The 56,159-nt window shown below is 71.1% G+C and carries 53 protein-coding genes (1 of these 53 running past the window's edge); 24 read left to right on the forward strand and 29 right to left on the reverse strand.

Translation table 11 applies throughout. The features are described from left to right. Positions 1-1,386 (forward strand): NB-ARC domain-containing protein (locus ABZ896_RS12705; RefSeq protein ID WP_360926316.1); only part of this gene is annotated, 1,386 nt, incomplete at its 5' end. On the opposite strand, the gene mqnP is transcribed toward ABZ896_RS12705, so the two are convergent. Together mqnP and ABZ896_RS12715 are read right to left on the reverse strand one after the other, a co-directional pair. Next, positions 1,376-2,278: a menaquinone biosynthesis prenyltransferase MqnP gene (gene mqnP, locus ABZ896_RS12710; protein ID WP_360926319.1), complete on the reverse strand. Its 903-nt coding sequence runs from the start codon at positions 2,276-2,278 to the stop codon at positions 1,376-1,378. The two genes, ABZ896_RS12705 and mqnP, sit on opposite strands and share 11 nt — an antisense overlap. Further along, positions 2,275-3,732, reverse strand: a complete 1,458-nt coding sequence (locus tag ABZ896_RS12715) for a menaquinone biosynthesis decarboxylase (protein WP_360926322.1) — start codon at positions 3,730-3,732, stop codon at positions 2,275-2,277. Before ABZ896_RS12715 ends, mqnP begins: the two co-directional genes overlap by 4 nt. A gap of 86 nt (positions 3,733-3,818) precedes the next feature. Between ABZ896_RS12715 and ABZ896_RS12720 the strand changes: the two genes are divergently transcribed. Beyond that, positions 3,819-4,208, forward strand: coding sequence for a PLD nuclease N-terminal domain-containing protein (locus ABZ896_RS12720; RefSeq protein WP_360926325.1), 390 nt, complete (start codon positions 3,819-3,821; stop codon positions 4,206-4,208). A gap of 81 nt (positions 4,209-4,289) precedes the next feature. Beyond that, positions 4,290-5,672, forward strand: coding sequence for a cytosine permease (locus tag ABZ896_RS12725; RefSeq protein WP_360926328.1), 1,383 nt, complete (start codon positions 4,290-4,292; stop codon positions 5,670-5,672). Between the two features lie 62 nt (positions 5,673-5,734). Here ABZ896_RS12725 and ABZ896_RS12730 read toward each other — a convergent pair whose 3' ends face one another. Beyond that, the gene (locus ABZ896_RS12730; RefSeq protein ID WP_360926331.1) at positions 5,735-6,880 is read right to left on the reverse strand and encodes a PASTA domain-containing protein; all 1,146 of its coding nucleotides are present in this window, start codon (positions 6,878-6,880) and stop codon (positions 5,735-5,737) included. A 120-nt stretch (positions 6,881-7,000) separates the two neighbouring features. On the opposite strand from ABZ896_RS12730, the gene ABZ896_RS12735 reads away from it, so the two are divergent. Beyond that, positions 7,001-7,366 carry a response regulator gene (locus tag ABZ896_RS12735; RefSeq protein WP_360926334.1) on the forward strand — a complete coding sequence of 122 codons (366 nt, stop codon included), beginning with the start codon at positions 7,001-7,003 and terminating at the stop codon, positions 7,364-7,366. Between the two features lie 3 nt (positions 7,367-7,369). Here the strand turns inward: ABZ896_RS12735 and ABZ896_RS12740 are convergent, their stop codons facing one another. From ABZ896_RS12740 to ABZ896_RS12755, 4 genes are all read right to left on the reverse strand, one after another. Next, entirely contained in the window at positions 7,370-8,050 is a 681-nt protein-coding gene (locus ABZ896_RS12740; protein ID WP_360926337.1) for a response regulator transcription factor, read from the reverse strand. Beyond that, entirely contained in the window at positions 8,047-9,756 is a 1,710-nt protein-coding gene (locus ABZ896_RS12745; protein ID WP_360926340.1) for an ATP-binding protein, read from the reverse strand. Before ABZ896_RS12745 ends, ABZ896_RS12740 begins: the two co-directional genes overlap by 4 nt. 89 nt (positions 9,757-9,845) lie before the next feature. After that, positions 9,846-10,820: a 2-oxoglutarate and iron-dependent oxygenase domain-containing protein gene (locus ABZ896_RS12750; protein WP_360926342.1), complete on the reverse strand. Its 975-nt coding sequence runs from the start codon at positions 10,818-10,820 to the stop codon at positions 9,846-9,848. After that, the gene (locus ABZ896_RS12755) at positions 10,813-11,262 is read right to left on the reverse strand and encodes a nucleoside deaminase (protein ID WP_360926344.1); all 450 of its coding nucleotides are present in this window, start codon (positions 11,260-11,262) and stop codon (positions 10,813-10,815) included. The genes ABZ896_RS12750 and ABZ896_RS12755 overlap by 8 nt, the downstream gene beginning before the upstream one ends. A 92-nt stretch (positions 11,263-11,354) precedes the next feature. Here ABZ896_RS12755 and ABZ896_RS12760 point away from each other — a divergent pair, with 92 nt between their 5' ends. Beyond that, on the forward strand, positions 11,355-12,644 hold the full coding sequence (locus ABZ896_RS12760; protein WP_360926347.1) for a PucR family transcriptional regulator: 1,290 nt from the start codon (positions 11,355-11,357) through the stop codon (positions 12,642-12,644). On the opposite strand, the gene ABZ896_RS12765 is transcribed toward ABZ896_RS12760, so the two are convergent. Then, positions 12,626-13,555 (reverse strand): transglutaminase-like domain-containing protein, encoded by a 930-nt coding sequence (locus ABZ896_RS12765; protein ID WP_360926350.1) that lies wholly within the window; start codon positions 13,553-13,555, stop codon positions 12,626-12,628. The two genes, ABZ896_RS12760 and ABZ896_RS12765, sit on opposite strands and share 19 nt — an antisense overlap. Positions 13,556-13,596: 41 nt before the next feature. Beyond that, positions 13,597-14,193 (reverse strand): TetR/AcrR family transcriptional regulator, encoded by a 597-nt coding sequence (locus tag ABZ896_RS12770; RefSeq protein WP_360926353.1) that lies wholly within the window; start codon positions 14,191-14,193, stop codon positions 13,597-13,599. Positions 14,194-14,314: 121 nt separating this feature from the next. Between ABZ896_RS12770 and ABZ896_RS12775 the strand changes: the two genes are divergently transcribed. The 5 genes from ABZ896_RS12775 to ABZ896_RS12795 all read left to right on the forward strand — a co-directional run bounded on the left by ABZ896_RS12775 (position 14,315) and on the right by ABZ896_RS12795 (position 19,754). Further along, a complete protein-coding gene (locus tag ABZ896_RS12775; protein ID WP_360926356.1) occupies positions 14,315-14,680 on the forward strand; it encodes a hypothetical protein in 366 nt (121 codons plus the stop codon). A gap of 14 nt (positions 14,681-14,694) precedes the next feature. Further along, positions 14,695-15,597 (forward strand): hypothetical protein, encoded by a 903-nt coding sequence (locus ABZ896_RS12780; protein WP_360926359.1) that lies wholly within the window; start codon positions 14,695-14,697, stop codon positions 15,595-15,597. Positions 15,598-15,709: 112 nt separating this feature from the next. Beyond that, positions 15,710-17,782, forward strand: a complete 2,073-nt coding sequence (locus ABZ896_RS12785; protein WP_360926543.1) for a hypothetical protein — start codon at positions 15,710-15,712, stop codon at positions 17,780-17,782. After that, entirely contained in the window at positions 17,782-19,326 is a 1,545-nt protein-coding gene (locus tag ABZ896_RS12790; protein WP_360926362.1) for an ABC transporter substrate-binding protein, read from the forward strand. The genes ABZ896_RS12785 and ABZ896_RS12790 overlap by 1 nt, the downstream gene beginning before the upstream one ends. 47 nt (positions 19,327-19,373) lie before the next feature. After that, positions 19,374-19,754, forward strand: coding sequence for a hypothetical protein (locus ABZ896_RS12795; protein ID WP_360926365.1), 381 nt, complete (start codon positions 19,374-19,376; stop codon positions 19,752-19,754). Positions 19,755-19,786: 32 nt separating this feature from the next. Here the strand turns inward: ABZ896_RS12795 and ccsB are convergent, their stop codons facing one another. The 7 genes from ccsB to hemL all read right to left on the reverse strand — a co-directional run bounded on the left by ccsB (position 19,787) and on the right by hemL (position 27,597). Then, positions 19,787-20,881 (reverse strand): c-type cytochrome biogenesis protein CcsB, encoded by a 1,095-nt coding sequence (ccsB, locus tag ABZ896_RS12800; RefSeq protein ID WP_360926368.1) that lies wholly within the window; start codon positions 20,879-20,881, stop codon positions 19,787-19,789. Then, complete coding sequence (locus ABZ896_RS12805) at positions 20,878-22,662, reverse strand: cytochrome c biogenesis protein ResB (RefSeq protein ID WP_360926371.1); 1,785 nt, start codon at positions 22,660-22,662, stop codon at positions 20,878-20,880. The genes ccsB and ABZ896_RS12805 overlap by 4 nt, the downstream gene beginning before the upstream one ends. A 3-nt stretch (positions 22,663-22,665) precedes the next feature. Continuing rightward, positions 22,666-23,466 (reverse strand): cytochrome c biogenesis protein CcdA, encoded by an 801-nt coding sequence (locus ABZ896_RS12810; protein ID WP_360926374.1) that lies wholly within the window; start codon positions 23,464-23,466, stop codon positions 22,666-22,668. A gap of 1 nt (position 23,467) precedes the next feature. Continuing rightward, positions 23,468-24,076 (reverse strand): TlpA disulfide reductase family protein, encoded by a 609-nt coding sequence (locus ABZ896_RS12815; RefSeq protein ID WP_360926377.1) that lies wholly within the window; start codon positions 24,074-24,076, stop codon positions 23,468-23,470. A 66-nt stretch (positions 24,077-24,142) separates the two neighbouring features. Beyond that, on the reverse strand, positions 24,143-25,402 hold the full coding sequence (locus ABZ896_RS12820) for a hypothetical protein (protein WP_360926380.1): 1,260 nt from the start codon (positions 25,400-25,402) through the stop codon (positions 24,143-24,145). 177 nt (positions 25,403-25,579) lie between these two features. Continuing rightward, positions 25,580-26,281: a histidine phosphatase family protein gene (locus ABZ896_RS12825; RefSeq protein WP_360926383.1), complete on the reverse strand. Its 702-nt coding sequence runs from the start codon at positions 26,279-26,281 to the stop codon at positions 25,580-25,582. Next, positions 26,278-27,597, reverse strand: coding sequence for a glutamate-1-semialdehyde 2,1-aminomutase (hemL, locus tag ABZ896_RS12830; RefSeq protein WP_360926386.1), 1,320 nt, complete (start codon positions 27,595-27,597; stop codon positions 26,278-26,280). The genes ABZ896_RS12825 and hemL overlap by 4 nt, the downstream gene beginning before the upstream one ends. A 306-nt stretch (positions 27,598-27,903) precedes the next feature. On the opposite strand from hemL, the gene ABZ896_RS12835 reads away from it, so the two are divergent. After that, on the forward strand, positions 27,904-28,515 hold the full coding sequence (locus ABZ896_RS12835; protein ID WP_360926389.1) for a hypothetical protein: 612 nt from the start codon (positions 27,904-27,906) through the stop codon (positions 28,513-28,515). Here ABZ896_RS12835 and ABZ896_RS12840 read toward each other — a convergent pair. From ABZ896_RS12840 to ABZ896_RS12850, 3 genes are read right to left on the reverse strand one after another with little or no spacing between them, the layout of a single operon-like run. Then, a complete protein-coding gene (locus ABZ896_RS12840) occupies positions 28,460-29,332 on the reverse strand; it encodes a WbqC family protein (RefSeq protein ID WP_360926392.1) in 873 nt (290 codons plus the stop codon). The genes ABZ896_RS12835 and ABZ896_RS12840 overlap by 56 nt on opposite strands. Beyond that, positions 29,274-29,963, reverse strand: coding sequence for a YdcF family protein (locus ABZ896_RS12845; RefSeq protein ID WP_360926395.1), 690 nt, complete (start codon positions 29,961-29,963; stop codon positions 29,274-29,276). Before ABZ896_RS12845 ends, ABZ896_RS12840 begins: the two co-directional genes overlap by 59 nt. Further along, positions 29,960-31,003, reverse strand: coding sequence for a hypothetical protein (locus ABZ896_RS12850; RefSeq protein WP_360926398.1), 1,044 nt, complete (start codon positions 31,001-31,003; stop codon positions 29,960-29,962). Before ABZ896_RS12850 ends, ABZ896_RS12845 begins: the two co-directional genes overlap by 4 nt. 119 nt (positions 31,004-31,122) lie before the next feature. Between ABZ896_RS12850 and ABZ896_RS12855 the strand changes: the two genes are divergently transcribed. The 10 genes from ABZ896_RS12855 (at position 31,123) to ABZ896_RS12900 (ending at position 38,019) form a co-directional block, all read left to right on the forward strand. After that, complete coding sequence (locus tag ABZ896_RS12855) at positions 31,123-31,539, forward strand: hypothetical protein (protein ID WP_360926401.1); 417 nt, start codon at positions 31,123-31,125, stop codon at positions 31,537-31,539. A 32-nt stretch (positions 31,540-31,571) separates the two neighbouring features. Beyond that, positions 31,572-31,952, forward strand: a complete 381-nt coding sequence (locus ABZ896_RS12860; RefSeq protein ID WP_360926404.1) for a hypothetical protein — start codon at positions 31,572-31,574, stop codon at positions 31,950-31,952. Further along, on the forward strand, positions 31,949-32,185 hold the full coding sequence (locus tag ABZ896_RS12865) for a hypothetical protein (protein ID WP_360926407.1): 237 nt from the start codon (positions 31,949-31,951) through the stop codon (positions 32,183-32,185). The genes ABZ896_RS12860 and ABZ896_RS12865 overlap by 4 nt, the downstream gene beginning before the upstream one ends. Positions 32,186-32,413: 228 nt before the next feature. Beyond that, complete coding sequence (locus tag ABZ896_RS12870) at positions 32,414-33,574, forward strand: radical SAM protein (RefSeq protein ID WP_360926410.1); 1,161 nt, start codon at positions 32,414-32,416, stop codon at positions 33,572-33,574. Next, a complete protein-coding gene (locus tag ABZ896_RS12875; RefSeq protein ID WP_360926412.1) occupies positions 33,571-33,783 on the forward strand; it encodes a hypothetical protein in 213 nt (70 codons plus the stop codon). Before ABZ896_RS12870 ends, ABZ896_RS12875 begins: the two co-directional genes overlap by 4 nt. A gap of 122 nt (positions 33,784-33,905) precedes the next feature. Beyond that, positions 33,906-34,709, forward strand: a complete 804-nt coding sequence (locus ABZ896_RS12880; RefSeq protein ID WP_360926546.1) for an aminoglycoside phosphotransferase — start codon at positions 33,906-33,908, stop codon at positions 34,707-34,709. Between the two features lie 315 nt (positions 34,710-35,024). Next, positions 35,025-35,210, forward strand: coding sequence for a hypothetical protein (locus ABZ896_RS12885; protein WP_360926415.1), 186 nt, complete (start codon positions 35,025-35,027; stop codon positions 35,208-35,210). Positions 35,211-35,226: 16 nt separating this feature from the next. Next, positions 35,227-36,108 (forward strand): RNA polymerase sigma factor, encoded by an 882-nt coding sequence (locus ABZ896_RS12890; RefSeq protein WP_360926418.1) that lies wholly within the window; start codon positions 35,227-35,229, stop codon positions 36,106-36,108. A gap of 892 nt (positions 36,109-37,000) precedes the next feature. Continuing rightward, a complete protein-coding gene (locus tag ABZ896_RS12895; protein ID WP_360926421.1) occupies positions 37,001-37,648 on the forward strand; it encodes a DUF3105 domain-containing protein in 648 nt (215 codons plus the stop codon). 107 nt (positions 37,649-37,755) lie between these two features. Beyond that, positions 37,756-38,019 (forward strand): GlsB/YeaQ/YmgE family stress response membrane protein, encoded by a 264-nt coding sequence (locus tag ABZ896_RS12900; protein ID WP_360926424.1) that lies wholly within the window; start codon positions 37,756-37,758, stop codon positions 38,017-38,019. Here the strand turns inward: ABZ896_RS12900 and ABZ896_RS12905 are convergent. From ABZ896_RS12905 to ABZ896_RS12915, 3 genes are all read right to left on the reverse strand, one after another. Beyond that, on the reverse strand, positions 38,013-40,304 hold the full coding sequence (locus ABZ896_RS12905) for an MMPL family transporter (RefSeq protein WP_360926427.1): 2,292 nt from the start codon (positions 40,302-40,304) through the stop codon (positions 38,013-38,015). The genes ABZ896_RS12900 and ABZ896_RS12905 overlap by 7 nt on opposite strands. 149 nt (positions 40,305-40,453) lie before the next feature. Beyond that, positions 40,454-41,137: a response regulator transcription factor gene (locus tag ABZ896_RS12910; protein WP_360926430.1), complete on the reverse strand. Its 684-nt coding sequence runs from the start codon at positions 41,135-41,137 to the stop codon at positions 40,454-40,456. Between the two features lie 210 nt (positions 41,138-41,347). After that, positions 41,348-42,877, reverse strand: a complete 1,530-nt coding sequence (locus ABZ896_RS12915) for a histidine kinase (protein WP_360926433.1) — start codon at positions 42,875-42,877, stop codon at positions 41,348-41,350. A 213-nt stretch (positions 42,878-43,090) separates the two neighbouring features. On the opposite strand from ABZ896_RS12915, the gene ABZ896_RS12920 reads away from it, so the two are divergent. After that, a complete protein-coding gene (locus ABZ896_RS12920) occupies positions 43,091-44,419 on the forward strand; it encodes an MFS transporter (RefSeq protein ID WP_360926435.1) in 1,329 nt (442 codons plus the stop codon). Between the two features lie 97 nt (positions 44,420-44,516). Continuing rightward, the gene (locus ABZ896_RS12925; protein ID WP_360926438.1) at positions 44,517-45,353 is read left to right on the forward strand and encodes a PaaX family transcriptional regulator C-terminal domain-containing protein; all 837 of its coding nucleotides are present in this window, start codon (positions 44,517-44,519) and stop codon (positions 45,351-45,353) included. Between the two features lie 41 nt (positions 45,354-45,394). On the opposite strand, the gene ABZ896_RS12930 is transcribed toward ABZ896_RS12925, so the two are convergent. The 5 genes from ABZ896_RS12930 to ABZ896_RS12950 form a co-directional block, all read right to left on the reverse strand. Then, positions 45,395-45,754, reverse strand: coding sequence for a hypothetical protein (locus tag ABZ896_RS12930; RefSeq protein WP_360926441.1), 360 nt, complete (start codon positions 45,752-45,754; stop codon positions 45,395-45,397). 33 nt (positions 45,755-45,787) lie between these two features. Next, the gene (locus tag ABZ896_RS12935) at positions 45,788-46,666 is read right to left on the reverse strand and encodes a glycine betaine ABC transporter substrate-binding protein (protein WP_360926444.1); all 879 of its coding nucleotides are present in this window, start codon (positions 46,664-46,666) and stop codon (positions 45,788-45,790) included. A 25-nt stretch (positions 46,667-46,691) separates the two neighbouring features. Next, positions 46,692-47,339, reverse strand: coding sequence for a hypothetical protein (locus ABZ896_RS12940; RefSeq protein WP_360926447.1), 648 nt, complete (start codon positions 47,337-47,339; stop codon positions 46,692-46,694). 233 nt (positions 47,340-47,572) lie between these two features. After that, positions 47,573-51,640 carry a helix-turn-helix domain-containing protein gene (locus ABZ896_RS12945; protein ID WP_360926449.1) on the reverse strand — a complete coding sequence of 1,356 codons (4,068 nt, stop codon included), beginning with the start codon at positions 51,638-51,640 and terminating at the stop codon, positions 47,573-47,575. 130 nt (positions 51,641-51,770) lie between these two features. Further along, a complete protein-coding gene (locus ABZ896_RS12950) occupies positions 51,771-52,277 on the reverse strand; it encodes a DUF3515 family protein (protein ID WP_360926452.1) in 507 nt (168 codons plus the stop codon). 118 nt (positions 52,278-52,395) lie between these two features. On the opposite strand from ABZ896_RS12950, the gene ABZ896_RS12955 reads away from it, so the two are divergent. Continuing rightward, positions 52,396-53,745, forward strand: a complete 1,350-nt coding sequence (locus ABZ896_RS12955) for a histidine-type phosphatase (protein WP_360926455.1) — start codon at positions 52,396-52,398, stop codon at positions 53,743-53,745. A gap of 11 nt (positions 53,746-53,756) precedes the next feature. Here ABZ896_RS12955 and ABZ896_RS12960 read toward each other — a convergent pair whose 3' ends face one another. After that, entirely contained in the window at positions 53,757-55,022 is a 1,266-nt protein-coding gene (locus ABZ896_RS12960; RefSeq protein WP_360926458.1) for an ArgE/DapE family deacylase, read from the reverse strand. A 27-nt stretch (positions 55,023-55,049) separates the two neighbouring features. Then, positions 55,050-56,159, reverse strand: partial view of a HAMP domain-containing sensor histidine kinase gene (locus tag ABZ896_RS12965; RefSeq protein ID WP_360926461.1) — the 3' portion only. 327 nt of this gene lie beyond the right edge of the window; the window shows 1,110 of its 1,437 coding nt (coding positions 328-1,437); its start codon lies beyond the right edge, outside the window; it ends in the stop codon at positions 55,050-55,052.

A 56,159-nucleotide genomic window follows, 5' to 3' on the forward strand; every position in this document is an offset into this window, starting at 1 on the left:
CGCTCATCGACCGAGGCCGACACCAGCACCGGCACTGACGCCGACACCGCCACCCGGCCCGAACCCTCGCCCGAACCCCACCCCGGCCCCCACCCCGGCACCCCCACCCACCCCCACACCGCCCCCCGCCTCTGCGTCATCCACGGCATGGCCGGTGTCGGCAAGTCCGCGCTCGCCCTGGACGTGGCCAACCGGCTGGCCGCTGCCTTCCCCGACGGGCAGTTGTACGCCGAGCTGTGCGGCTCGGACCCCACGCAGGCGGCGGCACCGCCGGACAGGATCCTCGGCGGCTTCCTGCGCGCCCTCGGCGTACGCCCCGCCCGCCTCCCCGCGTCGACGGCGGAACGCGCCGCCGCGTACCGCAGCCTCCTGGCCGGCCGGCGCGTCCTGGTCGTCCTGGACGACGCGGCCGGGGAGCACCAGATCCGCCCGCTCCTCCCGGGCGCCGGCCCCGGCGCGGTCCTGGTCAGCAGCCGCCGTACGCTGCCCGGCCTCGACGCCACCGCCCGGGTCGGCCTCGACGTGCTCGACCGGGAGCAGACGCTGCGGCTGCTCGGCCGGCTGGTGGGCCACGAGCGGCTCACCGCAGAGGCCGGCGCCGCCGCCGAGATCGCCCGGCTCTCCGGCGGCCTGCCGCTCGCGGTGCGGGCCGCCGGGTCCCGGCTGCGGGCCGGCGACCGCTGGCGGCTGCGCACCCTCGCCGACCGGCTCCGCGACGAGAGCCACCGGCTGAACGAACTGGCCTGCGGGGACCTGGACGTCCGCGCCCGGATCGAGACCGGCTACCGGGCCCTGCCCGAGCGGGAACGCCGTGCCCTGCGCCTCCTCGGCATGCTCGACCTGCCCGACTTCGCGGCCTGGGTCGCCGGACCGCTGCTGGCCGTGGACCAGCCGTCCGCCCAGCACCTGGTCGAACGGCTGGCGGAGGCACGGCTGCTGGAGCCGCTCGGCGTGGACGAGGCCGGGCACACCCGGTACCGCTTCCACGACCTGATACGGCTGTACGCACGCGAGCGCGCCGAGCAGGAGGTGCCCCCCGAGCAGCGCCGCGCGGCGGTGTCACGGCTGCTGCGCTCCTGGCTGACGCTGGTGTGCCGGGCCGGGGCCATCGAGGCCGGCGGCACCATTCACCTCAAGCCCCGGGCCGCGCGCGACGCGGCGGATCCCACGCTCGCGGCGATGCTCCTGGACCGGGCCGCCGCGCTCGGCCCGGACGGACAGGCGGGCGAGCTGGCGACGGCGCTCATGCAGGTGTGGTTCCGGGACGACGGCCGGCGCACGCCCCAGCCCCAGTCCCGGCCACAGCCACAGCCACAGCCACAGCCACAGTCCCGGCCCCAGCCACAGCACCGGTCCCAGCCCCAACCCCGCCCCTCTACGGTGTGAGCCCCCGCACCAGCAGGTCCAGCAACGCACACCCGAACAGGGCGATCCCGATGAAGCCGTTGACGCTGAAGAACGCCCTGTTCAGGCGGGAGAGGTCGTGGGGCCGGACGATCGAGTGCTCGTACACGAACGCGCCCGCGACGATCATCAGGCCGACCCAGAAGAACCCGCCGGCGTCCGTGGCGACGGCGTACCAGACCAGGAGGGACATCGTCAGGGCGTGGCAGACGCGGGCGGCCCAGATCGACGCCGGGATACCGAAGCGGGCCGGCACCGACATGACCCCGATCTCCCGGTCGGTCTCGACGTCCTGGCAGGCGTAGATGAGGTCGAACCCGCCGATCCAGATGCCCACGGCGAGACCGAGGATCACCGCGTCCCAGGACCACTCCCCGGTGATCGCGAGCCAGCCGCCGACCGGGCCCATCGCCTGGGCGAGACCCAGGATGGCCTGCGGGAAGTTCGTGAACCGCTTGCCGTAGGGGTAGACGACCATCGGGATCACGGCGACCGGCGCGAGGGCCAGGCAGAGCGGGTTCAGCAGCGCGGCCGAGCCGAGGAACACGACGACGGCGACCAGCGCGCCGGTCCACGCGTGCTTCACCGACATCGCACCGGTCACCAGCTCGCGGTGGGCCGTCCGGGGGTTCCGCGCGTCGATCTCCCGGTCGATGATCCGGTTCACGGCCATCGCGAAGGTCCGAAGGCCGACCATGCAGATCGTCACCAGGAGCAGCCGCCCCCAGTGGATGTTCCGGTCCCACTCGAACATCGCGGTGAGTGCGGCGATATAGGCGAACGGCAACGCGAACACGGAGTGCTCGATCATCACCAGCCGAAGGAAGGCTTTCGTGCGTCCCGGTTGCGGGAGTGCCGCGGAGGCGCTGCTCACAGGCCGTACTCCTTCCACCGGCGGTCGACCTTCGCCGCCGTCTCGGGGTCGGACAGCACCATCTCCGGCCAACCACCGTCCCGTGTGTAGCCCTCCTCGGGCCACTTCTTCGTCGCGTCGATGCCTGCCTTGCCGCCCCAGAACTGCTGGTAGGAGGCGTGGTCGAGGTGGTCGACGGGGCCTTCGACGACCGAGAGGTCTCGGGCGTAGTCCGTGTTGCCGAGGGCCCGCCACGCGACCTCGTGCAGATCGTGGACGTCGCAGTCGGAGTCGACGACCACGATCAGCTTGGTCAGGGACATCATGTGTGCCCCCCAGATCGCGTGCATCACCTTCTGCGCGTGCTTCGGGTACTTCTTGTCGATCGAGACGATCGCGCAGTTGTGGAACCCGCCCGCCTCGGGCAGGTGGTAGTCCACGATGTCCGGCACGATGATCTTCAGCAGCGGCAGGAAGAAGCGCTCCGTGGCGCGGCCGAGCGGTCCGTCCTCCGTCGGGGGGCGGCCCACGACGATCGACTGGAGCAGCGGCCGACGGCGCATGGTCACGCAGTCGATCTTCAGCGCGGGGAACGGCTCCTGCGGGGTGTAGAACCCGGTGTGGTCGCCGAACGGCCCCTCCGGCAGCATCTCCCCCGGCTCCAGCCAGCCCTCGATCACGACCTCCGCCTGCGCGGGGACCTGGAGCGGAACCGTCTTGCAGTCGACCATCTCGATCCGCTTGCCCGCGATGAAGCCGGCGAAGAGGTACTCGTCGATGTCCCCGGGCAGCGGCGCGGTGGAGGCGTACGTCACCGCGGGCGGGCACCCGAACGCGATCGCGACCGGCAGCCGCTCATCGCGCCGGGCGGCGACCTGGTAGTGGTTGCGGCTGTCCTTGTGGATCTGCCAGTGCATCCCGATCGTGCGCTTGTCGTGGCGCTGGAGCCGGTACAGCCCGAGGTTGCGGATCCCGCTCTCCGGGTCCTTGGTGTGGGTCAGGCCCAGGTTGAAGAAGGACCCGCCGTCCTGCGGCCAGGTGAACAGGGCGGGCAGCAGATCGAGGTCGACCTCGTCGCCGTGCAGCTCGACCTCCTGCACGGGCGCGCCCGCGGACTTCACCTTCTTCGGCGGTACGTGCGTCATCGCGCCGAGCTTCCCGAACGCCTCGCGCACGCCCACGAAGCCGTGCGGCAGCTCGGGCCGCAGCAGCCCGCCGATCTTCTCGGAGATCTCGCCGTACGACTTCAGGCCCAGGGACTTCAGCAGTCGCCGGTCGGTCCCGAAGACGTTCATCGCGAGCGGCATCGACGAGCCGCGCACGTTCTCGAAGAGGAGAGCCGGGCCCCCGGACTTCTGCACGCGGTCGACGATCTCCCCGACCTCCAGATACGGGTCGACCTCGGCCTTGATCCGCTTGAGGTCTCCCTCGCGTTCCAGTGCCCTGAGCAGGGAGCGAAGATCGTCGTAAGCCATGGGGTCCAGTATCCCCGAGCCGCTACCCTGACCCCGTCAGGGGCCTGTCACAGGCCTCACACAACCTTCCATGGGGGCCCACGCTCATGTTCCGGCTGCTGATGTACCTGATCCCGCTGGCGCTGACGATCTTCGCGTTCATCGACTGCCTGAACACGCCCGAGGACGAGGCGAAGCACTTGCCGAAGATCGCCTGGGTCTTCATCATCCTGCTGTTCTGGATCGTCGGCCCGATCGCGTGGCTCGCGGCGGGCAAGCAGCGCACGCCGCCCGCGGACGGCCGTACGCCCTCGGAGTGGCACCGCAACCACCGCATGGAGTACGTCGCTCCCGACGACAACCCCGAGTTCCTGAAGTCCCTCTCCCAGGAGAACAAGAAGGACGAGGCGCTGCTGAAGGACTGGGAGGCCGACCTGCGCCGCCGCGAGGAGGACCTCAAGCGCCGGGAACGAGGTGAGGACCCCAAGGCCGACTGACAAGCTGTACGTCGGCGAGCCCCCCGAAGCGGACATCGCGCCCCTGTGCCCGAAGCGTCCGGAACCGGACACTTGGCTCGCATGACGACAGCACCCGCCGACTCCTCCGGCACCCTCGCCCCCGCCTACGGTGACAAGGTCATCGCCGTCGAGACGGCGGGCTCGGAACCGATCCCCGAAACGGAACGCCACGGCACCCCGCTCCAGCTGCTGTGGACCTGGGCGTCCCCGAACATCGAGTTCGCGACGGTCTACATCGGCGTGATCTCGGTCCTCTTCTTCGGCCTGAGCTTCTGGCAGGCGACCGCGGCGATCCTGCTCGGCACCGCGCTCGGCGCGCTCACCCAGGGCGTGCTGTCGCTGGACGGGCCGCGGTTCGGGGTGCCGCAGATGGTGATCGGCCGGTTCTCCTTCGGCCACCGCGGCAACATCCTGCCGGCGGCGGCCAACGGCCTGGTGGCGGGCGTCGGCTGGTTCGCGGTCAACAGCGTGAGCGCGGCCTTCGCCCTCAACACCCTTACCGGTCTACGGCCGTTGCCGTCGCTGTTGCTCGTGGTCGCGGTGGAGATCCTGATCGGCTTCATCGGCCACAACTTCGTGCACGTCTTCGAGAAGTACGCGTTCCCGGCGCTCGCGGCGGTCTTCCTGCTGGCCGGCGTGTGGACCTTCGACCACGCGCACCTCGGCGGGGGCGGCACGGGTGGCGGGCTCGGCGGCTTCCTGCTGGCGTTCAGCGCGGCCTGGGGGTACGCGGCCGGCTGGAACCCGTACGCCTCGGACTACTCCCGCTATCTCCCCCGTACGGCGAACCGCTTCCGTACGGTCCTCTACCCCGCCCTCGGCCTCTTCCTCTCGGTGTCCGTCGTCGCGGTCATCGGCGCGGCCTCGGCGACGATCGTGGCCCCGCAGGACGCCACGCCGACGGCGGCCTTCACCGGCCATCTCCCGGGCTGGCTGGGCGACTTGGTACTGATCGCGATCATCCTGGGCGCGGTGTCGGCGAACGCCCTCAACGTGTACTCCGGCGCGATCTCCATCGCCTCCTTCGGCCTGAACCTGCCGACCTGGCTGAGCCGCAGCGTGCTCGTCGTGGTGTCCGGGGTCGCGGGTACGGCGGCCGCCTGGGCGTCGCTGTCGGACGCGGGGGCGGCCTACGAGGCGTTCCTGCTGGTCATCGCGTACTGGGTGGCGCCGTGGCTCGGGGTCGTCCTGGTGGAGCGCTGGTTCCAGTCCCGCGGACCGGTGGACGACACGGTCCTGACCGACCGCTCCTTCACCAACTGGCCAGGGCTCGCCTCCCTGTTGATCGGCGTCGCGGTCTCCGTCCCTCTCTTCTCCAACCAGGAGAAGTACGTCGGCTGGGTCCCGAAGCACTATCCGTCGTTCGGCGACAGCACCCCGCTGGTCGGCTTCGTCCTGAGCGCGGCGCTGTACGCGGCACTTCGCACCCGCCGCCGGGCCTGAGAAGCCCTGAAAAGCAAGGGTGCCGGTGCCTCCCCCTCGGCACCGGCACCCCGCCCCCGGCGTCAGCCCGCGGAGCCCCCGAACGCCGTGGCGCCACCGTCTCCGCCGCTGTCGCCGTCCCCCGTGGCCTCCGGCGTGGGGCTCCCGGTGTCGACGGTGCCGCCGCCTTCGACGGTCACCGTCACCTCGGAGCCGGCCGGGGCCTCGCTCCCGGCCTCCGGGATCTGGGCGAGGACCGTGCCGGGGAGGACGGTGCCGGTCAGCTCCTCGGTCGTCGTGACCCCGAAGCCCGCCGCCTCCAGGGCCGCCTGCGCGTCCGCGAGGGACAGGCCCTGGACCGAGGGGACCGTCGTCGTGGCCGATTCACTCGGCGAGACCGAGTCGCTCGGGGTGACCGACTCACCGCCCGGGCTCGGCGCCACCGCCAGCACCTCGTCCTCCGTCCCGTCCGAACCCGCCTCCCGAGCCAGCCCGGTGGCCGGGTCCTCGACGTCGACGAGCTGGTAGACCTCGACCGGCTCGTCCTGCGGCGCGGGCTCGACCTTGACCAGCTTCTCCGCCTCGTACGACGCCCACTTCCTGTTGCGGTCGTCGAACTTCACGTCGGCCTGCTCGATCTTCTTCTCGTACGCGGCCAGCGGGTTGCCGCAGCTGCACTGAACCGCAGGCCGCCCCAACTGGTCCACCAGGACGGCGATTCCCGCTTCGAGCAGCGCGTCGAACGCCTTCGCCTTACCCTTCTTCGCGTCGAAGTCGTGGTTCTTGACCAGGGTGTCGCCCCGCAGCAGCACCGGCGTCAGCTTCTTCACGAAGCCCTCGATCTCGCCGACGCCGCCCAGCCCCTCGGCCTTCGCCCACTCCCCCGCCTTGCCCCGGTTCTCCGGCTTCTGGAGGAACTCGACGAGCTTCCCCTTGTCGCAGTGGCCGGCGTCCCGGGTCCCCCCGTAAAGACCCGGGGCGCCGCCCTCCACCTCCCCCGAGATGTAGTCCATCGCGGCCCCCAGGGCGATGTCGGCGCCGAGCCGCACGAAGAACGGCGCGGCGCTGAGCGCACCGCGCGCGACGGCCCGTACCAGGACCTTCTCCGCTCCCTTGTCACCGGGACACTTCGCCGCCAGCATGGCGACGACGGCCAGCACGACCGCGAGCGCCACGGCCGTACGACCGCTCCCCCGTATCCCTCGTCGTAACCCCCGTATGTCTGTCATGGACGCCAGTGTGGGCATCCTGCGGGCCCCGCACATCGGGGTGGACACGGGACCGGCGGGGGCGCCGATCCCGTGTGCGCACGGATGACGGGATCCGCCGTGCGCGGTCAGCATGGGCCCATGCCGCGCACCGTGCTGATCGTCGACGACGACCCCGGATTCAGAGCCGTGGCACGGGCGTTGCTGGAGGCGGACGGTGAGTTCGCCGCGACGGAGGCGGGTTCGGGGGCGGAGGCGCTCGCCGCCGTGCTCCGCTCGCCGCCGGACGCCGTCCTCCTGGACATCGGGCTGTCCGACGGGGAGGACGGGGACGGCTTCGCCGTCTGCCGGGCGCTGTACGGCGTGGCCCCGGCGATTCCCGTGGTGCTCTGTTCCGCACGGGAGGCCGAGTTGTACGGGGAGCGGCTCGCCCGGTCGCCCGCGGTGGGGTTCCTCGCGAAGGAGCGGTTGTCGGCGGGTGCGCTGACCCGGTTCGTCACGCCGTAGGGCTCAGTCCTCGGACGCCAGGTACATCAGCACCGCCCGCACCCGGCGGTCGTACTGCTCCTTCGCCTCGGGTCGGAGGCCGAGCTTGTCGAAGACGGTGTTGACGTGGTCCTCGACGGTTCGCTTGCTGATGGTCAGCCGCGCCGCGAGCGCGGAGTTGGACAGGCCGCGTGCCATGAGTTCGAGGACCTTCAACTGCTGTTCGGTCAGGGCGGCGAGGCGGTCGCGGCGGCGCGGGGTGCGGTAGAGGGCGCGCTGGATCTCGCCGTCGATGGCGTACTTGCCGGCGCCGACCTCGCCGACGACCTCGGTGACGAAGTCGGCGCCGGTGACCCGGTGTTTGAGCTGGTAGCCGATGCCTCCGGCGGCGGAGTTCGCCGGGCCGGCCTCCAACAGCCGTCGCAGATGGGTGAGTTCGAGGTCCTTGGAGAGCAGCAGAATGCCCACCGAGGGGTGGGCACGGCGGATCTCCACGGCCGCCCGTAACCCTTCGAGGGTGTGTGTGGGCGGCATCCTGATGTCGATGACGGCGACGTCGGGCAGGGTCTCGGCGACGGCGGCCCGCAGCCCGTGCGCGTCCCCGGCCCGCGCGGTGATCTCGTGGCCCTCGTCCTCCAGGATCGCGGCGAGGCCGTGGAGGTAGACGGGGTCGTCGTCGGCGAGCACGATCCGCAGGGCCGTCATACGGACCCCCCGCCGGTGGGGAGGGTGACGGCGACCACCGTGCCCTCGCCGGGCCGGCTGCGGACGGTCAGGCGGCCGTCGTAGGCGGAGACCCGGTGGCGCAGTCCGAGCAGTCCGGTGCCGCCGTCGGCGGGGTCCGCGCCGCCGACGCCGTCGTCGGTCACGCTCAGGCTGAGCAGGCCGTCAGTGTGGTGGAGGTCGACGCGGGCGGTGCGGGCGTCGGCGTGCTTGAGCACGTTGCTGATCGCCTCCTTCACGACGTAGTAGGCGGTGAGTTCGACCGGCTCGGGCAGCTTCGGCAGCCCGTCCGTGAACAGGTCGACGGAGAGCGGCAGATCGGCGGTGAGCGAGCGCAGGGCGGGCACCAGTCCGGCCTCGCTGAGCACCACCGGGTGGATACCGCGGGCGGCCACACGCAGTTCGGCGTGGCCCTGCTCCAGGGTCGCGAGGGCGGCGTCGAGCAGTTCGGGCGCGCCGTCCAGACCGTCCAACCGGCGCCGCGCCAGCCGGAGTTGGAGCCCGAGGTTGATGAACCTCTGCTGGGCGCCGTCGTGCAGGGCCCGCTCCACCTCACGGCGCTGCTCGTCACCGGCCTCGATGACCCGGCGGCGGGAGGCGCGCAACTCCGCGACCAGGGCCTGGTTGTCGAGCTCCAGCGCGGCGGCGGAGACGACCGCCTCCAGGACGTACCGGTCCTCCCGGAGCGCCGGGTCGTGCACGATGACCCCGACCCGCCGCCCACCGCGCTCCAGGACGCTGGTCCACTGCCCGGGTCCGGCGGTCAGGGGGCGGCCGTCGACATCGGCGTACCCGTCCCCGGCGGGAAACCCAAGCCGCAGCGACGCGTCGTCCAGGGTCCGCGCCAGCTCGCGCTGGAGGGCGGCCCGGGAGTCCAGCGGCAGCCTGCGCAACAGCTCCGCAACGGCCGTACGCCCCAGCCGGATCCGCCACACCCCGGCGAGGAAGGCCAGCGGGAGACAGAGCACCGACAGGTGCGCGACCGCGATCAGCGGCGGGTGCGACCAGGCCCGGTCGGCGCCGAGCGCCGCGTCGAGTCCGGAGGCGAGGCCCCCGGCCAGACCGACGGCGAGCACTGGGCCCAGTTCCCTGCGGTACGGCCGGGACGCCCGCGCCCAGCGCCACAGCAGAACGCCGACGACGGCCACGCTGACCGCGAGCTGCACGGCGTCGGTCAGCGCCCGCAGCCAGGGCACGTAGTGCACGAGCAGCAGGTTGTCCGTCACCGAGTCGTGGAAGAACACGCCGACCGGCTGGAGCACGAAGGCAACCGCGCAGCCGACGGCCAGCAGCACCCGGTCGGCCACGGCCGCGGACGGCCCGTCGTCCTGCCGGGACCGCAGCCGGCCGTAGGGGAAGACCAGCAGGAGCGGGATCAGGAAGCCGGTGGAGGCGGAGCGCGGGAACAGCCCGACGGTGTGCGTCAGCGGGTCGGTGGAGATCTGGAGGTCCTCCGCGAACCACCCGATGCCGACGAGCAGCATCAGCAGCCCTACGGCGTTCCCGGGCCGCCGCAGCCGCGCCAGCAGCCCGGCGCCGAGGTACAGCGCGCCGACGGTCCCGGAGAACAGCGTCGAGGTGGAGTCGGCGTACCGGTCGGGGGCGGTGACGACCAGCACGTAGACGCCGAAGGCCGTGCCGGCCAGGGCGACGACGACCGCGGTGCGCCGCGGGGACCGGTCTGCCATAACCGCCTCCCCCAGGACGGCCGTTCACCTGCGCCTGCGTCCCTCACGGTACGCGATCGGACGACTGCCGTACGGAGTTTCCGGCGTCCTCACTCCACCGTGATGGAGTCCAGCTTCTCGCGCAGGTACACGTGCGAGTCGACCGCCTCGTACGCCACCCGCCCCACCGGCGCCGGGACGGACTCCACGCGCGTGCCCGGGGTGCACTCGCCGAAGTAGACCAGCGACATCAGCTCCTCGGCCGGGGCGTCGGCGGGCGGCGGCAGCACCCGGTGCCGGCCCGAGCGCCACCGGTCGCCGGTCCAACGGGCCATCAGGTCACCGATGTTGATGGTGAAGGCGTCGGGGTCGAAGGGCGCGTCCTCCCAGCCGCCCTCGTCCGTGAACACCTGGAGTCCGCCCTTGCCGGCCTGCCGGTCGAGGATCGTGACGGTCCCGAAGTCGGTGTGCGGGCCGATCCGGAACTGCCCCGGCTCCGGCTCACCGACGACCTCGGTCCCCGGATACCAGTTGATGTTGAAGCCGTACGTCGGATGGTCCATGTGCCGGGAGAAGAAGTCGGGTTCGAGCCCGAGGGCCTCCCCGAGCAGCGACAGCAGCTGCTTCTCCAGCACCTCCATCCGGTCGAGGTACTCCTCGCAGAGGATCCGGAGTTCGGGGACCTCCTCGGGCCAGACGTTGGGCGCGTACCACTCCGCGTTGACCACCGGGTCCTCGAAGGGCCGGTGCGTCGCGAAGGTCAGCGACTCCTTCAGGTCCGGCGGCGTCTCCGTCCCCTCCGAGTAGCCGTTCGCCTCGGCTCCGGGTCCGAGCCACCCGCGCCCGCCGACCTTCGCGGTGTACGGCTGCTTCACGTCCACCGGCATCCGGAAGAAACTCCGCGCGGCCGCCCGGATCGCCGACCGCAGCTCCGGCGCCACCCCGTGCCCGGTGACCAGGAAGAACCCGGCGGTCTGGAGGGCATCGTCGAGGGTGCGGGCGAGGGCGGCACGGGTGTCGGGGTCACCGTCGGTCCAGGGCCGCAGATCAATGGTGGGGATGCGGGGCTCAAGAGTGCTACTCACCAATGTCCTCATTCCACAGAGCGGGGTACTTCTCGATGAAGTCGGTCATCAGGCCGACGCACTCGGGATCGTCGAGCAGGACGATCTCCACGCCGTGCTCGGCCAGCCAGTCGTGCCCGCCGTGGAAGGTGGTCGCCTCGCCGATGACCACCCGGGAGATCCCGAACTGCCGGACCAGCCCGGAGCAGTACCAGCAGGGCGAGAGCGTGGTCACCATCGTCGTACCGCGGTACGACCGCTGCCGCCCCGCGTTCCGGAACGCGTCCGTCTCCCCGTGCACGGACGGGTCACCGTCCTGGACGCGCCGGTTGTGCCCGCGCCCGAGAAGCGTGCCGTCCGCGCCGTAGAGCGCGGCACCGATGGGAATACCACCCTCGGCGAGCCCGGCCCGGGCCTCCGCGACAGCGGTGCCGAGCCAGGTACGTGCCTGTGCCTGATCCATACGTTCACTCTCCAGTGACGGAAACACGAGGGCAACGTGCGGAAAGTACTCTCCCGGCAGCTCATCGCCGGACGAACTGTAGGGAGGCGCGCATGCCCGCACTCACGCTCCGTGAGGTCCTGGACCTCGACCCGGTCCGGGCCGCCGAGCCCGAGTTGCTCGCCGGTGCCGCCGCGCTGGACCGTCCCGTGCGCTGGGTGCACTCCAGCGAGGTCTACGAGGGCGCGAACTTCCTGGACGGCGGCGAGCTGCTGCTCACCAACGGTTTCGGCCTGACCGATGCCGACGACGAGGTCCGCCGGCGCTACGTCCGGGAGCTGGCCGTGCGCGGTGCGGCCGGGCTCGCGGTGGAGATCGGCCGGGCCCTGCCCGCGATGCCGGTCGAGGTCACCGACGAGGCCCGGCGCCTGGGCCTGCCGCTGCTGGCGCTGCGCCGGGTCGTGCCCTTCGTGCGGATCACGGAGGCCGCCAACCGGGCGATCGTGGCCCGCGGGCTGTCGGGGCGTTCCGTCGTACGGCCCTGGGGCGACGACCACACGGCAGCGCTGCTCGCCGACCTCGCCGACCGGGCCGCCCTGAACCAGCCCGAGGTGGAGGCCCGCGCCGCCCTCGCCGGCTTCCACCCGGGCCCCGGCGCCCGGCTGATCGGGGTCTCGGTCCACGGCACCCGGGACACCGGCGCGGTGGACCGGGCGGTACGGCGGCTGGGCGGGGCGGCGGTGCTGCGGGCGGCGTTCCCGGGGGACGTGCTGGGGCTGGTCTCCGTGCCGGAGGCGTGCAAGGGCGACCCGGTGAAGGCGGTCCAGGAGGCCTTCGCCGCCCCGGCGGACCCCGGCCTCACGGTGGCCGTGGGCCACGCCGTCGCCGGGGACGGCGGCTGGCTGCGCTGGAGCGACACGCTGCGGGCGGCCCGTACGACCCTGGAACTCGCCCTGACCGTCCCGGCCGCGGAACCCCGGGTGCCCGACGGCCCCCTGGTGACCTCCTCCAGGGCCCTGGCCCTGGAACGCGAGCTGACCAGAGGCGGCCTGGACGCCAACCGCGAACGCCTCACGGCCCTGGTCCAGCACGTCCTGGGCCCCCTCCTCTCGTGGGACGCAGCCCACCCCAGCGACCTGGTCCGCACCCTGGAGACCTACCTCCGCAACGGCTGCTCCCCCACCCGCACGGCGGCCCTGCTGCACATAGGCCGCCAGTCCCTCTACCAACGCCTGGACAGAATCGAGTCCCTGCTGGGCCTGGAGATAGACACCCCGGACCTGTTGGGCGAGTTGTTGGCAGCCACATGCGCACACCGGCTCGTCCAACTCCCCAAAGGGGCGCGGGGAACTGCGCGACCAGCCACGATGGCGCCGCACCCGCCCTACCGCAGAATCGCCTGACGCAACTCCACCAGACTCTTTCCGAGGAAGGTCGCATAGGACGTCACCGTCCGAGGCGTCCGCAGACCTTCCTCCTCCGCGAACACCCTCCGCACCGCCTCCATGGACACCTCCCCGCTCACCACAGGCGCCACCCGGTCAAAGACCACCCGAGCCCGGTCCGACAACGGCGTCCCCGGTTCACCGTCGTCCTCCCCCCACACGTCCCACAACAACGTCTCCACCTTGTTCAGCGCGGCCAGATCCAGCCGGATGTTCCCCGCCACGAACCGCTCCCCGAAGAACGGCCCCTCCTCCGGCGGATGCAGCCCGAACCGCTTCTCGTCCGCCCCGCCCTCCCGGATCGCCCGCCACGCCTCACCCGCGACGAGAAAACGGTCGCGGGGTACGTCCATGAAGTCGAAGTCCACGGGCCAGTTCGCGGTGATCGAGGGGTCGGCGAGCTGTGCGTCGGCGAGCAGCCAGCCGCGCTCCTCGTCCCAGTACTCGGTGACGACGTGATCGCCGTGGAACCCGCCGGCCGAGAAGTAGTCGGCGAACCCGGACCGGATCCGCGCCGGCACCCCCACGTGCCGCAGCAACGAGCAGTGCAGCAGCGCGAAGTCCCGGCAGATCCCGACGAACCGGTCGCCGGGCGCCCGGAGTTGAGTGAGCGGCGCCGGGTTCCGGTCGACGACGATGCGCAGGATGTCGTCGATGTAGCGGGTCTCGGCGTCGTGGTGGAGCCGGTCCTCGGGATGGGTGTGGTCGAACAGCGCACCCTCCCCACGGTGGATCATCAAGTCCCGTACGACACGGGCGAGTCGGGCCGGATCACGCGGCAGCCCGGCATACATTCCGGCGAGCGCGCCGGGGTCGGAGAAGGTGCTCTGGACGGCATGGAAGGCGAGGGCCTCCGAGGTCTCTGGCATGACGAGGACCCTGGCAAAATTCATCACCAAATGTCCAGAGGTCACTCCCCGGCGACCGACCGCCAGATCCGTTCCGGCAGCACCCGGACCGCCTCGTCGAGGTCGACGTCGTCGTAGCCGGAGAGCCAGCGGCGGGCGGTGCCGACGACCGGGCCGAGGACCAGGGACTCGAACAACGCCGTGGAGAGCGGGGCGAGTTCGCCGGAGGCGATGCGGGGTTCCAGCCACCGCGCCACGGGCGACAGCCGCGCCTCCTGGGTGTCGCGCAGCTCCCGGCCGCGTGTCATGCCGTGCCGGTCCGCGTCCGAGGAGTGCAGGAACAGGGCGGCGTCCCGGTTCTCCCGTACGAAGCGGAGATACGTCTCGACCACCGCGCGCACGCCCGCCTCGGCGTCCGGCGCCTGCCACAGCGCGGTGACCACCTCGCCGAGCAGCCGGCTCAGCCAGCGCTCGGCGAGGGCGGCGAAGAGGCCGTCGACGCTGCCGAAGTGGTGGTAGAGGCTGCCCAGGCTGATCCCGCTGCGGTCCCGGACGGCCTTGACGGTGAAGCCCCGTTCGCCCTCGGTGACGTAGACCTGCAGCGCCGCGTCCAGGAGCCGGTCGGCGGTGATCTCGCCGCGGTGCTGCTTGGGACTCATGCCCCCACCTTATTCCGGAAAGGATTTCTAGAAAAGTTTTCTGGAAAGCCTTCCGGTCCGGGACCGGCCGGGCTCACACTGGCCGTTGCCGAACGACCGCACAGAGCGAGGGAGTCCAGGGATGTCCGAGGTGGAACTGGTGGCCGCCGCGCTGGCCGCGGGGGCGTCGGCGGGGCTCACGGACACCGCGCGGGGCGCCGTCCTCGATCTGTACACCTCGCTGCGGGAGGCCGTACGGCGCCGACTGGACCGGGACCGGGTGGCGGGCGCGCGGGTGCTGGACGCGCCGGACGCGGACCCCGCGGTGTGGCGCCGGCGGCTGGTCGGTGTGCTGACCGACTCCGGGGTCGAGCAGGACGTGGCGGTCCTTGCCCTGGCCCGGGCCCTGCTGGAGAAGGTGCCGGGGGACGGTCGTATCACCGTGTACGCGGAGGGTTCCCGGGGTGTGCAGGTCGGCGACGGCAACACCCAGCACAACGCGTTCTGACCGGACCGACCGCCATGTCCGACGACGACCGCCGCACCGAGGTGCACGCCCCCGGCGCCCGAGGCGTGCAGGTCGGCCCGCACAACACCCAGCACAACACCTTCGTGGTCAAGGTGAGCGCGCTGGCCGTGACCGTCGCGGCCGCGGCGGGGCTCGTGTTCACCTACCAGTACCAGGGCCGGGGCGACCACGAGAAGACGGCCGCGGAGTCGACGCCCTCGGTGAGCTGGTCCGCGCCGGCCCGCCCCGAGCCGGCGCCCGACGACGACACCCCGACCCCCGAGGAGTCCGAGGAGGAGGCCGCGGAATCTCCCGAGGAGAGCGCCACCCCCTCGACGGACCCGCCCAGCAGCCCGGCCTTCGACGCGACGACCCTCGACGTCCGGGCCACCGACCGGACACCGGTGACCGTGGCGGCCCTGCTGCCGGACTCCTTCACCGACTCCAAGGGGGTGCGCTACACCCGTAACAGCGGCGGGGTGTGGACCTGCGGCAGCCTCAGCCGCAACAGCGCGGCCACGACCGCCCTCGCCTCCGTCGGCTGCGTCGACGACCCGGTCGTCACCGGCACTTATGTGGACACCGACCAGAACATCCTGGTGATGGTGGAGGTGTTCGCCCTCGCCGACAAGGCCGGCGCCGACAGCGCCCACGCCCGGCTCAAGAACGACAACTCCGGGGGCTGGCGCTACCGTTGCCCCAACGACGGCACCGGCTCGGGCGTCTGCCGGGACAGCGCCGCGCTGCGCGGTGCCACGCAGTACGGGTACACGGGGTCGAGCCACCGCTACCTCGTCTCCACCGTCGCCGTCCCGGTCGACCTCCGCCAGGACGACCGGGTCAAGTCCTGGCTGGTGACGGCCTCCTACCGGGCCTCCGTGGTCGCGGGCCCCGGCAACTACCCCGGAAACCGGTGAGCGCGCAGGCCACCGTACCGACACTTTCGTAACCGAACGGACATGACGCGATCTAGTCCGAACCAACTCCCCCTCCTTACCCTGGTGTTGATACACAGCGCGCATGGGGGAGATGCGGGTGCACAGACGGTTGCACGGGCGCGGGGCGCTGTTCGACACCGATCCGGCCGGCCTGGTGCCGCGGCTCGTGGGGCTACGGCCGCACGCGCACCGGGCCACGCCGGTGGAGCATCCACGGGAGCCGCCCTTCGTCGTGCTCACCGGCGCCCGCGGCCTCGGCAAGAGCGCCGTCCTCGGTGAACTGCGGGACGCCTACAAGGGGCACACCCCGGTCGCCCTGATCGACTGCGAGGCCGCCGAGTTCGCGGCGCCGCCCGCCGGGCACTCCGCGGAGGCCTGGTCGCCGGTCTCCCAGGCGCTCCTCGTGATCGCCGAGCAGCTCGCCGAACCGGTGACCGGCGCGGGCCGGATCACCTTCCCGCGGCTGATGTCGGGGCTGGTCGCGGTGGCCGCGGGCGGCTGGCGGGACGCCGACTCGGAGCGGATCCGGCGCGAGGTGGAGCGGATCCTGCTGCTGAACGAGAGCGGCTCGTGGATCGCCGGCTTCGCCGGGCGCTGGGCCGGGCGGGTCGCCGCCAACGTGGCCGCGGCCGCGACCGGCACCGGCCAGCTGCTCCAGTCGGCCATCGAGGCGACCCTGGAGTCCGTCTCGGAGAACTACGTGCACCGCCGCCGGCAGCGGGCCGCGGTCTGGTGGCGGGACTACCCGGGCGCGGGCCGCAACCCGCGGCGCGGACTCATGCTGCTCTCCGGCCACTTCAGGGCGGGCGGCTCCTCCCGCGCGCACGCCGAGCGCCATCTGGTCCGCGCCCTGCTCGCCGACCTCACCGACGCCTACGCGGGCGTGCTGCCCCGCATGCAGCGGCTCGGCCGCCCCCTGGTGCTCGTCGACAACGCCCAGTCCGCGCCCGGCCCCGGCCTGACCGACCCCGTCCTCAAGGACCGCTCCGAGGGCATCGCCGACCAGGTGGTGTTCATCGCCGCCCTGCGCGGCACGAGCAGACCGGCCCTGCGCAACGCCGTCCGCCGCGCCCTGCCCGAGGTCGCCCGGCGCAGCGACTGGACCCCCGACCCGGCCTCCGCCTCCTCCCGGGCGCTGCTCGTCTCGCTGCCGCCGCTGAGCGCCGACGACACCCTGCACGTCGTCGACGAGTACGCGGGGCCGCCGCAACTGCCGTACGGCATCCATCGGTTGACCGGCGGCAATCCGCTGGGCATCGAGGTGCTCGCGCAGTCCGCCGCGCAGAACGGCACCACCTCGCTGGGCGAACTGCTCACCGCAGACGTCCGGTTGCACGAGGACCGCGACGGCCGCCCCGCCTATCTCGAACTCCTCGACAGACTGGTGCCCGCCGACCGGCTGGACGAGCTGACGGTGCTGGCCGCCGCCCACGACCACGACTCCGCGACCGCCCTCGCCGACGCGCTGCTGCCGGACGACTTCGGCCCGGCGGACGTACGGGCCCTGCAGACCCGGCTGGTGGAGGAGGGGCTGCCCGAGGTGCCGGGGCGGTTCGTCGGGGACCCGTTCGTGCGGACGCTGCTGCTGCTCCGGCTGCACCACCACTCCCCCGACCACGGCCGCTGGCGCGCGGCGCACGAGACGCTCCTCGCGCACTACGCGCCCGCCGACGACAGCCCCGCCCGCGCCGGTTACCGGCTGCACCACGAACTCGCCCTGGGCGTCACGGAGTCGGCGGTGGCGTACCTGCGCGACACGTTCCCGGTCCAGGACACCCGCACCTGGCTGCGCACCCTGCGCTTCGTCGCCTCCGCGCCCTATTTCCACGCGCACGACGCCGAGGGCCGCGACTCCGCGATCCACGGTGACCGGCGGGCGGCGATCGCGCTCGGCCGCACGGACGCCGTGCAGGAGGTGCCGGAGGGCGTGGACGCCGTACTGCACCTGCGGGTACGGCGGTTGCTGCACGCGGTGTGGCAGCTGACCGACCCGCTCGCGCCGCCCGATCCGAAGGTGGGCGACCGGCTGCGGTTCGAGCTGGAGCAGCTGTCCAACCTGCGTCCGGCGGGCAACGCGCTGCTGTGGCGGGCCTCCCGGGACTGGCCCGAGGACGCGCTCGCGGGACGGCCGCTCACCGTCCCCGACGACGAGGGGGAGGCGTGATGGCCGGACGGGGATTCGGAACGTGGCTGCGCGAGGGGGTGCTGGCGACCCCGCTGCGCCGGCTCGTCGCGGGCGTGGTCGCGCTCGTGGTGCTGGCGGGGCTGGGGTTGGTCGTCAACCTCCTGCTGGAGGAGGACCGTTCGTGCGCGCCCGGCGTCGTGAAGCCTGAGGGCAGCGAGGAGTGCGTGGGCGTCTCGGCGACCGACTACGACTGGGGGCGCAAGGCGCTCGCGCCGGTGGTGAAGGCGATCGACCGGGAGAACCGGTCCATCAAGGGCCCCTACGTCACCGTCGCCCTGCTGGAGCCCTTCACCGCGACCGACGCCGACAACCTCGGTGACGTCCTGCACGAGATGCAGGGCGCGTATCTCGCGCAGTACCAGGCCAACCACCAGTCGAACGGGGACGTCCCGGCGATCCGGCTGGTGCTGGCCAACCCGGGTGCCACCGGCGCCCATTGGGAGCACACCGTCGACCGACTGGCGTCGATGACCGGCGGCGAGGACAAGCTGCGGGCGGTCGCCGGGGTCGGCCTGAGCACCGCCAACAACAAGCGGGCGGTGGCGGAGTTGACCAAGCGCGGGATCGCGGTGGTCGGCACGTCCATCACCGCCGACAACCTCGCCAACGGCAAGGGCCGCGACCTCTTCCCCGGACTCGCCCGGGTCTCCCCCACCAACACCGACGAGGCCCGCGCCTTGACCTCCTTCGCGAAGGTCGCCGCCGACAAGGCGGTCCTGGTCTACGACCGGCGCGAGGACGACCCGTACACGGTGACGCTCCAGCGGTCCTTCCAGAAGCTGCTCGCGGGATCGCCGTACGCCCCCTGGTCGTTCAACCCGCCCGAGGACCGCAGCCAGGAGGGCTCCACCGCCAACGACCTGCGGCAGATCACCCACTTCGTCTGCGACACCGCCGCCGACACGGACACCATCTTCTTCGCCGGACGCCACACCCAGCTGCGGCAGTTCATCAACGCGCTCGGTGAACGCGGCTGCCAGCAACGGAAGTTCACCCTGCTCACCGGGGACGAGGGCTCCTACCTCACCGGCGACAAGGACCTCGACCGCCAGGCCCTCACGCACAACCTCACCGTCCGCTACACGGCCCTCGCGCACCCGGACGCCTGGATCGACTCCCCGCCCGCGACCGGCGGTTCGGCCGCCGACGCCAAGGCCCTCCAGGAGCTGGTGCGCGCGGGCGAGGGCGACAAGGTCGGCCCCATCGGCACGGTCGACCTGGAGGACGGCCAGCTGATCATCGCCTACGACGCACTGCGGCTGACCTACCAGGGCATCCGGTACGCCAAGGGCGACAAGGACCTGCCGACCCTGGAGGACGTCCGCAACGAGTGGCAGCTGATCAAGGGCACCCAGCAGCGGATCAACGGCGCGAGCGGCTGGATCTGCCTCGACAACCACGGCAACCCGTACGACAAGGCCGTCCCCATCGTGGAGTTGACACCCGAGGGCAAGGCCCGCTTCGTCAAGATCGCCTGGCCGGAGGGAAAGCCCCCGGCGAAGGAGTGCCTGCCGCCGTCGTAGCGCGTCGTACCCGCCGGTCACTGATCGTGACTGCCAGGATCCTGGCCATGAACAGTAAGACTTTCACCAGGCTGGCGCTCGGCGCGGTGTGCGCGCTGGCGATGACGATCTCCGGGGCCACGGCCGCCTCCGCCGGGGCGAACGGCTGCAACGACCGCACCTGCATCAGCGTCGACGGCAGCGGGCTGCGGGTGGAGACGATCGGCGCGTCCACCACCTGGGGCGGCGACTTCACCGGGCACTTCCACATCTGGGGCGGCGGTATCGACACCAACAGTGCGACCCAGTTCTGGGGTTACCACCAGAAGTTCACGGTGCCCGTCCACCGCGACCTGCCCAACCGCGCGGTGCTGTGCGCGGAGGGCTGGGAGCACACGAGCGGTGGGCTCCGGTCGCGGGGACGGGCGTGCGAGGAGGTGCGTTTCTAGCGTTTCCGGCGTTTCTGGCGGGCGAAGGCCTGTTACACGCCCGCGTAGGAGTGCATGCCGCCGACGAAGATGTTCACGCCGTAGTAGTTGAACAGCCAGCAGCCGAACGCGATCAGCGCGAGGTAGGCGGCCTTGCGGCCCTTCCAGCCGGCGGTGGCGCGGGCGTGCAGGTAGCAGGCGTAGGCGACCCAGGTGATGAACGCCCAGGTCTCCTTGGGGTCCCAGCCCCAGTAGCGGCCCCACGCGTCGCCCGCCCAGATCGCGCCCGCGATGATCGTGAACGTCCACAGCGGGAAGACGGCCGCGTTGACCCGGTACGAGAACTTGTCCAGGGTCGCGGAGGCGGGCAGCCGCTCCAGGAACGAGGTGGCGAAGGTGCCGGGCGTGCCGCCCTTCGCCAGCTTGTTCTCGTACGAGTCCTTGAACAGGTACAGGATCGTGCTGACCGCGCCCACGTAGAAGACCGCGCCGCACAGGATCGCCGTGGAGACGTGGATGTAGAGCCAGTACGAGTGGAGGGCGGGAACCAACTGGTCGCTGGCGGTGTACAAGACGGTGACGGCGATGCCGAGATCGAGGAGGACCGTCGTGATCAGGAACAGCCCGAGCCAGCGTACGTTCTTCTTCAGGGCGAGCAGCGTGAGGTACACCGCGACGGCCACCGTGGAGAAGGTGATGTTGAACTCGTACATGTTGCCCCAGGGGGCCCGCTCCACGGAGGCCGCGCGAGCGACGACACCGCCGAGCTGTACGAGAAAGGCGAGCACCGTCAGGGACACGGCGATACGGCCGTAGAGGTCGCCCTGTGCGTCCCCGCCGTGCGCGCCGGGCCCGTCCGGCACGTCCCGCGCACCGGCCGCGGCCCGCACGACGACCTCCGGCCGCTCCAGTACGGCGGTGCTGCCGGCCTGCGTCACGGTGACGGCCGGTGACTTCTTGGTGGCCTCGGTGGTCAGCGCGGCCGCGGTACGGCCGATCTTGCTGCGGCTGCCGAAGATCCACTCCGTGATGTAGGCGAAGAAGGCGAGCGTGTAGACCGCCATGGAGGAGTAGATCAGCGTGTTGCTGAGGTGCGCGAGGTCTTCGTTGGTGGCGGCGGCCAGTTGCGTTGCGGCGGCGAGAGTCACTTCTCGACCCCTTCGGACGGTACGGCTTGGGGGCTGGTGGGGTTGTCGTTCGAGTGCGGGTCTGTGGGGGCTGGTCGCGCCCGCGCGGCGGTAGCCGCAGATTCGACACTGTCCCGCGCCCCTGGGGAGTTCGACTCGGCGGAGTTATCAAGCGCACCGGGCGCCTGTTCGTACAGCACCCCCGCCAAGTCACCCAGCTCCTCCGGCAGCTTTGCCGACTCGCTGCGGCCCAGGCCCGCCATCTCCACGACCGTGACCCCGTCGGCGCCGCGTACCGCCCGTACCCACACCCTGCGGCGCTGGATGAACAGGGACGCGGCCAGGCCGAAGATCGCGGTGATCGCGCCGGTGAGGGCCCAGCCGCTCGCGGGCTGCTGGGTGACCTGGAAGTTGGCCCACTGCTTGGTGGACTCGTAGGTGATGGTGCCGGCGCCGTTCGGGAGCGTCATGGTCTGGCCGGGCTTGAGGTTGGAGCGGAGCTGCTGTCCCTTGGAGTCCTTGAACTCCTTCGCGTGGGACTTGTCCAGCTGGTAGACGCTCTGCGGGATACCGGAGTCGACGCCGAGATCACCGTGGTACGGCGTGAGGTTGAGCACCGGGTTGTTCAGCGCGGGGAACGTGGACGCCGTCTCGCTGCCGGTCGTGTACGTCGGCAGGAAGAACGCCGAGATGCCCAACTGCTCGGCGACCCCCTTGGCGTTCTTGTAGCCGTCGAGGACCTTGACCACACCGGTGGAGGTGACGTTGGAGTCGAGCGGAAGGAGCGGCACGGCATCGCTGAAGACGACCTTGCCCCGCCCGTCGCGCACGGTGATCACGGGGGCGTACCCGTGCGCGGTGAGGTAGACCTTCGAGTCGCCGATCTCCAGCGGCTCGTTGACCTTGACGAGGGTCTTGTGGTCCTTGCCGTAGGCGCCCTCGCTGTAGGTGATGGCCGCCTGGTAGGTGCGGGGGGTGCCCTTGTTGGGGCCGCTCGTCTCGTACGTACCGGTGAACTTGTTCAGGAGGAAACTGAACGGCACCAGGTCGTCGGTGTCGAAGAGGTTGCCGGACTTGAAGTCGTCGTACTGCGTGAGGGTGTTGGAGAACCCGTCGCCCTCGACGACGAGCTTGTTGCCCTCGGTCTTGAAGAGCTGCCCCCAGGCGAAGGCGACCAGCATCACGACGAGGGCGATGTGGAAGGCGAGGTTGCCGACCTCGCGCAGATAGCCCTTCTCGGCGGCGACGTTGTCCCCGGCGAGGTGGGCGCGGAAGCGGCGCTTCTTGAGCAGGGCGAGCGCGGCCGCGCGGACCTGCTCGGGCTCGGCGTCGGTGCGCCAGGTGGTGTAGGCGGGCAGCCGGGTCAGCCGCTTGGGCGCGCCCGGCGGGCGGCCGCGCAGCTGGCCGACGAACTGCCAGGTGCGGGGGATGATGCAGCCGATGAGGGAGACGAACAGCAGGATGTAGATCGCGGAGAACCACACCGAGCTGTAGACGTGGAAGAGCCCGAGCTTCTCGTAGACGTCCCCGAGCGTGGGGTTCTTCTTGACGAAGTCGGCGACCTTGGTGGCGTCCTGCCCGGACTGCGGGATCAGCGACCCGGGGATCGAGCCGAGCGCCACCAGCAGGAGCAGCAGCAGGGCGACCCGCATGGAGGTCAGCTGGCGCCAGAACCAGCGGGCCCAGCCGATCACGCCCAGCGTGGGCATGCTCAGGGTCTCCGCGGGCGCGGTGGAGAGCTGGGAGCCGGCCTCGCCGAGGTCCTGGTCGGCGGCGGGAGCGTCGGGCGTGGTCTTGCTCATGGATCAGATCCCCACAGTGAAGCCGGCGGACCAGGACTGGACGTCCTGCACGAGGCGGTCCCACACACCGGTCAGCAGCAGCAGTCCGGTCACGATCATCATGGTGCCGCCGATGCGCATGACCCAGACGTAGTGCCGCTTGACCCAGCCGAAGGCGCCGAGCGCCTTGCGGAAGGCGACCGCGGCGAGCACGAACGGCACCCCGAGGCCGAGGCAGTAGGCGACGGTCAGTATGGCACCGCGTCCCGCGCTGCCCTGCTGGGAGGAGAGGGCGATCACCGAGGCGAGGGTGGGGCCGATGCAGGGGGTCCAGCCGATGCCGAAGAGCGCGCCGAGCACGGGGGCGCCGACCAGGCCCATGGTGGGCCTGTTGTGGAAGCGGAACTCCCGCTGGGTCATCCAGGGCATCAGGCCCATGAAGAAGATCCCCATGAGGATCATGAGGACGCCCAGCACCTTGGAGAGGACGCTCTGGTTCTCCTGGAGCGTCTGGCCGAAGTAGCCGAAGAGCGCCCCGCTGGAGACGAACACCACGGTGAAGCCGAGGACGAACAGCGAGGCACCGGCGACCATCCGGCCGCGCCGGGCCTCGGCGAGGTCGGTGCCGGTGACGCCGGTGACGTAGGAGAGGTAGCCGGGGACGAGCGGCAGGACGCAGGGCGAGAAGAAGGAGACGAGACCGCCGAGGACCGCGATGGGCAGCGCCAGCAGCAGAGCGCCGTTGAGGACGGTGCCGTTGTAGCCGGTCTCGGCGGCGAGGGTGGTGACCGACGTGACGGCGGTGACCGGGGTGCCGGGAGTCACGTCACTTCTCCGCGAGGACCGGGGCGATCATCGTGCGCAGCTTCTCCTCGCTGAGCGCGGCCAGCGAGCGGGCGGCGATCTTCCCCTCCCGGTCGATGACGAGGGTGGAGGGGACCGCCTGCGGGTTGAGGGTGCCCTTCTTGAAGCGGAGCATCAGCTTGCCCGTGGGGTCGTACAGGCTCTGGTAGCTGACGTCGTAGTCCTGCTCGAAGGCGCGGGCGTTGGCGACGCTGGTGTCGCGGGTGTTGATGCCGACGAACTGCACGCCGTCGTCGGCGAGGTCCTTGGCGACCTTCTCCAGACCCGGCGCCTCGGCCCGGCAGGGGGCGCACCAGGAGCCCCAGACGTTCAGGACGACGACCTTGCCCTTGTAGTCCTCGACGTCGAGCTGCTTGCCGTCGACGGTCTTGCCGGAGAGGTCGGGGGCCGCCGCCCGCTCGCCCTTCTTCACGGTCGAGATGCCGTCCTTGCCCATGATGAAGTTGGTGTCCCCACCGCCCCCGGAGGTGCCGCCCGAACTGCACGCGGACAGGGTCAGCGCGGCTGCCGCGGTACCTGCGGTGAGCAGGGCGGCACGGGTTCGGGCGCGGCTACGGCTGGCGGCACTCATGTGAAAAGTTTCGCATGCCCGTTCTGGGGATCTTGCGCACCCCCCTTGCGGGCGGAAACCCGCATATCAGGCAGCGTTTACGGAGGGGGAAGCCGGGCTCTTGAGAAACGTGTTCCAGCCACCCACGGGCGCCTGCCCGACGTCCAGCGTCCGCAACTGCGCGAGCACCTCCGGCTTCTGTACGTCCATCCAGTCGACGAACTGCCGGAAGGAGACCATGCGGATGTCCGCGCCCTTCTCCTTCTCCCGCGCGATGTGCTTCAGCGCCTGCTCCACGGCGTCCATGTAGATACCGCCGTTCCAGTGCTCGAAGTGGTTGCCGACGAAGAAGGGGGCGCGGTTGGTCTCGTAGGCCCGCTTGAAGCCGGCGATGTAGGAGCCGGCCGCCTGCTCGCGCCAGGCCGGGTAGTTGTAGGCGGGGGCGTTGGTCGAGTTGATCGACTGGTTGGCGAGCATGTTGTAGTCCATGGACAGGACCTCGAACGAGTGCCCGGGGAAAGGTATCGCCTGGAGCGGCAGGTCCCAGACGCCGTTCGTCTTGACGGGCCAGACCTGGCGGCCGCCGGGCGAGGAGGCGTCGTAGCGCCAGCCGAGTTCGCGGGCGGTGGGCAGCAGGTTGTCCTGGCCGAGGAGGCAGGGGGTGCGGCCGCCGACGAGTTCCTTCTCGTAGTCGAAGGGCAGGGCGGGCAGGTCGGTCCAGCCGGTGTTGGTGCGCCACTCCTTGACGAAAGCTTTCGCCTGAGCGATCTCCGAGCGCCACTGCGCCGGCGTCCAGTTGCCGACGGTGCCGTAGCCGGAGCAGAAGTGGCCGTTGAAGTGGGTGCCGATCTCGTGCCCCTCGAGCCAGGCGCGGCGGACGTTGGTCAGCGTCGCCTTGACGTGCTCGTCGGTGAGGTAGCCGATGTCGGAGGCGCCACGGGGGTTGTTCGGGGGGTCGTAGAGCCGCTTCTTCGACTCGGGCAGGAGGTAGAGCCCGGACAGGAAGAAGGTCATCCGGACGTCGTGCTGCTTGGCGAGGTCGAGGAAGCGCGGGAAGAGGCCGTTGCCGACCTCGCCGGCGCCGTCCCAGGAGAAGACCACGAACTGCGGCGGGGTCTGCCCCGGCTCCAGCGGCACGGGCTTGGCCGGCTGGAAGGGCTGCTTGCCGGTGAAGGAGGTGGAGCCGTCGCCGATGGGGCGGACGGGAGTACCGGTGTGGCTGGGCTTGGCACCGGCGGCGTGGGTGGCGCTGTCGGAAGGGTCGAGGGTGCCGCACCCGGCGAGTCCGACGGCGGCCGCGGCCCCCGCGCCGAGCCCGAGTGCTCCCCTTCGGCTGAGGTTGCGCATGATTCCCCGATTCGTCACGTTCTCTGAGCGGTCACCCATTCAGAGGCGGCGAGATACGGGGAGGTTCCTCAGGATTTTCCGGGTTTCGTAACAGAAGGAGGCTGATGGTCGCGCCCCTTAGGGGCGCGGGGAACTGCGCGACCAGCCACGACGGACCCGCAGCTCCCCACGAACCGACTACGCCCCGAACGCCTTGCTCTTGCCCTTCACGGGCTTGGCACCGGCCCGCAAATGCACCGGCACAAGATCGATCGCGGGCTCGGAGTAACCCACGGACACGATCCGATCCCCCTGATACGTGAACGTCGTCAAAGACGCGAGCGTGCACTGCCGCTTGCGCGGGTCATGCCACAACCGCCGCTTCTCGACCCACGACCGCACGATCCAGATCGGCAACTGGTGACTGACGAGCACCGCCTCGTGCCCCCGCGCAAGGTCCCGCGCGGCGTCCAGCGCCCCCTTCATCCGTACGACCTGATCGACGTACGGCTCCCCCCACGACGGCTTGAAGGGATTGACCAGGTGCTTCCAGTTGTCCGGCTTGCGCAGCGCCCCGTCGCCGACCCCGAACGTCTTGCCCTGGAAGACGTTGCCCGCCTCGATGAGCCGCTCGTCGGTGGCGAGGTCGAGGCCGTGCGCCTTCGCGATCGGCGTGGCCGTCTCCTGCGCCCGCTCCAGCGGGGAGGCGACGACGTAGGTGACGTCCCGGGGCGCGAGGTGCTCGGCGACCCGGTCGGCCATCTGCCGCCCCAGTTCGGAGAGGTGGTAGCCCGCGAGCCGGCCGTAGAGGATCCCGTCGGGGTTGGCGACCTCGCCGTGCCGCATCAGGTGGACGACGGTGATGTCGCCGTTGTTGTCGCTGTGGTTGTCGCCGCTCATGCCGCCGTGGCCTCCGCCGCCGCTCGGGCCGCCGCCGGAAGGGCGTCGGCGATCCGCTGAACCGCCTGCTCGTCATGGGCCGTGGAGACGAACCACGACTCGAAGGAGGACGGCGGCAGGTAGACGCCGTTCTCCAGAAGGGAGTGGAAGAAGGCGGTGAAGCGGAAGGACTCCTGCGCCTTGGCGTCCTCGTAGGTGCGCACCGGCCGGTCCGTGAAGAACACGGAGAACATGTTGGAGGCGTGCTGCACGGTGTGCGCGACGCCCTCCTTGGTGAGCGCCCCGCTGACGAGCCCCTGGATCTCCTGCGACACGGCGTTGACCTTGTCGTAGGCCGCGTCGTCGAGCAGCCGCAGCTGGGCGAGGCCCGCGGCGGTGGCGACCGGGTTACCGGAGAGGGTGCCGGCCTGGTAGACGGGCCCGGCGGGCGCGAGGTGCGCCATGACGTCTGCTCGGCCCCCGAAGGCAGCGGCGGGGAACCCACCGCCCATCACCTTGCCGAAGGTCATGAGGTCGGGCTTGACCCCGTCGATCCCGTACCACCCGCTACGGCTGGTCCGGAACCCGGTCATCACCTCGTCGGAGATGTAGAGCGCGCCGTTCTGCGCGCAGGCGTCCTTGAGTCCCTGGTTGAAGCCGGGCTGCGGCGGGACGACGCCCATGTTGCCCGGGGAGGCCTCGGTGATCACGCAGGCGATCTCGCCGGGGTGCCGGTGGAAGGCCTCGTGGACGGCTTCGAGATCGTTGTACGGCAGCACGATCGTGTCGCCGGCCTGGGCACCGGTGACGCCGGGGGTGTCGGGGAGCGCGAAGGTGGCGACTCCGGAACCGGCGGCGGCGAGGAGCGAGTCGACGTGGCCGTGGTAGCAGCCGGCGAACTTGATCACCTTGGTGCGCCGGGTGAACCCGCGGGCGAGGCGGATCGCGGACATGGTGGCCTCGGTGCCGCTGGAGACGAGCCGTACCTGATCGACGGGCTCGACCCTGGCCACGATCTCCTCGGCGAGCGCGACCTCGCCCTCACCGGGGGTGCCGAAGGAGGTGCCCTTGGACACCGCTTCCTGGACGGCGGCGATGACCTCGGGGTGGGAGTGCCCGAGGATCATGGGCCCCCAGGAGCAGACGAGGTCGACGTACTCGCGCCCGTCGGCGTCGGTGAGGTACGCGCCCTTGCCGGACACCATGAACCGGGGCGTACCGCCCACGGCACGGAAGGCGCGCACCGGGGAGTTCACGCCGCCCGGTGTGACGACGGACGCACGGTCGAACAGCGCCTGCGAGACGGGCGCATCATATGAATAGGGCAGTTCGCTCATGTCCTGCGACTTCTCCGACCTTCTCCGGTCCTGCCGGGCTTCTCGGACTCCGGCTGTCAGTGACCACCTCAGGGTAGGCCAGGGGGAACGATGGGCAGGGGGGCCGGAGGATCTGCGAAACTGGATGCAGATACACACAGCTCACCGGGACCATGGCGTCGAGCCGTTCGTTCAGGGGCTGCGAAGATCCTGCGGACAGATGTTTCAACGCACGTTTCGTCGGGCGGCCGTGGGGGAGGTCACTGACACGATGATCGGGTTGCGCGGCGGGGGCCACGCGTCCTAGAAAAGCAGTCGGGTGGAGATATGCATCGCGGTGGCGGACTGGGCGAGGGGACTGACGACCTGGGTCCTCGACGTGCCCGGCGGGGGAAGCACCGGCGAGACGCGGAGGAAGTTGCCGGTGAGTCGGAACGCGACGAACGACGTATCGAACGTCGGATCGATCGGCTGAGGGCGGAAAGCAGGAATGGTGGTCGGGTGGGGGTGACGTACAAGTACTTCGGCGCGCCCGACGGCGCGACCGCGGCCCGGGTGCCGATCTCGATGCGCCCCGAGGAACTCGGCGGCGACGAACTCGGCATGAACGGCATGTTCACCAAGATCAAGCCGGAGACGATGGCGGCGATGGTCCTCACCGGCATCGAAGGCGTCCCCCTCCACAAGGTCCCCCCGCTGGAACTGGTAGTCCTCCACCCCGACTACGCGGTCGTCAAACTCCCCATGACGGTCGTGGACCCCCTCCGAGGCATCGGCGAGGAAGCGGTCGGCGCGGCCGCCTTCATCTGGTCCACGGTCCCCGACCGCGGCGGCCCCCGAGACGCCTTCAACGTCTACCAACTGCTGCACGAATGGCAGGACTTCAGCCATCGGTTGCATGAGGCGGGGCATCAGCCTTATTGCCTTGTGTGGCCGTGAGCCGAAGGTCCGTGGGATTCGCCCGCTCTGGGCCTGTGGGGTGGTGTGCTTCTCGTTGGGCGGCCAGCTGGGCGGCCAACGCATCGGGCCCGATCTTGCTCAGGGCCCACAGGCTGCTGGCTCGACGGGCCCACCGCCAGAGCGGGTCATCCACAGGGGTGTGGAAGGGCAGCACAGGAATGCCGTGGGTGTCGAAAGGACCGGCGTCGAGGTAGCGCAGACCACCGGTGCCGCACAGATAGTGGGTGCTGTTGGCGGCTGCCGCAAGGTCGGCGAGGCGTTCGGAGCGGCCTCGCCTGGTCGGGATCACGCTGCTGTCCTGCATTCTCCCCGACCAGCCAAGAGTGCTGAGCAGAGCGATCGTCGATGCCCTCGCCAGGTCGGCCACACGGTCCGATACGTCGAGCGCGTCCAGCACCTCGGACACCGCACCCCAGTAGGGGCTGCGGCCGTAGTACTGGCGGACGAGAAGCTGAACCGTCCGGTGCGAGCAAGACGGATCAACGAGCCGTGCTTGGTTGATCAACGTCGGGCGTCCGTGGGGAAGATGCGTCGGAAGCGTGAGCCATTGCTGTCGGGATGGATCGTCCAGGGCGGCGAGTCGGGCGCGGTGCTGGTAGTCGCGCCGGGCGAACTGGACGTCGTCCAGGACGATCCACAAGTCGGCGGAGAACAGCTTCGCCAGCGTGGACAGCCGGGGAAACAGGTTCGGTTGGTGGATCGCGCACAGCCCGTCCGACCCATCGGCACTGGGCGGCTCAGGTACTGATGAGGCGGCTGTCGAAGCCGGCGCCCAGGAGGCGCTCGTAAGCGTCATACACATCCCCCGGTACGTCCTGCTCGACGGCGAAGCCGAGCTTCGGGTACTCGATCACCCGTTGCAGGTCCCCGACGAGCATGTCGACGACAAGCTTCTCGTCGCCGATCGACTTGATGTAGTCGTCCAACTCCAACGGCTCGGAGGCACACACGACCTCAGCCTCGGGCCACAGCTTGCGGCAGGTCGCATACGAGCGGCGCTCCATGTACGGCTTGGAGATCAGCAGCAGCGACTGCACTTGCACCCCGGCCTCGGCCAGCAGTTCGCGGGAGAAGGTGATGTTCTGGCCGGTGTTTGCGGCCTTCGACTCCACGATGATCGCCTCGTCCGGCACCCCCAGGCTCAGCGCGTGCTCGCGGTAGTGGACGGCCTCGCCGCGCGGGAAGCGAGCGCGGGTGGTGGGGCTGTTGCCGCCGCTGAAGACCACGACCGGGAAAAGGCCGGCGCGATAAAGGTCGACCGCAGTAGTCGCGACCCCAAGGTCGTGGCTGCCCAGGCCGATCGCCGCCGAGCAGGGCCGCAGCTCTTGGCCCATCTGGTGGTAATTCCAGATCAGCGTCGCGTCGTGGAACTGCTCGTCGGTGATCTGGCGCTGCTGGTGCTCCGGCACTGGCACTCCCTGGCTCATCCTTGCTGGCCCTTTCGGATGCCCTCAATACTGCGCAGCTGGTGGCTCAGCCCGTACTGCCGGGCCACCTGTGCCGCCTGATCGAGGACGGACAGCCCATCATTCCGGGTCGCCGCATCCGACAGAAGGATGTGCCCGTACGCGGTGTCCAGCCTCACCCGCTGCATCGGGGAGTCGACCGTGCCGGTGGTGCGCGCGATGTCGATGTAGTGCAGTGCTTGCTTCAGGTCACCGGCACCGCGATGAGCCAGGGCCAGCTTCTGGTGGGCGACCGACCAGTCCTCCGGCTCGCCAAGGTCCTCGAAGGCACGAGTGGCGGCCGTCATCGCGTTGGTGGCGTACTCGTTGTCGCCCTCCTTGCTCAGCGCCGTACCCACCCACAGCCGCGCCCTGGCACGGTCACGCGGGCTCAGGCGCTGGTCCCCGGCGAGGTGTTCGTAGTGGCGAGCGGAGGACTCCAACTCGCCCGACATCTCCTGAACGACGGCCAGGGACAGCTCGATCTGAGCCACCCGGCGTGGGATGTCGAGCTCGGTGAACATGCCGCGGGCGGTCAGGTAGGAGTGGCGGGCGGAGAGTGGGCCGAGGATCGCGCCCTGATCGCGCTGGAGGTCGCCCAGGAGCACGAGGGAACGGCCGTACAAATAGAGACCTTTGTCGTCCAGCTGATGCGGTGCACGGCTGCCCAACCAGCGGTTCAACAAGGTCGAGGCGAACGGGAAGTCCTGGCGGCTGATGCAGACAACAGCGCGCTCGATGTCCTCGGTCCAGGTCTCGTAGTCCGCCGGCCGCCCGCTCTTCCGCTCAGGGAACAGCACTGCCTCGAAGCGGGTTTGGGCGGCGGAATCCGCCCGTGCGAGTGCGGTATCGAGGATGGCCTGGGTGTCCGGTCGGGGCTGCGTCTCCGCGCCGAGGCTCTCCCACTTCGCAACCGTGCGCAGCGCGACACCAAGGTGCTCGGCGAAAGCACGTGTGCTCATACGCAACGCGGCGCGCAGGGCGCTCGCCTCCCGACCTGTCCACTGCTGCACGCTGACCACGGATGACCTCCCTCCGTCACGTATGGAAGCACTGTCGGTGACGACGTGGGGTGGGAAGTGCAACGGAAGTACAACAGCAGGTCATTTCGAGGCCGTTCACGACGGCCGACGCTGTGGGCATGGACGACGACCTCATCACCGAACGCCGCCCCGTCGCCTTCCCTCAGGTCTTCGGCTACCTACGCCACGTCACCGGCGGGCTATCCCGCCACGCGGCGCTCGTCGACTGCCTCATCGAGTACTGCGACCGGCACGAACTGGCCCTGTGCGGCGTCTTCACCGAACGCGACTCCACGGTGATCACCCGCTCCCCCGCCTTCGTCGGTCTGCTCGACGTGCTCGAACTCCCCGATGCCTACGGTGCCGTGATTCCGGCTCTCAGCCACCTCGGCCCGAAGGACCTCGGCACCGAGCGCAGGCGGCAGATAACAGCAGCAGGCGCTCGTCTGATCGTGGTCCGCCGCCTCACGCCGACCACGGAATCCACCTCTTCACTCGGCGCGAGCCACAGCTTCCGGCCGCAGGGGGATGCGTGATGTCCGTGCGCGATGCGTTGCGAAGGGCTCCCATGGCGAACGACGTGCCGGGACTGCGGCTGCTGAAGGTCGGCGACGGCTGGGACGTCGTGCGCACCTCCGCCGAGATCGGCCTCCTAGCCCTGGCCTACCTGCGCTGCATCGGTACTTCCGTCGGCCCCGTGCTCTACGACAGGCCCAACGGGCGTCTCTACTACGCCGTCCCGACCGGCACCGCAGCCAGCTGGGCCGATCTGCCGGTACGGCACCTCTCCACCAACTCCTGGCTCATCGCACCCGGCCTGGAGCTGCTCGACGACTGGTTCGGCGGGTGGTGCGAGCTGCCTGACGACGACACCCTCACCGACACGGAGGCCCTCCGCGCTGCTCTCCAGCACCCCTACGTCGCCACAGCTCTGGAGACGGTGCGATGACCAGCCGCACGATCATGCGCCACCAGGAGTGGACCCTCCAGCCCGACCGGAAACCCGACGCAGAGCCCACCACGTACGCGATGCAGTGCGCGGTCTGTGGCGAGACCTCGCCGCCCAGCACCGACTTCGCCGACCCGCAGAACTGGGTGTTCACGCACGGTGGCCGCAATCCCTCGCACCATACGTACCGGGAGATCATCACCCGCCCGTGGAGGGCCTGGTGGAAGCCGTAAACGGCCGTCTCACCGCCCAGGTCACGCAGGGCGCCCGCTAGGCCGGACCACTGCTGATCGTGCTCGTGTCCGCCTCGTAAAGCTTCGCGATCGACGTGACCGCCTCGACACGCACGGATCACACCCCTGACCCGGGCTTGGCGAGGGGTTTCACCGGCTGAGCTGGCGGCCACCTGATCGCCGCCCACTACCAGGCCCGACCGCTCATACCCAACCAGTGGAGATTCCATGACCGTGATGAACACCAGCGCCGAGAGGCGGGGGACCAAAACAGCTCCGCGGCTCGTGGCCAGCCCGTTTCTCGCTCAGTACCTCCTCGTCCAGCCCGGCCGGGCAGCCGGCGTGCGTATCCCGGAGGTCCGCTACGAGGAGCTGCGGGCCGCCGGCGCGGAAGGCCGATCCGTCCCGGACTGGCTGGCCGACGCGGCGCGGGAAGCGTGGGGGACCGAGCTGCCCGCGTCGCCGGTCGGGAACGTCGTGCTCGTCCGCGAGCGGTCCCGGTACGGGTACGGCAAGGCGTCATGGGAGATCAACCTCGGCTGTGACTATGACTGCGAGTTCTGCTACCTCGGGGAGAAGCGGTTCGAGGGCCTGGACTGGGCCGGTAAGCAGGCGCTGCTGCAGACACTGAGGGATGCCGGTGTCTTGTGGTTGCAGATCACCGGCGGTGAGGCGCTGATCGACCGCGAGTTCGGCGCCGCGTACGAGTACGCCCACCGGCTCGGGATGATGGTCCAGGTCTCGTCCAACGGCTCCTCGCTGCGGAAGCAGCCGATCCGGGACCTGTTCGCCCGCCACCGGCCGTACCGGCTGACCCTGAGCGTCTACGGCGCCACCGCCGAGACGTACGACAAGGTGACGCGGAACCGCGGGGCGTTCGGCCGGTTCCTGACGGGCCTGGACGCCGCCCACGAGGACAGGCTGCCGGTCCGCCTGAACGTGATCGTCTCGGATGGCAACGCGCACGAGACAGAAGCGATGGTGCACCTCGCGAAGTCGTATGGCTTCCCGCACCAGGTCTTCACGAACATGTCGCCCACCATCGACGGTGAGGCGAACCCCCTGGCGACGCAGGCACTGGGGCATCTCAAGGCCCGGAGCGTCTTCACCGGCTGCAACGCCGGCCACACGTTCTTCCACGTCAACCCGCACGGCATCGCGTCGATCTGCAAGGTCGGCCGCGACCCCAGCGTGAACCTCATCACCGAGGGCGTCGAAGCCCTCCCCCGACTCGGCGCGATCGCCGAGTCCCTACAGCTCCGCACCGGTGGATGCTCCGGCTGCACGAAGGTCGGCACATGTCGCACGTGCCGACCGCTAGCCAGGCTCTACCAGGAGGCGGGGGACCGACGAGAGCTCTACTGCCAGCATGGAGGTTACGGATCATGACTCCGCCCACCGCACTCCTTACCCCGCCTCGCGGACCGATCATGCTCACCATCGGTCGACGTCCGGCGGACAACCCGACCAGCGCCCTGCCGGTACCGCTGACCGCCGCGTCGATCAAGGACGGCGAGTTCCAGATCATCGCCGACCTGGACGAGGCTGCCGAGGGCGCCGAGTGCAGCTGCTCGGCCGGTGACGACCAGCCGTACTAGATCCACCACGGGCGGCGCCCGTGCCGCCTGCTCGCTCCACCGCCTCAGTGCCGCCCCGGCCGTACCCTGGCCGGGGCGGCACTCCCTTGTACCCGAGCCCCCCTGAGGAACCGCGCGTGTCCATGTCCCGCATCCCCTTCGAGCAGCTCCCCGCCGGCATCCGCCGGGCCATCGCCGACAAAACCGGCGCCGTCCATCAGGCGGCCACCGCGCCGGGCGGCATGAACTCCGGCATCGCCTCCGTCCTGGAGACCGAAAACGGCAGGGTCTTCGTGAAGGGCATCCCGACCGACCACCCCCAGGTCGGTGCACAGCGGCGCGAGGCGGCCGTCGCCCCATACCTACCGGAATCCTCTCCACGCCTGTACTGGCATCTGGAGTTCGGCGGTTGGAGCTTGCTCGGCTACGAGGTGATGGACGGCCGCCATGCCGACTACACGCCAGGCTCGCCCGACCTGCCGCTCGTGGAAGCCGCGCTCGTCGAACTGCAGGGCGTTACAGCACCCGCCGACATCAAGATCAAGGACGCCGTCGACCGGTGGGCGGACTACGCACCGCCAGGTACGGCGCACTACTTCGAGGGCAACACTCTCCTGCACACCGACTTCGCCCCGGACAACGTCCTGATCACCGGTGCCCGCGCACGACTCATCGACTGGGCCTGGCCGACCCGAGGGGCGGCCTGGATCGACCCCGGCGCACTTGTCCTCCAGCTCATGGACGCCGGGCATTCCGTGGAGGAGGCCCTCGCCTTCGCCAGTCGGTTTCCGTCCTGGCGGGACGCAAAGGCCGAGGCACTCGCGGCGTTCAACTTGGCCACGGCGGCACTGTGGCGGGAGATTGCTGAAGTGGAGCGGACACCATGGAAGTTGGGGATGGCGAAGCGGGCGGCGGAGCTCGCGCGCGTCCGGGACTGGGCCCTGTAGACGTTAAGTAATACGCCCACCCGAGGTGTCCGCCTCCTCAAGCCACGAGGGCGGCATCGCCTTCACCGGAGCCATCAAGGCCACCGTGACGTCCCGTCCCGCGCCCACCTTTCCGCCGTCGACCGAAGTGCCCCGCCCACATGCCTACTGCGTCCGAGCCGAGCCCTCAGCTCACGTGTGCTGGCCCCGGCCGTGGCCGAATAGAAAAATTCTTCGGCCTTGTCATGAGATCGGGCCTGCCACGCCTCTTCAGACGTGTACAGCCTCTGCCCTGGACCACAGAGCGGGAGGCCGCCAACTATGAGGAGGTGTTCCGTGGAGATCGCGGGCGCATTGTTGTCCATCGGCGTCGTCCTGGCTCCGAGTCTAAAGGGGTGGGTGGACAGCGTGTCCTACCGCAATCGGGTGGAGGCGAGAGCAGCTCTGATTCGGGCCAAGCGTCAGCAAGGGGACGACGACGGCGCAAAGCAGTTCGGCAAGCGGGGGCAGAACCGTGTCTGAAAAACCGGAGGCCCAGGTGACTGAAGCCCTGGAATCTCTGTATCGGGATCATCGTGGTGAGATGCAGGGGCTTGCGCGCCGGCTCCTGGCCGAGGAGCGGCTGCCGGAGTCCGTGCTGTCCGCCGAGGACGTGGTGCAGACCGCATTTGCCAAGGTTTTGCGCGCCCCTGAACAGATCCACGATCCCCGCGCTTATCTCTATGCCGTGATACGCAGCGACGTACGGGCCACAAGCCGTCAGAACCAACGGCGCGCGGTCTTGGCCGCAGTGCCCGCCTGTCAGGCGCAGTCGGCGGACGGGCAGGTCGCGGACTTCAGCGACCTGGTTGCCAATCGTGTGGCTGTGTATAGAGCCTTGTACGACCTACCTGCGCAGCAGCGAACCGCTGTATGGGCGACCAAGGCGTTGGAGTACACGCACGCCGAGACAGCCGAGGTTATGAACAGGAGGCCGAGGACGGTCGCCACTCATGTCGTGCGCGCGGTGGCAGCGCTTCGAATCCATCTGGCTGCTCTGCTGGTGGTAGGCGTCATGGTGCTCTCCCTGACAGGGAGCCGCCTCGTCAAGAGGATGCAACCCCCAGCAGGCAGCCCTCAAGACCCCCTGCTGCAGGCTCCGTCAGCCTCGACGTGGATCTACGGGGCCGTAGGTTGTCTCCTCATCTCCGGCCTGGCCCGTTGGGCGTTCAGGTTGTGGACACGCCGCCGACAGGCCATTGAAGATGGGGGGACATTCGCACCGCGCCCCGTCATGGATCGGATCCGGGAATCGTTCAGGGAACGCCGGTACAACCGCGCAGTCTCTCGGAAGTCGCAGCGACGCACACCCATGCCCGAGGACGACCTTCCCGAGGACGAGGGAGTCGTGCGTACGCGGACGCGCTTCCCCGGCAGATAGACAGGACCACACGCTCGTGCGGAACTGAGGGCATATCCAGGGCACATGAGCCTGGGAAACGGCGTTGACCGGTGAGAACTACGGAGATGAGTTATCCCGGGTCAAGGCACATCCCACCGAGAAACCCCAGGTCAGCACCCTTCCGCCCTCAATCCCTGCACGAATGGCAGGACTTCAGCCACCGCCTCCACGAGGCGGGCCATCAGCCGTACTGCTTGGTGTGGCCCTGAGCCGCTGTTTCACGGGGGGCTCTTGACGAGCGATCACAATGCTCAGCGGCAGTGGCTGATCCATGTTGGAGGAGCCCAGGAAGAGCCCCAGACCACGGCAAAGGGCGTGCGCTTCTCGCCCCGTTCGTTATCCCTACCAAGTCGGGAACTTCGATCCTTGCCGACCTGTCACCCATCCCCGCACCATACGGCGGCCGCGCCGCAACGAAACGCGCTTCGCCTACTCTGGGGCACCAGGGAGGCAGGGGACCGGTGATGTGGGTGGGGCGGCGGGGCTGGGCCGTGGTGTTGGGGACGTTGGTTGCCCTCGCCGCGTTGTTCGCCGTTGTCTGTCCGTGTTTCGAAGAGGCCGGGGCACCGGTCAGGACCGTTGCCGTCGCGCATGATCTGCCGGACGATCACGCCTGTCTGTCGCCCGGGCAGGGGCACTGTGGGGCGAAAGTCGTCGTGGGGAGTCCGGCCACCGGGCCCGGGGCGCATCCTCAGCCGCTTGTGCCGCCCGCTCTGGTGGACGCGCGGCCCGCTGTCGTCCCGGGCGGAACCACCCCGTACACCGCGGATCCCCGCGCGCCCGATCTGCACGTCCTGCAAGTGCTGCGGACCTAGAGCGGACACCGATCGCAGGTGTCCGTCAATTTCCGCTGTACACAAGGGACTTCAGCATGTCTTCCACCAGTTCGAAAAACACCAAGAAGGCCAAGGCCGACGCCCGGCGGGCCAAGATAGAAGAGGCGCGGCGCATCGAGCAGGCCCGTGAGCGCCGTAACCGGATCATCACCGTCGCGTTGTCCGCCGCGATCCTCGTCGGCGTGGCCGGAGGCGGGTGGTATCTCGTCGATGCCGCCAACGAGAAGGAGGCGGCCGCGGCCGAGCCGGTCTCCGGGGAGAAGACGTGGGGGAAGCTGAGCCAGACCCACGTCGACAAGCAGGTCGACTACCCGATGACCCCGCCCGTCGGCGGTGACCACGCCCCCGTCTGGCAGAACTGCAACGGCGACGTCTACACCCAGCAGATACAGAACGAGAACGCCGTGCACGCCCTGGAGCACGGCGCGGTCTGGGTCACCTACAACGACAAGGCCGCCGACGCCGACGTGAAGGCGCTCGCCGACAAGGTCGCCAAGACGCCGTACACCCTGATGAGCCCGTACCCCGGGCAGTCCTCGCCGATCACGCTCTCCGCCTGGGGTCACCAGCTGAACGTGACCGAGCAGTCCGACCCCCGGGTCGCGGAGTTCCTGGAGAAGTACGTCCAGGGCGCGCAGACCCCGGAGCCGGGCGCCGCCTGCACGGGCGGCAAGTCGGCGTGAGCCGGAGAGCGTGAGTCCGGCCGGAGTGGTCTCGGTTCGAACGGGCACTCGTATGCCATCAACGACTGAACCGAGGAACGACTGAACCGAGGGGTGGCAGACCGCTCATGGAGATCTCAGGCGTCATCAGCGCGATCGTCATCGGCATCGTGATCGGTGTCCTGGGCCGGCTCGTCGTCCCCGGACGCCAGCGCATCGGCATCCTCTGGACGATCCTGATCGGCATCGTCGCCGCGTTCATCGGGACCGGCATCGCCGCCGGTCTCGACGTCGCCGACACCGACGGCGTCGACTGGATCGAGTGGCTCATCCAGATCGCCCTCGCCGCGGTCGGCGTCGCGGCCGTCAGCAAGGTGAAGGTCCGTCACTGAACCGGTCCGTCACCGACCGATCCGTCAACGACCCTACGCGGGCCTGCCACGAACCCTCGTGCAGGCCCGCGTAGGCCGTCCACCGCGTGAACACCGGGCACCTCTCCCGCCACCACGCCCGCTCCGCCCGCCCCACCCGTCAGCGACTCCCCCTCGATGTCGACGCGCGGCAGCCTGCGCTCCAGCCACCCCGGCAGCCACCACGCCCGGTCGCCCAGCAGCGCGAGCACCGCGGGGACGAGCGCCATCCGTACGACGAAGGCGTCCAGGAGTACGGCGGTCGCCATGCCGAAGCCGATCATCTTGATCATGGACTCGTTCTCCCCGACGAACCCGGCGAACACCGCGATCATGATCAGGGCGGCGGCCACGACGACCCGCGCGCTGTGCCGGAACCCCGAGACGACCGCCTGCCGGGCCGGCTCCCCGTGGACGTACGCCTCCCTCATCCGTGAGACCAGGAAGACCTCGTAGTCCATCGCCAGGCCGAAGATGATGCCCACCAGGAAGATCGGCATCAGGCTCATGATCGGGCCGGTCTGCTCGACGCCGAACAGCCCCGCGCCGTGGCCCTGTTGGAAGACCAGCACGACCGCGCCGAGCGCCGCGAGCACCGAGAGCAGGAAGCCGAGGGCCGCCTTCAGCGGGACGAGGACCGAGCGGAAGACGGCCAGCAGGAGGACGACGGCCAGTCCCACGATAGTGATCAGGTACGGGACCAGCGCGGCCTGCACCTTGCCCGCGATGTCGATGTTCAGCGCGGTGGTGCCGGTGACCTCGAAGGAGGCGCCACCTGCCGCCGACTCGATCGCCGGACGCTCGGCCCTGATGGTCTTGACCAGGGTCTTCGTCCTCTCGTCGGTCGGGCTGGTGGACGGGGTCGCGGTGAACACGGCGGTGTTTCCCACGTCGTTGAAGTGCGGCTGTGTGACGGAGACGATCCCGGCCGTGCGGGCGATCCGTTCGCCGACGGCGCTCACAGCGGCCTTCGGGTCCGTGACGCCCTTCGCGTCCACGACGATGGTCAGCGGGCCGTTGAAGCCGGGGCCGAACCCTTCCGCTAGGGCGTCGTAGGCACGGCGCTCGGTGGTGGACGTCGACTTCGACTCGTCGCCGGGCATGCCCAGCTGGAGGCCCGTCATCGGCAGCGCGAGGGCACCGAGGCCGACAACTCCCAGGAGCAGTACGGGAATCGGGCGCCGCAGGACGAAACGGGCCCAGCGGGTACCGAGGTTGTCGACGGAGTCGGACTGCTCGGCCTTCTTCCGCGAACGGCGCCTCAGCACCGCCTCCGGCCAGAACCCCAGCAGCGCCGGTACCGCCGTCAGCGCGACGAGTACCGCCACCACGACCGCCCCCGCCGCCGTCAGCCCCATCTTCGTCAGCGTCGGGATGCCGACGACCGCGAGGCCGGCCAGCGCGATCACCACGGTCAGCCCGGCGAAGACGACCGCGGAGCCGGCCGTGCCGACCGCGAGCCCCACCGCCTCGTCCGGCGCGTGCCCCTTGGCGCGTTCCTCTCGGTAGCGGGAGACCACGAAGAGCGCGTAGTCGATGCCGACCGCGAGGCCGAGCATCATCGCGAGGGTGCCGGTGCTGGTGGACAGGCCGAGCGCGTTGCCGAGCAGCGTGATCGTGAACATGGTGACGGCGACGCCGATCACCGCGGTGAGCAGCGGCAGCCCCGCCGCGGCGAGCGAGCCGAAGGTGACCAGCAGGACGAGCGCGGCGACCGAGATGCCGACGACCTCGGCGACCCCGCCGGGCCCGCCCCCGCCGTCCATCGCGGACCCGCCCGCCTCGACGGTCAGCCCGGCCTCCCGGGCCGGACCGGTGGCCTTCTCCAGCGCGGTGCGGCTCGCGTCGGTGACCTCGGCGGACTTCACCTCGTAGGTGACGGTGGCGTACGCGGTCGAGCCGTCGTCGCTGACCGCCTTCGCGGAGAAGGGGTCGGCGACCCCCGCCACCTGCGTGCCGTCGCCCAGCGCGGTCACCGTGGACTCGATCGCCGCGCGGTTGTCCGCGGCGGTGACCTTCCGGCCGTCGGGGGCGACGAACACCACCACTGCGGTGGCGCCGTCGGCGGCCGCGCCGGGGAAGCGTTGCTGCATCAGGTCGTACGCCCTCTGGGACTCGATGCCCGGCATCGAGAACTCCGCGTCGGTGGTCCCGGGTGCCTTGAGGGCGCCCAGTCCCACGCAGGTCAGGACGCCGAGCCAGAGCAGGGCGACGTACCGGCGTCGTCGGAAGGCCAGTCGGCCCAGTCGGTGGAGGAAGACAGCCACGGCGGAACTCCAGGTCAGGTATCGGGTACCTGCTCAGGCTGGCCCGCGGGGGCCCACCGGGTCGTCGTGCGCCTGCGGTCAGTTCGGACTACCGGAACGGCAGCAGCGGGTACGGGATCTGCGGTACGTCCGTCGCGAGGCGCCGCGTCTCACAGCGCGCGCGGTGACGGCCGTACGAGACCCGTCTGGTACGCGATCACCACGAGCTGTGCCCGGTCCCTCGCGCCGAGCTTGGTCATCGCGCGGTGGACGTGCGTACGCACCGTCAGCACGCTCAGGACCAGTTCCGCGGCGATCTCGTCGTTGGAGCGGCCCTCCGCGGCCAGCGCGGTGACCTCGCGTTCGCGCGGGGTGAGGTCGGCGAGGCGTTCCGGCGCGGCGAGGAGGCCGTCGGCGGTGGCGGGCGCGGTGAGGAAGCGGGTGATCAGGGCGCGGGTGGCGCCGGGCGAGAGGAGGGCCTCGCCGGCGGCGACGGTGCGGATCCCGGCGAGCAGCGCGTCCGTGGTGACGTACTTGCCGAGAAAGCCGCTCGCGCCGACGCGCAGTGCCTGGGCGACATACTCCTCGGTCTCGAACATGGTCAGCACGAGCACGCGGGTGCCGGTGAGTCCGGGGTCCGCGCAGAGGGCGGCGGTGGCGGCGAGGCCGTCGGTGCCGGGCATGCGGATGTCCATGAGGACGACGTCGGGGCGGTGGACGCGGGTCAGCTCCAGCGCCTCCTGCCCGTCGGCGGCCTCCCCGACCACCTCCATGTCCGCGCAGGAGTCGATGAGCAGCCGGAACGTGCCCCGGAGCAGGGCCTGGTCGTCGGCGAGCAGCACACGGATGGTCATGGGAGGGACCTCGGCTTCGAGCGGGACGGGGAGGGGGGCGAGACGGGACGAGGAGGGAGGGCGCAGACGGAGGGGGCGGGACGGCGGAGACGGAACAGAGACGGGACAGGGGCGAGGTCGGTCAGGGGGACCTCACCGCCGTAACCGCCCTAACTGCCGTAGCCGCCCTAGCTGCCGTAGCTGCCGTACACGATGACGACACGACGGCTCTCACGGCGGCGCCACCCCCTCCCGCCGCACCCCGAAGTGCACCGGCAACACCGCCGCCACCTCGAAGCCACCCCCCTCCCGCGGCCCCGCCCGCAACTCGCCCCCCACCGAGTGGGCGCGCTCACGCATACCGATGAGACCGAAGCCCCCGGGAGCCGCAGCCCCGATGGCCCCACCGCCGGCGACCGGGCCCCGCGACTCCCCCGGCCCCTCGCCGACAACCGAACCCCGCAGCCCCTCCGAGCCCACGCCGACAACCGAACCCCGCAGCCCCTCCGACCCCTCACCGCCGACCAAACCCCGCAGCCCCTCCGCCCCCTCACCGACAACCAAACCCCGCAGCCCCTCCGCCCCCTCACCGACAACCAAACCCCGCAGCGCCCCCGGCCCCTCGCCGACAACCAAACCCCGCAACCCCTCCGAGCCCACGCCGAAAACCGGACCCCGCCGCCCCTCCGCCCCCTCGCCGCCGACCAAACCCCGCAGCCCCTCCGCCCCCTCGTCCGTGACCGTGATCCGCAGCAGCTCCTCGCCGTACCCCAGCCGCACCCTCGCCCCCGAACCGCCCCCGTGCCTGGTCACGTTGGTGAGGGCCTCCTGGACGATCCGGTACGCCGTGAGGTCCACCCCCGGCAGCAGCGGCCGCACCTCGCCCTCCACCGCGACGGACACCTCTAGCCCCGCGGACCGGCACCCGGCGACCAGTTCGGGCAGCCGGTCGAGCCCGGGCGAGGGCTCCAGCGACGGCTCCGGCGAGTCGGGATCGTCGGCCTGCCTCAACACCCCCACCGTCGCCCGGAGTTCGAGCAGCGCCGCGGACGTCGTGCCGGCCAGTTCCGCGAGGATCTTCCGGGCCTGCTCGGGGTGGCTCTCCGCGAGGTGGGCCGCGGTGCCGGCCTGCGCGTTGGCGACGGCCATGTGGTGGGCGACGACGTCGTGCAGCTCGCGGGCGATCCGCATGCGCTCCTCGGCGACCCGCGCCCGGGCCTCCTCCTCGCGCGTGCGTTCGGCGTGCGCGGCCCGGGCCGTCACGGCGTCCAGGTAGGCGCGCCGCAGCCGGTTCTTGCCGCCCATGGACAGCGGCAGCAGCAGCCACAGCGCGGTGCCGAAGGTCCGCAGCAGGAACTGGTCCCCGAGCCGGGCGGCGGACAGACTCGTGACCATGAGGAGGGCCATGGTCGCGTAGCCGAAGCGGCGGGCGGTCCGGGAGTCGGTGAGGTCGTCGAGCCAGTAGAGGGCGGCCATGACGGGGGCCAGCAGCAGCGGGCTGGGCAGATAGCCGAGGCCGGTCAGGACGGCGGCGACCGCCGCGGTGACGACGAGCGCGGGCCGCGGGTGGGCGCGCGCGTACAGGACCGCGGCACCGGCGACGACCGCGAGGATCCGCGCGGGCCACGCGTTCTGCGGGGGCGCGGACTCGGGGGTGCTGATCTGGGCGCCGAAGACCGTGCAGGCGCCGAGCGCCACCGCCATCACCACGTCGGCGAGCCGCGCATGGCGCTCCACGTACCGCTCCAGGCCGCTGCTCATCACGCCTCCATGGTGACCCGGCCGGGGTCCGCAGGCGTCCTGCGCCGGTGAGCGATGCGGACTACTGGAACGGGAGTACGGCCTACCACAGGCGCAGTAGTCCCCAACCGGAGTACCGGAGTCCCCGACCAGCCAATGTTGTGCACTTTATTGACGGCAGTCAGTAGAGAGCCTACCTTCACGGTGTCCTTCCTCCGCTCAAGGGAGACCGCGATGCCCCCGTCCCCCGCGTCCACCGGCCAGCTCCGCCGGGTCGCCCTCTCCGGCCTCCTCGGCACCGCCGTGGAGTTCTACGACTTCCTCGTCTACGGCACCGTCGCCGCGCTGGTCTTCGGCGAACTGTTCTTCCCCGGCGCCGACCCCGCCGTCGGCACGATCGCCGCGTTCGGCACCTTCGCCGCCGGCTATGTGGCCCGCCCGATCGGCGGCATCCTCTTCGGCCACTTCGGCGACCGGCTCGGCCGCAAGTCGATGCTGCTGCTCACGATGGGCCTGATGGGCGGCGCCAGCTTCCTCATCGGCCTGCTGCCCACCTACGACACCATCGGCGTCTGGGCGCCCGTCCTGCTGATCACCCTGCGCGTGGTGCAGGGCATCGCCATTGGCGGTGAGTGGGGCGGCGCGACCCTGATGGTCGTGGAGCACGCGGGTGAGAAGCGCCGCGGTCTGTGGTCGAGCTTCACCCAGATGGGAGCCCCGCTCGGCTCCCTGATCTCCGCGGCCGTCGTCGCCCTGGTCTCCGCCCTCCCCAAGGACCAGTTCGCGGCCTGGGGCTGGCGGGTGCCGTTCCTGCTGAGCGTGCTGCTGCTCGGCGTCGGCCTGTTCGTCCGCCTCCAGGTGGTGGAGAGCCCGCTGTTCGCCGAGGTGAAGAAGGACCGCGCCGAGTCCCGGATGCCGATCCTCGACGTACTCAAGCGCCCCCGTCCCGTCCTGCTGGCCTGCGGGGTCGGCATCGGCGCCTTCACCGCCCAGTCCCTGCTGACCAGTTACCTGATCTCGTACGCCACCGGCATCGGCTACGCCCGCCCCCAGGTCCTCACCGCGCTCACCGTCTCCGCCGCGGTCGCCCTGGTCGTGCTGCCCTGCGCCTCGGCGCTCTCCGACCGGATCGGCCGCCGCCCGGTCGTCCTCGCCGGAGCACTCCTGTCGGCCGCGACCGCCTTCCCCGTCCTCGCGCTCGTCGACTCCAAGTCCCCCGGACTGCTGATCCTCGCCGTGGTGCTCGGCCACGGCATCGCGCAGTCGATGATGTACGGCCCGCTCGGCGCCCTGTTCAGCGAGATGTTCGGCACCAAGGTCCGCTACACCGGTGCCTCCCTCGGCTACCAGGGCGCGACCCTGGTCGGCGCCGGCTTCTCACCGGTGATCGCGGGCAGCCTGGTCGCGGGCAGCGACAGCGGCACGCCGGTCGCGCTGCTGGTGGCCGGGGGCTCGCTGATCACCGCGCTGACGGTGTGGTTCGTCCGCGAGACGAGCGGTACGTCGCTGGCGAACCGGGCCGTCGAACCCGCCCCGGCGACGAAGGAGACCGCGGCCTCCTAGGACTCCCGCTGTGCCGTACGACCGTCTGCCGTACGACCGTCTGCCGTGCCCACGGCGGGCGGTCGTACCCCGGCGACCGGGCCGTACCCTTGCGACCGTGGAGGACGACGACATCCTGGACGCTTCGGAGGGCCCCCAGCAGCGGCCCCAGTCGCTCATGCTCACCTTCTTCGGCAACCACGTCCTGGACCGGGGCGAGGTGTACGTGTACTCCGGCAGCATCATCGAGGTGCTCGGCCGGGTCGGCGTCGGCGAGCAGGCCGTCCGCTCCACGCTCACCCGCATGGTCAACCGCGGGCTGCTGCACCGCCGGCGCGAGGGCCGCAAGATGTTCTTCGGCCTGACCCCGCAGGCCGGCCGGGTCCTGGAGGACGGCCGCACCCGCATCTGGACGCAAGGCGCGGTCAACGACGACTGGGACGGCTCCTGGACCCTGCTCGGCTTCTCACTGCCCGACTCGTGGAAACGCCAGCGGCACGATCTGCGTTCGCGGCTGACCTGGTCGGGCTTCGGCGCGCTCTACAGCGGGCTGTGGATCGCGCCGGGTCATGTGGACGTCTCGGCCGTCGTCGAGGAGCTGGGGCTCACCGCGCACGTGAAGATCTTCCACGCCGAGGCGGCCCCGGTGACCGACATCGAGCAGATGATCCGGGACACGTGGGAGCTGGAGTCCATCGCGGCGCGCTACGTCGCGTTCGACAAGCGCTGGACGGCACACCTGGACTCCGCCACCGCCGAGGACCCCCTCGCCACCCGCCTCCGCCTGGTCAGCGAGTGGCTCTCCACAATCCGCACCGACCCCCGCCTCCCCTCCCGCCACCTTCCCCCGTCCTGGCCGGCGGGCCCGGCCCAGGAGACGTTCCGCAGGGTCGCCCGGCGGACACAGGATCCCGCGGCGGCGATGGCGGGGGAACTGCTGGAGACCGCCCCTTAGCCAGAGGCGGCCTCCGTGCGCGTCGGTCCCGGCGTCCGGCCCTACGACACCCGGAACGTCACCGTCTTGGCGCCGGTCTTCGGGACGTACTCCTGCTTCCAGGTCCATCCGGCGCTGCCGCGCTTGTAGTGGAGTTCGACGGAGGAGTTCTTCTTCCACCAGTAGTTCCAGCCGGTGGCGCAGGTGTGGGCGTTGGCCCTCCAGACCGGCGAGTCGTCCCAGTCGTCGAACTGGTTGTAGCCCTTGACCCAGAACTGCAGGCTCACGTCGGAGTCGTTGCAGACGGTGATCTGTACGGCGGCGACCTCGTCGGCGTGGGCCGTGGCGGGGATCGCCAGACCGCCGAGGACGGCCGCGGCGGTGAGGGCGGCGACGCCGAATCCTCTTCTGATGTCAGGCATACCGGTTCCATCTTCCTTGCGAGTGAGGGCGGTTCACTTGAGCAGTCCCTTGGCGCGCAGCCAGGACCGCGCGGCCTTGCCGGGGGCCTCCCCGGCGTTCACGGAGGCGGCGAGCAGGGCCAGTTGCCCGGTCGTCAGGACCGGACCGAGGCGGGCCAGGGCCTTGCGGGCGGCCAGGCCCGCGTAGGGCGACTGGATGAGCGGGAAGACGTGCTCGGACGGGATGACCTCCGCGGGGTCGTCCAGGACGACCAGATGGTCCCGGGTGAGGACGGGGTCGGTGCTGCGCAGGACCAGTACGTCGGCGGTGGCCGAGGTACCGGCCGAGGTGAGGGTGACGCCGTACGCCTTCTTCAGCGCGGCGGGCGTCGGGCTGTCGGGGTCGGTCGAGGCGGGGCCGCCGAGGGTGGGGCGGCCGCCGGCCCGTCCGAGGTCGGAGATGTCCTTCAGGTCGTGGCGGCGGGCGGTGGCCCCGGGGACGGCGAGGACGACACCGCCCTCGGCGGCCGCGGGCGGCAGCGCGGTGACCCCCACGGGCAGGGCCATGCTCAGGGTCGCCGCCATGTTGCCGGGCAGGGCGCCCCCGCCCGGCAACGTGCGCAACACCGTGCTCTCGTAGGCGGGCGCGAGGCCGATCCTGCCCTCCACCACCGCCTCGGTGGTGTCGGCGGGGGTGGCGTAGTGGGTGGTCGCCGTCCGCACCCGCTGCCCGGCGGCGGTGAGCAGTTGGCCGTAGAGCGCCGCCACCACCCGGCTCTCGGCGGTGGTGTCCGTGCCGATCACCGTCGGGCCCTCGCGGTCCGCGAACTCGGTGTCCGGGGCCGTGCCGCCCGTGCCGTTCGCACACGCGGTGAGGGCGAAAAGGGAGCAGAGGGCGGCGGCCGCGAGGCGGAGCCGGGTTCTTGTCGTCACGGAGCACCCCATGCCGTCGTCCGGGTCAGCCGCAGTGGGCGGAGCGCTCACCGGAGGTCATCTTCGCGTCCTTGAAGTTCACGAAGCCGCCCGTGGGGTTGTCCGCGTTGATGCCGGACGACTGGTAGTTGTTGATGTACCAGATGTAGTGGCCGTAGTAGCGCTTGCCGAAGTGCAGCTCGTACCAGCCCTTGGCCTGCTGCTTGGCGGTGCCGCGCTCCAGCCAGCCCTTGTAGCCCGGCGGGACGTTGACCGTGTTGCTCTCGGTGTCGGTGTGCGAGGCCTGCCAGCTGTGGCTGTAGCTGGCCTCGACCTCGACGGTGAACACCTCGAACCACTTGTAGCTGGCGCTGATCGAGATACCGAAGGTGTTGGTGGAACCGGTGGTGTCCGACCAGTCGATGCGGTGCTGGTTGGTCTGGCTCGCGCAGTTGAACGCGGTGGAGCCGACCTGGTGCGTCGGGCCGGTGTAGGTCCAGTAGCTCGTCGCGTGGAACTCACACAGGTCCGTGGTCTTGCCGCAGGCGTCCAGCAGCTGCTTGGTGGTCGGGCTGTCGGCCGCGGAGGCCTGCGGGACGGCCATCAGGGAGGCGCCCAGCGCGAGGGCCGCGACGGCTCCGGCGGTGCGGAGCGGGCGCTTGCGGGAAGCGGTCTTAAGGCGCACGAAAGCCATCTGTCACTCCAGGAGGAAGGAAGCGGAACGAGCGGAAAGGGCTTCCGGGCGGCCGACGGGATCGCCGTCGGCCACCCGCCCGAGGCACCGACCGGGGAGTGCGGGGCTCGGGTTGCGACCCACTCTTGGGTGCGCCGAGTTGTTGTTCAATGCAGTTCAGAGCAGTAAACAACTCAACCTTGGGCAATTACGCGACAGGTCACTCCGCGGACATCGCCCCGTAACGACGAAGGCTACGAAGAGCCCCCGCGGCCCTCCTTGCCGCTCCGCCGGTGCGTCCGCTCGCTGGTGCCGCCCCGGTGCGAGGAGGCGGAAGGCCGCGCGGTGCGGTGCCCTTCGGAGCCGGCTCGCGCGGACGGGCGGGGACCGGTGGACCTCTCGGCGGCGGGCGTGGCCGCACGCGCCGTACCGGGGAGCGCGGACGCCGCCGGTACCGAGGAGGTGCACGCCGGTGCCGGGGCGGGCGGCGGGAACGGGCTCGGCGCGGCGGCCTCCACGCCGACGGTGACGGGCGGGTCGCACAGCCGCCGGTACGGCACGTCGGGAAGACGGGCGCGCCATTCGGCGCCGGTCAGATCGCGGCCGGCCCGCGCGCAGAGCCGGGTGACGACCTGGGCGGGGGCGATGGCGTACCGGCGCAGCGGGACATGATCACCGCTCGCGTACACGGCACCGCCGTCCGCGTCGAAGGCGAGCGACCGGATCGGGTCGCCGGGGGTGGCGAGACCGGCGCCGAGGGGCTGCCGGGCGGCCACGTCCCACAGCCGCAGGTCGCCTGAGGTGTATCCCACCGCGAGCGTACGGCCGTCGGGGCTGAAGGCGAGGGCGGTGACCCGGGCGCCGGGGGCCCCGGCGGGCGGCGCGACGACGGCCTCCCGATACCGACCGTCGCGACCGCGCCAGACCGTGACCGCGCCGTAGAGACCGGCGGTGGCCAGGTGGCGGCCGTCGGGGCTGAGGGCGACCTGTCCCTCGTCGACCTGCCCCTCGTCGAGCGGCCGGCCGACGGTACCGCCGGCCGGCAGGGCGGTGGTCGGCAGGGCGGCGGCCGGCCCGGCGAAACCGGCGGTGAGGGCGGACTTCGCCGCCGCGGCCAGGGCGGCCGGCCGGTTCGTACGCGTGCCGTCCACGGTGTCCCAGAGCTCGCCGGTGACCGAACCGTCGGCGGTGGTCCGGGATACCAGGAGGGACCGGCCGCCCGCGGTGAGCGCGAGGGAACGCACCCGCTCGCCGGGCGGTCCTCCGAGAGCCGGAAGAGCCCTCGCACGGCGGGCGGACACGTCCCATACGGCGAACCGGTCAGTGCCGGCGTCCGGTTCGCCGACCCCGTAGGCGAAGGCCCGGCCGTCGGGGCTGAAGGCCATGAGGGGCACCGTGTCCGCGGTCCCGCCGGGTGACGGCAGGGCGGGCAGCTCGACAGCCGGGCGGTCGCCGGCGGTGTCGAGCAGGCGGAAGCGGTAGCCGTCGCCCTCGCGCCGGGCGGTGGCGAGCAGGTGCGCGTCGGGGCTCAGCAGTTCGCCCGCGGCCGGCCGGGCGAGCCAGGGGGCGGTGAGGGGCGCCGAGAGGTCGAGGGAGTGGACGGTCCCTCCCGTGAGACAGCGCAGGGTCGGGTGGTCCGGGTCCCAGGCGAGGGCGGTGACGGGGCCGTCGGGCGGCGCGTACCGGAACACCGGCGCGTCGGGGGCGGTGACCCGCCAGACGGTGACGCCGTCGGGACCGGCGGCGGCCAGGAACCTGCCGCCCGCGGTGAACGCGAGCCGGGTGGCGCCGGGTTGGGCGAGAACGGCGACCTGCCGTCCCGAGCCGGTGTCCCAGACGTGGATGCCGGTGGCCGTGCCCATGGCCAGCCGGGTGCCGTCGGGGCTGAACACGAACGGGGCACGGCAGTCGGCCTGCCGGCCACCGGAAAGACCACGGGAGGACGAGCCGACAGCACCCCACCGGGAACCGCCCCCACCGCCCTCCACACCACCGACAGCCTCGGTCCGGCCGGAGGCTTCCACACCACCGAGGGCTTCCTCGGCGCTCCGGTCGGCCTCGGCACCACCGGTCACCCCCGTGACCCGCCACACCCGAAGCCCCCGCCCCGGCGAACACACCGCGGCCGGCCCCCGATCGGGCCCGGCCACGACGATGTCGTCCGCACCGGCCGCTTCGAACCGCACCCGCCCGTCACCGAAGGCGTACAGCCGACCGCCGACGGCATAACCACCCTCGGCCGTCCCGTCCCCCGCAGCCCCGCCCCTCTCGACCGCACTCCCGCTCCCGTTCCCCAACGGCAGTCGCCACAACCGCCGTTCCCCCTCGGCGCCCAGCGCGAGGGTGCGTCCGTCGGGGCTCACGGCCGTCACCGGCAGCTCCGGCAGGTTCCCGGAACCGGTACGTCGGTGGGTGAGCACGTTCCAGGACGTCCAGGTGCCGCCGCCCACGTCGAGCAGGCCCCGCCCGGAGTCGACGAGGAAGTGCTGGGAGCCGTCGCTCGGCCCGGGGTCGGTGAAGACGTCCCGTTCGGGTCCGGACAGGGCGTCCAGGAGAGCCGCACGGCTCTCGGGCAGCGGAGCGAGCCGCCAGGCGGCGACGCTGAGCAGATCACGGGTACGCGGGTCGGCGGTCTGTTCCGGGCCGGCGAGGCCGGCGGCCCGGCGGGCCTCGGCCTGCGCGCGTTCCCCGTCGGCCACACCGGTCTCGTGCCAGGCGATCTGCGCGGCGACCAGGGCCCCGCCCATGACACAGCAGAGCACGGCGGTCAGCAAGCGCATCCGGCGCCGCATCCGGTCGGCCGTCCAGCGCTCCATCCGGTCGGCCACCCGGGAGGCACCGAGGAAGGCCCGTTCCCGGGCGCAGAGGTCGTCCTCGTGCACGCCGCGGGTGAACAGCGCGTCCGCCAGGGCGAGATGGACGCCCCGGTACAGGGTGCCGGGGTCGCGGCCGTGCTCCTGCCAGACCCGCGCGGCCTCGATGACGTGCCGGCGCACCCGCAGCCGCTCGCGGCTCTCCTCGATCCAGCCCTGGAACCGGGGCCAGCCGGTGATGAGCGCGTCGTGGGCGAGTTCGACGTACTCCTGGTCGAGGGTCACGAGCCGGGCGTCGGCGAGCCGGTCGACGACGGCGCACACCTCGGGGTCCGGCCACTCGCGCAGATCGGCGCGGCGGACCGGGCGGCGGCTGTCGGGGGTGCCGTCGCCCGGGACGACGAGCGCGAGCAGCACACGGCGGGCGGTGTCGGTCTGGGCGGCGGACAGCCGGCCGTAGACCTCCTCGGCCGCGGCGGCGACCGCCCCGTGGACCCCGCCGGCCGCCTCGTAGGCGGCGAGGGTGAGCACCCCGCTGCGCCGCCGGTGCCAGGTCTCGCGCAGGGCGTGCGAGAGCAGCGGCAGCGCACCGGGCTGGTCGGCGACCTCCTCGACGATCCGCGCGGTGAGTTCGCGCTCGACGCGCAGTCCCGCGGCGGTCGCCGGTCCGACCACCGCCTCGCGGAGTTCGGCACGGCTCATCGAGCCGACCGTCAGTGTGGTGTGCCGCAGGGTCTCGGCGAGCCCGGGGTGCTCCGCGCACCGGGTCTGGAAGCCGGAGCCCAGGGAGACGACCACCCGCAGCCGGCCGTCGGACTCCTTGGCGGCGAGCAACTGGTCGACGAACCGCCAGCGTTCGGCCCGGTCCCGGCAGAGCGTGAAGATCTCCTCGAACTGGTCCACCACGACCACCTGTTGGGGATCGTCCGGTCCGGGCTCGAGGAGCGGCCCGTGGGTTGCGGCGGGGCGTGGGCCGGGGGTGATCAGCCGGATCTCGGCGTCACAGCCGCTCTCCACGACGAAGTTCTCCAGCCGGGGCAGCACCCCGGCCCGCAGCAGGGAGGACTTGCCGCTGCCGGAGGCGCCCAGGAGCACCGCGAACCGATGCCGTTTGACCAGTTCGACGGCCTCCTCGGCGAGCCGGTCGCGGCCGAAGAACAGGGCCCGGTCGCCGGGTTCGAAGCGGGCGAGTCCCTGGTACGGCGACTCCACGTCGGCGGGACAGTGCGGCGCCGCCTCTTCCACCGCGTGGCGCAGTCGGCGTTCCCACTCGTCAGGGTCGGCCGCGCAGGCCCGCGCGTAGGCCCGGACGACCTTCGCCGACGGCAGCCGGTCCCCGGAGGCGGCCCTCGACAGGGCGGCTACCGAGAGTCCGGCGCGCTCGGCCATGACCCGGTAGGACGGGGTTCCGGCCGCCTCGCGCAGCGACCGCAACTCGTGGGCGAAGCGCTGCACGGGTCCCGCGGCGGGGTCGACGGGGCGTTCGGGTCGCCCTCGCCGGGCGGTCACCGGTCCGCCCGGGAAGGCCTGGTCACATTCACTGGCGATCACCTTCCGTGAAGGGCCGTCAGGATGACATGACAGCTTGAAAGTTAAAAGGTTTGCCCATGCAACCGTGATGGTGATCACAAGGGGTCCCTCAGCGCAGCGCCGGCACGTCGTCCTCCCCGATGCACTTCGCCGTCTGCCTGATCGGCCGTACCGCGGCGCTCAGGCGCACCAGGACGTCGTCGACCGCCGTCACCCGGTCGGAGATGCGGATCTCCACGGCCGGGTTACGGCCGTACGTGACCAGGACCCGGTCGGCCCCGGTCTTCTCCCGCCACACCCAGTCCACGTCGTCGACGTCGACGCACGCGTCCACGGTCGGCGCGGGCGGCTCCAGCCCACAGCGCAGGACCACCGCCCCGCCGCCCCACACGGCGACCCCGGGCGTGGAGACGGACTCACGCCGCTCACCGCCGAGCCCGGACGGATAGCCCCCGGCGATACGGGCGCACGCCGGATCATCGGCCCGGTCCGCCGAACGCACCCCGAAATCAAGCGAGTTCACCTCGCGCACGACCAGCAGGGTCCCCACCACCAGCCCGGCGACCACCACCCCCGCGACGACACGCCCCCGGCGCCCGAGCGGCCGTATGCCCATGTCACTCCCCATACCCGAAACCCCTGTACACGGCCCTTGACCCTAGCCAGCCCCACCCGAAGCCGGGCCGCCGCTCCGCCGTCACCCGGTGTTCACGTCCTGCGCAAACCATGCGCCCATGAGACGTGTCACCCCCGCCCTCGCCGGCCTCGGCGTCGCCGCCCTCCTCGCGGTCCCGATGACCGCGCAGGCCGCCCCCGGGCACCAGAACGACAGCACCAGCCTGGGCACGAAGGCCCCCTACGCACCCGAGCAGAATCCCCGCACCTACCAGCAGGCCCCCGCCGGTTTCGCCCCCGTCTTCACGGAGAACGTCTCCCGGCACGGCTCCCGCGCCGCCACCGACAGCGAGGACGGCGACCTGGTCCTCGCGCTGCTCAAGAAGGCGGACGCAGAGAACCAACTCACCGCCAAGGGCAGGGAGTTCGGCCCGAAGGTCCAAGCCCTGCTCGACGCCATGAGCAAGGTCGGCTACGGCCAACTCAGCGGCCGCGGCAAGGAGGAGCTCCAGGACACGGCGACCCGCCTGGAACAGCGCCTCCCCGGCCTCTTCGCCACGATCGCGAAGAAGGGCGAGAAGATCGACGTCGTCAGCTCCGGCCAGGGCCGCGCCGTCGACAGCGGCAACGTCTTCGCCTCGACCCTCGCCGAGAAGGACCCGGCACTGAAGTCCCTCATCGGCCCCACCCGCACCGACGTCAATCTGCTCTACTTCCACAAGGCGGCCGGCGGCGCGGCCTACCGCGACTACATCGCGGGCGACCAGCGCCTCGCGGCCACTTTGAAGAGCATCACCGACCAGCCGAAGACCCACACGGCGGCCCGCAGCGTCCTGAAGAAGCTCTTCCGCGGCGACTTCCTCGCCACCCTCTCCGCCGACGACCAGGTCGCCGCCGCCGAGGCCGTCTACAACCTGTACGCCATCGCCCCCGCGATGGTCCAGGAGAGCCCGGACGGCAAGGGCTGGGGCCTGGAGAAGTTCATCTCGAAGCGCGACGCGGCCTGGTTCGGCTACCTCAGCGACGCCGAGGACTTCTACGAGAAGGGCCCCGGCTTCGCCGACAGCGACATCACGTACAAGATGGCCGACGTCCTCCTCGACGACTTCTTCACGCAGGTCGAGGCCAAAAAGAACGGCACCAGCGACCTCGGCGCCGAACTCCGCTTCACCCACGCCGAGGAGATCATCCCGCTGGCCGCCCTGATGGGCCTGCCCGGCAGCACCCAGGGCGTCACCGCCGAGCAGCCGTACACCTACGCCGACAACGCGTGGCGCGGCGCCGAGGTCGCCCCGCTCGGCTCGAACATCCAGTGGGACGTCTTCCGCAAGGGCGACACCTACCTCGTACGGATGCTCTACAACGAGAAGGAGACCGCGTTCAAGGCGGGCTGCACACCCGTCTCCAAGGGCAGCAAGTTCTACGACCTGAAGGAGCTGGAGCGCTGCTTCGGCCGTACGGCCAACTGACCGGCACCCGCTTACTTGGTGCCGACGGTCCGCAGCACCGTCACCGCCAACGTCCGTGCCACGTCGACGACTTCGCGCACGGACACGCACTCCCGCGCACTGTGCGCCACCTGGATGTCCCCCGGCCCGTACTGGAGCGTGGGGATCCCGGCACCGCTGTACAACCGCAGATCGCTGCCGTACGGCGCCCCGCGCTCCCGTACCCCGGGGCCGCCCACCGTGTCCGCGTGGGCGGCCCTGATCGCGTCCGGCAGCGGATGCCCCGCCGCGAGCCTGCCGCTGGCGAACTGCCCGCCGGGCCAGGTCACTTCGACGGGGTGCTCGCGCAACCAGCCGTCGCCCGCGCACACTTCGGCCACGCACCGCTCGAACGCGGCACGGGCCTCCGCCGGGTCCTCACCCAGCCGTACCCCCAACCGCCCTTCCGCCACGAGGAGATCGGGCACGCTGCTGGACCAGTCGCCGGAGCGGACGATCCCGGTGGAGAGGGCGTACGGGATCGGGTACTCCGCCATCAGGGGGTGCGGGTCCCTGTTGCGGTCCCGCTCCAGCTCTTCGAGGGCCTTGTGCACCCGCAGGTACGCGTCGATCGCGCTCACGCCGTCGTAGCGTGAACTGGCGTGTGCGGCCTTGCCGTTCACGGTGATCCGGTAGGTGAGCGCGCCCGCGTTGGCGGTGATGAGCGTGCCGGCGGTCGGCTCGCCGATCACACAGACGTCGCCCCGGTGACCCCGCTGGAGGGTGGCGAAGGCGCCGAGTCCGCCGTCCTCCTCGCCGACGACGAAGTGCGCGGCGACCTGCCCCCTCAGTCGCACGCGGGAGGCGTGGAGAGCGCGCAACACGGCAAGGTGCGCCACGAGACCGGCCTTCATGTCACAGGCCCCGCGCCCGGACACGACATCCCCTGTCACCCGCGGCACGAACGGATCTCCGTCCCATGCGGTCGGATCGCCCGGTGGCACGACATCGACGTGCCCCTGAAGCACGAAAACCGGCCCGTCCCCACCGGCCGGGGTCACGGCGGCCAGCCCCCATGCCTCGTCCCGCGGCACCTCCATCCCCGGGAACTCGGGGTGCCCGAGCGTGCCGGGGAGATCGACGGACCACAGGTCCACGTCCATACCGAGGCGGTCCAGCCCGGCGGCCAGATGATGCTGGATCTCCGCCTCCGCCGGACTCCCGCTCACGCTGGGGATCGCGATGAGTTCCAGCAGTGTCCGCGCGATGTCCTTCTCGTCGATCGCCGCCAGTACGGCGGCCTCGTCGTCGGTCAGCAAGGCCCGCCCCCTCTCCTGCCGGTCAGGTTATCGGGCGGGTACGGTCATCCCCGGCTCCCCGCCCACCGTGAACCCGATCGCCGTCCCGCCGCCCTCCCTCGGATACGCGAACGGCGCGCCCCCGTGGGACAGCGCCACCTCCCGCACGATCGACAGGCCCAGCCCCGACCCCGGCAGGGACCTCGCGTCGGCCGCGCGGTAGAAGCGGTCGAACACCCTCACCAGGTCCGCGTCGGCGATTCCCGGGCCCCGGTCCAGGACCTCCACCCGCACCGGGCCCGCCACCGACAACCCGCTCACCGCGATCTCGATCGGCGCCGTGCCCTCGCGGTCGAACTTGGCCGCGTTCTCCACCAGGTTGGAGATCGCCCGCTGGAGCATCGCCGGGCGGCCGTCCGTCGTCGTCGCTCCGGTCGCGTGGACCACGATCTCGCGGCCGCTCCGGCGCCGGGCCACGCCCGCGACCTCCTCGGCGACGTCGGCGAGGTCCACCCGCTGGGGCGGCTCCGTGTCCGACTGCCCCGCCGCGAGGTCGACCAACTCGTTGACCAGGTCGGTCAGTTCGCGGGCCTCCTGGCCGAGGTCGGCGACGAGTTCCTCCCGGGTCTCCGGCGGGAGTTCGTCGATACGGCGGAGCAGCGAGATGTTCGTCCGCAGCGAGGTCAGCGGGGTGCGCAGCTCGTGGCCCGCGTCCTGGACCAGCCGGCGCTGGTCCTCCTCGGACTGGGCGAGCCGCCCCAGCATCCGGTCGAAGGCCCGGCCGAGCCGCCCGACCTCGTCGTACCCGGTGACCGGCACCTCGATCCCGAGCCGCCGGGTCCGCGCCACGTCCTCCGCGGCCGTGGTCAGCACGATCAGCCGACGCGTGATGCGCCGGGCCAGCCACGAGCCGAACAGCCCGGCCGCGAGCACGACAGCCGCCATGAGGATCAGGGTCCGCTGCTGGAGCGCCCGCAGCAGGTCCTCGGTGTCGCTGAACTCCTGCGCGACCTGCACGGCGCCCCGGCCGCCGCCGAGGGAGACGGTGGCGATGCGGTAGACGTCGCTGCCGACGCCGACCTCCTTGTGCTCGACGATCCGGGCGGCCGAGGAGGCGCCCGCCATGGTCCGGTCCGCCGCGGTGACCGGCAGCCCGGG

The sequence above is a fragment of the Streptomyces sp. NPDC047072 genome (assembly GCF_040643855.1).
Lineage (GTDB): Bacteria > Actinomycetota > Actinomycetes > Streptomycetales > Streptomycetaceae > Streptomyces.

What these genes read in the sequence shown, in the direction of transcription:
- ABZ896_RS12715 (WP_360926322.1), bottom strand. Translation starts at nt 3,732, where the DNA reads ATGGCTTACGACGATCTTCGCTCCCTGCTCAGGGCACTGGAACGCGAG.
- ABZ896_RS12720 (WP_360926325.1), top strand. Translation starts at nt 3,819, where the DNA reads ATGTTCCGGCTGCTGATGTACCTGATCCCGCTGGCGCTGACGATCTTC.
- ABZ896_RS12725 (WP_360926328.1), top strand. Translation starts at nt 4,290, where the DNA reads ATGACGACAGCACCCGCCGACTCCTCCGGCACCCTCGCCCCCGCCTAC.
- ABZ896_RS12730 (WP_360926331.1), bottom strand. Translation starts at nt 6,880, where the DNA reads ATGACAGACATACGGGGGTTACGACGAGGGATACGGGGGAGCGGTCGT.
- ABZ896_RS12735 (WP_360926334.1), top strand. Translation starts at nt 7,001, where the DNA reads ATGCCGCGCACCGTGCTGATCGTCGACGACGACCCCGGATTCAGAGCC.
- ABZ896_RS12740 (WP_360926337.1), bottom strand. Translation starts at nt 8,050, where the DNA reads ATGACGGCCCTGCGGATCGTGCTCGCCGACGACGACCCCGTCTACCTC.
- ABZ896_RS12745 (WP_360926340.1), bottom strand. Translation starts at nt 9,756, where the DNA reads ATGGCAGACCGGTCCCCGCGGCGCACCGCGGTCGTCGTCGCCCTGGCC.
- ABZ896_RS12755 (WP_360926344.1), bottom strand. Translation starts at nt 11,262, where the DNA reads ATGGATCAGGCACAGGCACGTACCTGGCTCGGCACCGCTGTCGCGGAG.
- ABZ896_RS12760 (WP_360926347.1), top strand. Translation starts at nt 11,355, where the DNA reads ATGCCCGCACTCACGCTCCGTGAGGTCCTGGACCTCGACCCGGTCCGG.
- ABZ896_RS12765 (WP_360926350.1), bottom strand. Translation starts at nt 13,555, where the DNA reads ATGCCAGAGACCTCGGAGGCCCTCGCCTTCCATGCCGTCCAGAGCACC.
- ABZ896_RS12770 (WP_360926353.1), bottom strand. Translation starts at nt 14,193, where the DNA reads ATGAGTCCCAAGCAGCACCGCGGCGAGATCACCGCCGACCGGCTCCTG.
- ABZ896_RS12775 (WP_360926356.1), top strand. Translation starts at nt 14,315, where the DNA reads ATGTCCGAGGTGGAACTGGTGGCCGCCGCGCTGGCCGCGGGGGCGTCG.
- ABZ896_RS12780 (WP_360926359.1), top strand. Translation starts at nt 14,695, where the DNA reads ATGTCCGACGACGACCGCCGCACCGAGGTGCACGCCCCCGGCGCCCGA.
- ABZ896_RS12785 (WP_360926543.1), top strand. Translation starts at nt 15,710, where the DNA reads ATGCGGGTGCACAGACGGTTGCACGGGCGCGGGGCGCTGTTCGACACC.
- ABZ896_RS12790 (WP_360926362.1), top strand. Translation starts at nt 17,782, where the DNA reads ATGGCCGGACGGGGATTCGGAACGTGGCTGCGCGAGGGGGTGCTGGCG.
- ABZ896_RS12795 (WP_360926365.1), top strand. Translation starts at nt 19,374, where the DNA reads ATGAACAGTAAGACTTTCACCAGGCTGGCGCTCGGCGCGGTGTGCGCG.
- ABZ896_RS12805 (WP_360926371.1), bottom strand. Translation starts at nt 22,662, where the DNA reads ATGAGCAAGACCACGCCCGACGCTCCCGCCGCCGACCAGGACCTCGGC.
- ABZ896_RS12815 (WP_360926377.1), bottom strand. Translation starts at nt 24,076, where the DNA reads ATGAGTGCCGCCAGCCGTAGCCGCGCCCGAACCCGTGCCGCCCTGCTC.
- ABZ896_RS12820 (WP_360926380.1), bottom strand. Translation starts at nt 25,402, where the DNA reads ATGCGCAACCTCAGCCGAAGGGGAGCACTCGGGCTCGGCGCGGGGGCC.
- ABZ896_RS12825 (WP_360926383.1), bottom strand. Translation starts at nt 26,281, where the DNA reads ATGAGCGGCGACAACCACAGCGACAACAACGGCGACATCACCGTCGTC.
- hemL (WP_360926386.1), bottom strand. Translation starts at nt 27,597, where the DNA reads ATGAGCGAACTGCCCTATTCATATGATGCGCCCGTCTCGCAGGCGCTG.
- ABZ896_RS12835 (WP_360926389.1), top strand. Translation starts at nt 27,904, where the DNA reads ATGCATCGCGGTGGCGGACTGGGCGAGGGGACTGACGACCTGGGTCCT.
- ABZ896_RS12840 (WP_360926392.1), bottom strand. Translation starts at nt 29,332, where the DNA reads ATGACGCTTACGAGCGCCTCCTGGGCGCCGGCTTCGACAGCCGCCTCA.
- ABZ896_RS12845 (WP_360926395.1), bottom strand. Translation starts at nt 29,963, where the DNA reads ATGAGCCAGGGAGTGCCAGTGCCGGAGCACCAGCAGCGCCAGATCACC.
- ABZ896_RS12855 (WP_360926401.1), top strand. Translation starts at nt 31,123, where the DNA reads ATGGACGACGACCTCATCACCGAACGCCGCCCCGTCGCCTTCCCTCAG.
- ABZ896_RS12860 (WP_360926404.1), top strand. Translation starts at nt 31,572, where the DNA reads ATGGCGAACGACGTGCCGGGACTGCGGCTGCTGAAGGTCGGCGACGGC.
- ABZ896_RS12865 (WP_360926407.1), top strand. Translation starts at nt 31,949, where the DNA reads ATGACCAGCCGCACGATCATGCGCCACCAGGAGTGGACCCTCCAGCCC.
- ABZ896_RS12870 (WP_360926410.1), top strand. Translation starts at nt 32,414, where the DNA reads ATGACCGTGATGAACACCAGCGCCGAGAGGCGGGGGACCAAAACAGCT.
- ABZ896_RS12875 (WP_360926412.1), top strand. Translation starts at nt 33,571, where the DNA reads ATGACTCCGCCCACCGCACTCCTTACCCCGCCTCGCGGACCGATCATG.
- ABZ896_RS12880 (WP_360926546.1), top strand. Translation starts at nt 33,906, where the DNA reads ATGTCCCGCATCCCCTTCGAGCAGCTCCCCGCCGGCATCCGCCGGGCC.
- ABZ896_RS12895 (WP_360926421.1), top strand. Translation starts at nt 37,001, where the DNA reads ATGTCTTCCACCAGTTCGAAAAACACCAAGAAGGCCAAGGCCGACGCC.
- ABZ896_RS12900 (WP_360926424.1), top strand. Translation starts at nt 37,756, where the DNA reads ATGGAGATCTCAGGCGTCATCAGCGCGATCGTCATCGGCATCGTGATC.
- ABZ896_RS12910 (WP_360926430.1), bottom strand. Translation starts at nt 41,137, where the DNA reads ATGACCATCCGTGTGCTGCTCGCCGACGACCAGGCCCTGCTCCGGGGC.
- ABZ896_RS12915 (WP_360926433.1), bottom strand. Translation starts at nt 42,877, where the DNA reads ATGAGCAGCGGCCTGGAGCGGTACGTGGAGCGCCATGCGCGGCTCGCC.
- ABZ896_RS12920 (WP_360926435.1), top strand. Translation starts at nt 43,091, where the DNA reads ATGCCCCCGTCCCCCGCGTCCACCGGCCAGCTCCGCCGGGTCGCCCTC.
- ABZ896_RS12930 (WP_360926441.1), bottom strand. Translation starts at nt 45,754, where the DNA reads ATGCCTGACATCAGAAGAGGATTCGGCGTCGCCGCCCTCACCGCCGCG.
- ABZ896_RS12940 (WP_360926447.1), bottom strand. Translation starts at nt 47,339, where the DNA reads ATGGCTTTCGTGCGCCTTAAGACCGCTTCCCGCAAGCGCCCGCTCCGC.
- ABZ896_RS12950 (WP_360926452.1), bottom strand. Translation starts at nt 52,277, where the DNA reads ATGGGCATACGGCCGCTCGGGCGCCGGGGGCGTGTCGTCGCGGGGGTG.
- ABZ896_RS12955 (WP_360926455.1), top strand. Translation starts at nt 52,396, where the DNA reads ATGAGACGTGTCACCCCCGCCCTCGCCGGCCTCGGCGTCGCCGCCCTC.